Source organism: Thermogemmatispora tikiterensis (genome assembly GCF_003268475.1).
Taxonomy (GTDB): domain Bacteria; phylum Chloroflexota; class Ktedonobacteria; order Ktedonobacterales; family Ktedonobacteraceae; genus Thermogemmatispora; species Thermogemmatispora tikiterensis.
The window spans coordinates 2,359,439-2,417,109 of sequence record NZ_MCIF01000002.1 but is presented as its reverse complement, the minus strand read 5'-3'; the positions used below and the strand labels follow the sequence as shown (position 1 = coordinate 2,417,109).

Annotated in this window: 43 protein-coding genes (2 of these 43 running past the window's edge); 23 read left to right on the top strand and 20 right to left on the bottom strand. The window is 60.4% G+C overall.

From position 1 onward, the window contains the following. Positions 1-100, top strand: the 3' end of a protein-coding gene (locus tag A4R35_RS09760) for a hypothetical protein (RefSeq protein WP_146747161.1). It extends 335 nt beyond the left edge of the window; only the last 100 of its 435 coding nucleotides appear in the window; its start codon lies off the left edge, out of view; its stop codon occupies positions 98-100. Here the strand turns inward: A4R35_RS09760 and A4R35_RS09755 are convergent. Then, the gene (locus A4R35_RS09755) at positions 75-1,286 is read right to left on the bottom strand and encodes an FAD-dependent oxidoreductase (protein WP_189361595.1); all 1,212 of its coding nucleotides are present in this window, start codon (positions 1,284-1,286) and stop codon (positions 75-77) included. The genes A4R35_RS09760 and A4R35_RS09755 overlap by 26 nt on opposite strands. A gap of 422 nt (positions 1,287-1,708) precedes the next feature. Between A4R35_RS09755 and aroA the strand changes: the two genes are divergently transcribed. From aroA to A4R35_RS09735, 3 genes are all read left to right on the top strand, one after another. After that, positions 1,709-3,076 (top strand): 3-phosphoshikimate 1-carboxyvinyltransferase, encoded by a 1,368-nt coding sequence (aroA, locus tag A4R35_RS09750; protein ID WP_112428852.1) that lies wholly within the window; start codon positions 1,709-1,711, stop codon positions 3,074-3,076. A 78-nt stretch (positions 3,077-3,154) separates the two neighbouring features. After that, a complete protein-coding gene (locus tag A4R35_RS09745) occupies positions 3,155-3,457 on the top strand; it encodes a hypothetical protein (RefSeq protein ID WP_052887953.1) in 303 nt (100 codons plus the stop codon). 287 nt (positions 3,458-3,744) lie between these two features. Then, entirely contained in the window at positions 3,745-5,040 is a 1,296-nt protein-coding gene (locus A4R35_RS09735; protein ID WP_112428848.1) for a radical SAM protein, read from the top strand. Positions 5,041-5,099: 59 nt separating this feature from the next. Here the strand turns inward: A4R35_RS09735 and A4R35_RS09730 are convergent, their stop codons facing one another. The 5 genes from A4R35_RS09730 to ispE form a co-directional block, all read right to left on the bottom strand. Continuing rightward, positions 5,100-6,362, bottom strand: coding sequence for a glycosyltransferase family 9 protein (locus A4R35_RS09730; RefSeq protein ID WP_189361593.1), 1,263 nt, complete (start codon positions 6,360-6,362; stop codon positions 5,100-5,102). 34 nt (positions 6,363-6,396) lie between these two features. After that, positions 6,397-7,773: a lipopolysaccharide heptosyltransferase II gene (waaF, locus tag A4R35_RS09725; RefSeq protein ID WP_112428844.1), complete on the bottom strand. Its 1,377-nt coding sequence runs from the start codon at positions 7,771-7,773 to the stop codon at positions 6,397-6,399. Positions 7,774-7,796: 23 nt separating this feature from the next. Next, a complete protein-coding gene (locus tag A4R35_RS09720; RefSeq protein WP_189361591.1) occupies positions 7,797-9,044 on the bottom strand; it encodes a glycosyltransferase family 9 protein in 1,248 nt (415 codons plus the stop codon). Beyond that, a complete protein-coding gene (gene waaF / locus A4R35_RS09715; protein WP_112428842.1) occupies positions 9,044-10,258 on the bottom strand; it encodes a lipopolysaccharide heptosyltransferase II in 1,215 nt (404 codons plus the stop codon). The genes A4R35_RS09720 and waaF (A4R35_RS09715) overlap by 1 nt, the downstream gene beginning before the upstream one ends. 237 nt (positions 10,259-10,495) lie before the next feature. Beyond that, positions 10,496-11,428: a 4-(cytidine 5'-diphospho)-2-C-methyl-D-erythritol kinase gene (gene ispE / locus A4R35_RS09710; protein ID WP_189361590.1), complete on the bottom strand. Its 933-nt coding sequence runs from the start codon at positions 11,426-11,428 to the stop codon at positions 10,496-10,498. Between the two features lie 223 nt (positions 11,429-11,651). Between ispE and A4R35_RS24220 the strand changes: the two genes are divergently transcribed. Both A4R35_RS24220 and A4R35_RS09700 read left to right on the top strand, forming a co-directional pair. Next, positions 11,652-12,638: a hypothetical protein gene (locus A4R35_RS24220; protein WP_189361588.1), complete on the top strand. Its 987-nt coding sequence runs from the start codon at positions 11,652-11,654 to the stop codon at positions 12,636-12,638. Between the two features lie 7 nt (positions 12,639-12,645). Then, positions 12,646-13,362, top strand: coding sequence for a PIG-L deacetylase family protein (locus tag A4R35_RS09700; RefSeq protein ID WP_189361586.1), 717 nt, complete (start codon positions 12,646-12,648; stop codon positions 13,360-13,362). Positions 13,363-13,435: 73 nt separating this feature from the next. On the opposite strand, the gene A4R35_RS09695 is transcribed toward A4R35_RS09700, so the two are convergent. Beyond that, on the bottom strand, positions 13,436-14,272 hold the full coding sequence (locus A4R35_RS09695; RefSeq protein WP_112428833.1) for an aldolase/citrate lyase/malate synthase family protein: 837 nt from the start codon (positions 14,270-14,272) through the stop codon (positions 13,436-13,438). Positions 14,273-14,622: 350 nt separating this feature from the next. Here A4R35_RS09695 and A4R35_RS09690 point away from each other — a divergent pair, with 350 nt between their 5' ends. Together A4R35_RS09690 and A4R35_RS09685 are read left to right on the top strand one after the other, a co-directional pair. Then, complete coding sequence (locus A4R35_RS09690; protein WP_112428831.1) at positions 14,623-15,516, top strand: tyrosine-type recombinase/integrase; 894 nt, start codon at positions 14,623-14,625, stop codon at positions 15,514-15,516. 4 nt (positions 15,517-15,520) lie between these two features. After that, positions 15,521-16,399 carry a purine-nucleoside phosphorylase gene (locus A4R35_RS09685; protein ID WP_112428829.1) on the top strand — a complete coding sequence of 293 codons (879 nt, stop codon included), beginning with the start codon at positions 15,521-15,523 and terminating at the stop codon, positions 16,397-16,399. Positions 16,400-16,586: 187 nt separating this feature from the next. Here the strand turns inward: A4R35_RS09685 and A4R35_RS09680 are convergent, their stop codons facing one another. Beyond that, entirely contained in the window at positions 16,587-17,282 is a 696-nt protein-coding gene (locus tag A4R35_RS09680) for a hypothetical protein (RefSeq protein ID WP_112428827.1), read from the bottom strand. Positions 17,283-18,182: 900 nt separating this feature from the next. On the opposite strand from A4R35_RS09680, the gene A4R35_RS09670 reads away from it, so the two are divergent. The 4 genes from A4R35_RS09670 (at position 18,183) to A4R35_RS09655 (ending at position 21,477) form a co-directional block, all read left to right on the top strand. Next, entirely contained in the window at positions 18,183-18,509 is a 327-nt protein-coding gene (locus A4R35_RS09670) for a Sec-independent protein translocase subunit TatA/TatB (RefSeq protein ID WP_112428823.1), read from the top strand. A 450-nt stretch (positions 18,510-18,959) separates the two neighbouring features. Beyond that, entirely contained in the window at positions 18,960-19,484 is a 525-nt protein-coding gene (locus tag A4R35_RS09665) for a MarR family winged helix-turn-helix transcriptional regulator (protein WP_112428821.1), read from the top strand. A 61-nt stretch (positions 19,485-19,545) separates the two neighbouring features. Further along, positions 19,546-20,562, top strand: a complete 1,017-nt coding sequence (locus A4R35_RS09660) for an ATP-binding cassette domain-containing protein (RefSeq protein WP_112434123.1) — start codon at positions 19,546-19,548, stop codon at positions 20,560-20,562. Between the two features lie 6 nt (positions 20,563-20,568). Further along, a complete protein-coding gene (locus A4R35_RS09655; protein ID WP_223258271.1) occupies positions 20,569-21,477 on the top strand; it encodes an ABC transporter permease in 909 nt (302 codons plus the stop codon). A gap of 203 nt (positions 21,478-21,680) precedes the next feature. Here A4R35_RS09655 and A4R35_RS09650 read toward each other — a convergent pair whose 3' ends face one another. The 3 genes from A4R35_RS09650 to cysS all read right to left on the bottom strand — a co-directional run bounded on the left by A4R35_RS09650 (position 21,681) and on the right by cysS (position 27,685). Next, complete coding sequence (locus A4R35_RS09650) at positions 21,681-22,529, bottom strand: DNA adenine methylase (protein WP_112434119.1); 849 nt, start codon at positions 22,527-22,529, stop codon at positions 21,681-21,683. Between the two features lie 630 nt (positions 22,530-23,159). Next, on the bottom strand, positions 23,160-25,607 hold the full coding sequence (locus A4R35_RS09640) for a penicillin acylase family protein (RefSeq protein ID WP_112428817.1): 2,448 nt from the start codon (positions 25,605-25,607) through the stop codon (positions 23,160-23,162). Positions 25,608-26,254: 647 nt separating this feature from the next. Then, positions 26,255-27,685 (bottom strand): cysteine--tRNA ligase, encoded by a 1,431-nt coding sequence (gene cysS / locus A4R35_RS09635; RefSeq protein ID WP_112428815.1) that lies wholly within the window; start codon positions 27,683-27,685, stop codon positions 26,255-26,257. A 753-nt stretch (positions 27,686-28,438) separates the two neighbouring features. On the opposite strand from cysS, the gene A4R35_RS09630 reads away from it, so the two are divergent. Further along, complete coding sequence (locus A4R35_RS09630; RefSeq protein ID WP_112428813.1) at positions 28,439-28,627, top strand: hypothetical protein; 189 nt, start codon at positions 28,439-28,441, stop codon at positions 28,625-28,627. A gap of 295 nt (positions 28,628-28,922) precedes the next feature. Here the strand turns inward: A4R35_RS09630 and metH are convergent, their stop codons facing one another. From metH to A4R35_RS09610, 4 genes are all read right to left on the bottom strand, one after another. Next, positions 28,923-32,528, bottom strand: a complete 3,606-nt coding sequence (gene metH / locus A4R35_RS09625) for a methionine synthase (RefSeq protein ID WP_112428811.1) — start codon at positions 32,526-32,528, stop codon at positions 28,923-28,925. A 485-nt stretch (positions 32,529-33,013) separates the two neighbouring features. Continuing rightward, positions 33,014-34,927 carry a serine/threonine-protein kinase gene (locus A4R35_RS09620; protein ID WP_223258270.1) on the bottom strand — a complete coding sequence of 638 codons (1,914 nt, stop codon included), beginning with the start codon at positions 34,925-34,927 and terminating at the stop codon, positions 33,014-33,016. A gap of 258 nt (positions 34,928-35,185) precedes the next feature. Continuing rightward, a complete protein-coding gene (locus tag A4R35_RS09615; protein WP_112428806.1) occupies positions 35,186-36,382 on the bottom strand; it encodes an aminotransferase class V-fold PLP-dependent enzyme in 1,197 nt (398 codons plus the stop codon). A 270-nt stretch (positions 36,383-36,652) separates the two neighbouring features. Continuing rightward, positions 36,653-37,093, bottom strand: a complete 441-nt coding sequence (locus A4R35_RS09610; protein WP_112428804.1) for a YbjQ family protein — start codon at positions 37,091-37,093, stop codon at positions 36,653-36,655. A 334-nt stretch (positions 37,094-37,427) separates the two neighbouring features. On the opposite strand from A4R35_RS09610, the gene A4R35_RS09605 reads away from it, so the two are divergent. Both A4R35_RS09605 and A4R35_RS09600 read left to right on the top strand, forming a co-directional pair. Next, positions 37,428-38,069, top strand: a complete 642-nt coding sequence (locus A4R35_RS09605) for a TetR/AcrR family transcriptional regulator (RefSeq protein ID WP_189361584.1) — start codon at positions 37,428-37,430, stop codon at positions 38,067-38,069. Between the two features lie 5 nt (positions 38,070-38,074). Continuing rightward, positions 38,075-39,277 carry a cytochrome P450 gene (locus tag A4R35_RS09600; RefSeq protein ID WP_223258269.1) on the top strand — a complete coding sequence of 401 codons (1,203 nt, stop codon included), beginning with the start codon at positions 38,075-38,077 and terminating at the stop codon, positions 39,275-39,277. Positions 39,278-39,347: 70 nt separating this feature from the next. Here A4R35_RS09600 and A4R35_RS09595 read toward each other — a convergent pair whose 3' ends face one another. Continuing rightward, complete coding sequence (locus tag A4R35_RS09595; protein ID WP_112428800.1) at positions 39,348-40,487, bottom strand: vWA domain-containing protein; 1,140 nt, start codon at positions 40,485-40,487, stop codon at positions 39,348-39,350. Positions 40,488-40,573: 86 nt separating this feature from the next. Beyond that, on the bottom strand, positions 40,574-41,581 hold the full coding sequence (locus tag A4R35_RS09590) for an AAA family ATPase (RefSeq protein WP_112428798.1): 1,008 nt from the start codon (positions 41,579-41,581) through the stop codon (positions 40,574-40,576). A gap of 125 nt (positions 41,582-41,706) precedes the next feature. Between A4R35_RS09590 and A4R35_RS24660 the strand changes: the two genes are divergently transcribed. Further along, positions 41,707-42,048: a hypothetical protein gene (locus A4R35_RS24660; RefSeq protein ID WP_146747160.1), complete on the top strand. Its 342-nt coding sequence runs from the start codon at positions 41,707-41,709 to the stop codon at positions 42,046-42,048. Between the two features lie 363 nt (positions 42,049-42,411). Here the strand turns inward: A4R35_RS24660 and A4R35_RS09575 are convergent, their stop codons facing one another. Beyond that, a complete protein-coding gene (locus A4R35_RS09575) occupies positions 42,412-44,385 on the bottom strand; it encodes a variant leucine-rich repeat-containing protein (protein ID WP_112428792.1) in 1,974 nt (657 codons plus the stop codon). Between the two features lie 737 nt (positions 44,386-45,122). Between A4R35_RS09575 and A4R35_RS09570 the strand changes: the two genes are divergently transcribed. From A4R35_RS09570 to mutL, 7 genes are all read left to right on the top strand, one after another. Continuing rightward, a complete protein-coding gene (locus tag A4R35_RS09570; protein WP_112428790.1) occupies positions 45,123-45,878 on the top strand; it encodes a hypothetical protein in 756 nt (251 codons plus the stop codon). A gap of 99 nt (positions 45,879-45,977) precedes the next feature. Then, positions 45,978-46,526 carry a DUF4388 domain-containing protein gene (locus A4R35_RS09565; protein ID WP_112428788.1) on the top strand — a complete coding sequence of 183 codons (549 nt, stop codon included), beginning with the start codon at positions 45,978-45,980 and terminating at the stop codon, positions 46,524-46,526. Between the two features lie 45 nt (positions 46,527-46,571). Continuing rightward, positions 46,572-48,290 carry an APC family permease gene (locus A4R35_RS09560; RefSeq protein WP_112428786.1) on the top strand — a complete coding sequence of 573 codons (1,719 nt, stop codon included), beginning with the start codon at positions 46,572-46,574 and terminating at the stop codon, positions 48,288-48,290. 122 nt (positions 48,291-48,412) lie between these two features. Continuing rightward, positions 48,413-49,882, top strand: a complete 1,470-nt coding sequence (locus tag A4R35_RS09555) for an APC family permease (protein WP_112428784.1) — start codon at positions 48,413-48,415, stop codon at positions 49,880-49,882. A gap of 50 nt (positions 49,883-49,932) precedes the next feature. After that, positions 49,933-50,757, top strand: a complete 825-nt coding sequence (locus tag A4R35_RS09550) for a GNAT family N-acetyltransferase (RefSeq protein ID WP_112428782.1) — start codon at positions 49,933-49,935, stop codon at positions 50,755-50,757. Between the two features lie 285 nt (positions 50,758-51,042). Beyond that, complete coding sequence (mutS, locus tag A4R35_RS09545) at positions 51,043-53,805, top strand: DNA mismatch repair protein MutS (RefSeq protein ID WP_189361583.1); 2,763 nt, start codon at positions 51,043-51,045, stop codon at positions 53,803-53,805. Then, the gene (gene mutL / locus A4R35_RS09540; RefSeq protein ID WP_112428778.1) at positions 53,802-55,613 is read left to right on the top strand and encodes a DNA mismatch repair endonuclease MutL; all 1,812 of its coding nucleotides are present in this window, start codon (positions 53,802-53,804) and stop codon (positions 55,611-55,613) included. The genes mutS and mutL overlap by 4 nt, the downstream gene beginning before the upstream one ends. A 128-nt stretch (positions 55,614-55,741) precedes the next feature. Here the strand turns inward: mutL and A4R35_RS09535 are convergent, their stop codons facing one another. Both A4R35_RS09535 and A4R35_RS09530 read right to left on the bottom strand, forming a co-directional pair. After that, positions 55,742-56,581, bottom strand: a complete 840-nt coding sequence (locus tag A4R35_RS09535) for a hypothetical protein (protein WP_112428776.1) — start codon at positions 56,579-56,581, stop codon at positions 55,742-55,744. A 64-nt stretch (positions 56,582-56,645) separates the two neighbouring features. Then, a protein-coding gene (locus tag A4R35_RS09530; protein WP_112428774.1) for an MFS transporter crosses the window boundary here: on the bottom strand, positions 56,646-57,671 show its 3' portion. The gene runs 414 nt beyond the window's last position; only the last 1,026 of its 1,440 coding nucleotides appear in the window; its start codon lies beyond the right edge, outside the window — the gene reads right to left on this strand; the stop codon is at positions 56,646-56,648.

Here is a 57,671-nt window from a genome sequence, read left to right as displayed (position 1 = left end):
GCGCCCTCTGGGGCGGGTGGCACCCATCGCCTCGCGCCTCTACTTACTCTTCGACGCGGGCGATGGGTCGCTGCTTACCTGGGTGCCCGCTGATCAATAGGCCCGGGCTGGCGGCTGCTCAGAGCATCGCGCTCATGAAAGCGTGCCAGGCGGAAAGGGGTCAGCGGTACCAGGGGCTCCTCGCCACAGACTAAGCTGCTGAGCAGCTCACCAAGCAAGGGACCAAATTTGAAGCCGTGGCCCGAGAGGCCCGTCGCAAAGGCAACGCGCGGCTCAGCGGGCAGGAGGTCGATAATGAAATCGCCGTCGGGGCTCATGTCATAGATGCATTTGCCAACGTGGGCCAGGTAGGCCCGTCGCAGGGCCGGAAGCAGTTCCTCTAGATCGTGGATGGCCTGACGCACAAGCTGCTGGCTTCGCGCAGGATGCTCCGTCTCGTCGGGATCGATCACCGGGCCAGTGGCGTGAGAGGCAACTTTGAGCCAGGGTAGCCCCTCGCCGTTGGCGCTGTAGGTGCTGTGAATGGGTAGCCCATAGAGATCATTGGCCATAAAGGCCGGGAAATTGTGGACACCAAAGCTGGAGAGCGGCAGCCCTCCAAAATAGAGCAGATACTGGCGGGTTGTCTGAACGGGCAGATGCAGCTCGCCAAGCAGACGGTGAACCCAAGGCCCGGTGGCCAGGACAACACGATCGGCGCTGATGGTGGCTCCATCGGCTAGCCGCAGACGAAGAGGCCGCTGCCGGCTGCTGGCATCGAGGGCACAGACGCGCGTTCTCTCACAAATTGTTCCTCCCATCTCGCTCACAAGTGCTTTGAGAGCGCGTAGGGCGGTCGAGGCATGGAGAATACCAGCTTCCAGGTTATAGGTCAATAGATCAAAGGCATGGGTCTCAAATTGAGGAAACCGTCGGCGACATTGTTGCTCGGCTAGCCGCTCTGTCGGCAAGCCTAAAGCCCGCAGCGTGCGGTAGCTTTCCAGTGTGAACCCGTCGTCCTCTCGCCCGAGCAAGAGCAATCCTGTGCGCAGATAGAGCGTTCGCTTTGTGAGCTGCTCCAATGCCACCCAGCGACTTAGACTGAGTATAACCATTTGCGAGTAGAGAGCATTAGCTCCGTATTCAAAGCGTAATAGACGCGAGGCTCCGTGAGAGGTAGAGCGCGGATGATCGACAACTTCCTGCTCCAGTACGGTGACGCGCTCTATGCCTCGGGCCAGCAGCGCATAGGCCGTCGCCAGTCCCACGATCCCCGCTCCCACGATGACAAAATGGTCTTGTTTCACGATCGTCTGGCGCCTCCTAGAAATTCTGCTATATGGAATCCTAGTATAGCAGAATATACATTTTTAGTCAATTGATAGCTATGACTTTTCCCTTGTTGAAAAGATAAAATGATGCACTATAAAGTGTAGCGTGACTTGTATGTGCAGTGTAATCCTTTTGTAAAGCGAGCAAGAGACATATGTCGCCCTGGCTGCTGACCACAAAGTTGCATCGGCTGGCTTGCATGTCATCTCTTTCTTTCGCCTCTTGAGAAAAAGCACACCGGCGTGATACTATCTTGAAGACAAGCTCCGGCCTGCTGGCGGGGCTGTTGCGCAAGATGAATATGGCTCTGCTGCGTGCTACAAGGCGGTGTGCTGCTTCTTGGCAGGGCAGCCTGATGGGACGTGAGATGTTCGTGCATGAGCCAGGCTAATGAGAGATGGAACAACGAGACGCGAGAACCACAGCGGCGGGCAAGCCAGGACGCAGTCTCTCGATTGCGCCGACAACGTTGCTGCGGGGGGAACCGTCGTTTCCCTCTTCCAAGTACTATACCTTGCGTTACCTGTTAGCGGCAACCCTGGCCGAGGGAGAGAGCCAGATTCTCTTCCCCGCTCTTAGCGAGGACAGCGAGGCGCTTTTCCGTGGCTGTCGCGCCTTGGGGGCGCAGCTCGACTGGCTGGGAGAACCGGGCGAGCGCTTGCAGGTGAGAGGTGTCGGGCGACCTCGGGCCACGGGAGCGGTTCTGATCAACGTCGGCAATGCAGGAGCAGTACTACGCCTCTTGCTCGGCGTCGCCGCCTGGCTGCCCCAGGTGACCTTTGTGACTGATCAGCCGCAGTCGTTGGGGCGCAGGCCAAATCGCGAGCTGCTGCAGGCGCTGGAGTCTCTGGGCGTGCGAGTCGAGGCTCAGGGACCGGAGGGCTATCTGCCGATTACGCTCTATGGAGGCCAGCCGCATGGCGGTCAGGTAGTGGTCTCGGGAGCGCGCAGTTCCCAATATGTGAGCGCTTTGCTCTTTCTGGCCCCTTTGCTTGCTGAACCGCTGACAATCGAGGTTGTTGACGGCTTAACCTCTCAGGTGATGGTGGAGTTGACGCTCAAAGTCCTGCGTCAGGCGGGGATTGTCATTGAGCACGATGCTGCTCTCCGGCGCTTCCAGGTGCCGGCCCCGCAAGCCTACCGGGCGGGTACTTATGTGGTGCCTGGTGATTATCCTTCGGCGGCGGCGCTGCTGGCGGCCTGTGCGGCGATGCCCGATCCCGCCAGTGAGCTACGGCTTGGACGCTTGCCGGAGGGTGAGGAGGATGGCGAGGCGTTGGTGGCGGCGCTGCTGGCGATGGGCTGCGATCTCCAGCGCGAAGGCGAGACCTTGTGTGTGCGTGGTGGGCGACCCCTGCGCGGGCTGGAGCTGGATGGTAGCAGGATCATCGACTGTATTCCTGTGTTGGTGGCTCTGGCCTGCTTTGCTGAGGGGCGTAGTGTCTTCTACAACGTCGAGAATCTCCACTATAAGGAGTCGGATCGCATTAACGATCTCTGCGCCGAGCTGCAGCGTGCTGGCTGCCGTGTGACTCCTTTGCCGGATGCCATTGTGGTTGAGGGGCAGCCAGAGGGCGTCGAGGGTGGGGTCTGGGTCGATGGCCATAGTGATCATCGCTTGCTGCAGGCTCTGACAATCGTGGGGATGCGCAGCCGTCTCGGGCTGTCGCTGCGTGGGGTGGAGCATGTTGCCAAGAGCTTCCCGCACTTCTTCTCTGAGCTACAGCGCCTGGGGGCAGTGGTCAGTCCTGCGCTTTCGTGGTAAACTCTTGTCCAGATGGATGATAGAAAGCGTCGTGTACCTGAGTCTGCCTGAGTGTTCTAGCAGGGAAAGGACAGAGGGGTGTATCGATACAAAGGCTTTGATAGTGCCCAGTGCGGCGATAGCATCTCCGCCCTTGAGGCGGCCATCAATGCCTGGATGGAGGCCGAGCGCCCCCGCATCCGTCATGTCTGCCAGAGCGTGCTGAACAATCATATTCTGCTAAGCTTTGTCTATGAGGAGATGTCGGAGTTGGAGCAGCGTTTGCCTGCCCAGGCTCAGACCCAGGCCGGTAGCACTCACTCCAGATTCTTAGAAGACGAGTGTTCCGAAGGGCCTCCGACCAATCCGCAGCTGCCGGCCATACCGCCGGTCGTCCACTGAGCGACTCAGCTTCCAGCCAGGGGCGTTCATCCCCTCTCAGACAACGCACGCTCTCTGTCGCCGCTGTCGCCTTGCTGCGCCTGCGTTGTGGGCAAAATCAAGTGCGGCATCCAGGTGAGCTGTGCCTGTCTTCTGCTGGGAGTGTTCTTTACCTTTTTCGCTCGCTTGTTGGCTGACTTCGTTCTCTTGTGGGTATCAGTGGGCAACAACTGCGGCAGGTGGAGAGCATCCATGATCAGGCGCTCGTCTTGTCCTTGCTAAGTGATGAGCAGAGCGCAAGAGGTGCTATGAAGGAACCGTATCTTGTTTATTCAACGGCGCGTGGGGAGGTTCGTGAAGAGCGAGGTCTGCGCGCACTGGCCTTTGATGGGAGTCCACTCCGGGCTGAGGAACTGATTCCTCTCCCCGATGGGGCGACACTCTCGATGCTCCCTGGTCGCCTGCCTGTGGGACTGGACGCGGCTGGTCAGCGTCGCACCTTGCAGCGTCGGGAAGTCTGGGCCCTGGCGGCGCTGCTGCCGATTGGTTATACACGTACTCATCTGCCAGCTTATAGCAAAGATCCTGAGAGTGGTCCGCTCCCTTTTTTTGGCTACTGTGCTGTGGCCGGCCTGAAGGGACGGCTCTTTGTGGCGGCACTGCGAACCGATGATCCGCACAAGTGGCATCCGCGAGCCTTCCCGCGTCGCACCCTGGAGCGTCTTGTCCAGGAGAAGCTGGCGGCCTATCCTCACAATCGCGTGGTGAAGCAGCATGCCCATTGTGCACTAGACTACTATTGTCCGACGGCCAGTAATCTATTTTTTGGCCGCTGGGAGATGGCTATTGCCGTTTCTCCTGGCTGCAATGCTCGCTGTGTAGGTTGTATCTCGAAGCAGGAAGAAGAGCAGTTGATCTCGCCTCAGGACCGCCTGACCTTTGTGCCGACGGTAGAGGAGATTGTGGAAGTGGCCGTTCCCCATCTGGAGCAGGCTGAGGAGGCGATTGTGAGCTTTGGTCAGGGTTGCGAAGGCGAGCCGTTGCTGCAGTGGCGGCGCATCGAGCAGGCCATCCGCGAGATCCGCCGACGTACAGATCGCGGAGTTATTAACATCAATACGAATGCGAGTAATCCCCGCTGGTTGCAGCGCCTCTATGATGCCGGCCTCGATATGCTGCGTGCCAGTACCATCTCTGGCCGTGAGGAGACCTATACAGCTTATTATCGCCCGATTGGGTATACGCTTGCCGATGTGAAGGAGTCGCTCAAACGCGCCCGTGATGCCGGCGTCTATGCCTCTATCAATCTGCTTTGCTTCCCTGGTCTGATCGATCGCGAGCGCGAAGTGGAGGCGCTGCTGGCTTTTGCACGTGAGACAGGCTTGCGTTTGATCCAGCTCCGCAATCTGAACATCGATCCCGAGGTGCTCTTGCCGCGTCTTCCCCCTCTCGATTCGCTAGGCAAGGCCCTGGGTATGCGCACCCTGATTGAGATTCTGCGTCGAGAGCTGCCCGAGGTGGAGATCGGCAATTTCTCCCGTCCAGTAAAGCGTCGTGCCGGCCAGTCTGATCGCCAGCAGGCTGAGGCTGGAACCAGAGTTTAGGCAGGCGAAGCGGCGACCAGCCCCTGATTGCCTGCGCTCCTCAGATCGATGGCTCATCTTCAGTGGCCCTCTCCGGGCATACCCGGACCCGCTTGAGAAGGCTGGGAAGAGTGGAAAGGCAAAGAGGGCCGGTAGCCAGCCTGGAGTAAGAGGCTGCGCGCTGCGGTGGCGACTGGATCTACACCGAGTTGGGCCAGGCAGTCGCGGGTGGCACAGCCCTCGGGTGTACCCAGCTCGTGGCCGCGATAGAAGCAGGGCATGCAGGGCAGGTCGAGGCGTACAACGATCGCCTGGCGTCCCGGCACTCCGCCGGTATAGGGTCCCCAGGCACGATGGTTGGAGAGGCCGAAGATAGCGACCGTGGGTGTGCCGGCAGCAGCGGCCAGGTGCATGACGCCCGCGTCGTTACCGATAAAGAGATCGACCTGTTCCAGGACAGCGGTCGTGACCTTGACGCTCCCTTTGCCGGCGAAGCTGCGCGCTGGCAGGCCCGAGCGCAGCAGGCTCAGAATATGCTGATGCAGCTCGCGTTCTTCTGGTCCCCCTAGAAGCACCAGTTGCCCTCCCACCTCGCGATAAAGGGTATCCGCCAGGGCTGCAAAGCGCTCGGGAGCCCAACGGCGGGCGGTGCTGTAGCTGCCGCTGCCCGGGTGCATGGCAATAATCGGGCGCATGAAAGGGTCGGGAGCCTCATCTATATAAAGTAGATAGCGGGCCTGTTCCCGCTCCGCCTCGCTCAGGGGGACGATCAGACGCCGATCGCTGGTGTGAGCGCCGACGGCTGCGGCAACGGCCAGATTGTAGTCAGCTTCGTGCATGGCTCCGAAGCCCTCATCTTTGACGCGTACATTGAGAAACCAGCCGTGCCCGTTATCCAGGCCCACCCGCCAGCGCGCCCCTGTAGCACGCACCAGCAGCTGATGTTTCAAGCGACCAAAGGGCAAAGTCAGGTGGTGCAAGAGCAGCACGGCATCGTAATGGGCGCTGCGCAGGCGCTGCCAGAGCGGGAAGAGGCCTCTGAGCCGCAGTGGATCGGTCAAAACCTGCTTTGGCGAATCGAACAGGTATTTATCAAGAACAATGATTTCGTCGATGACTTCCCAGTCGTCCAACAAATCCGCGGAGCCGGGCGTCACGAGCAGGTCGATGCGCGCCTGCGGATAGGTCTCGCGCAAGGCGCGCAAGGCTGGCGTCGCCAGCAAGAGGTCGCCGATTGATGCCAGCTTGATTACAAGGAGACGCGCCTCCGCTGGCAAGCGAATTGACTGCTGCTGCTCCGGCTCTGGTGAAGGCGTTCTCAAGGATGCGCGTTGCTGCTGCACTACTGTAACTGCCTCCTCTGCAAAGGTCAAGGGACTAGTGACTCTGGCCCGGCTGTTCGGGGTTAGCAGGACGGGCCGCCGCGGATGGGGCTGGCTGCCGTTCCTGGAGGCGGCGCAAGGCCAGGGCCAGCACCCGCTCCGGCGTGACGTCCTTCATGCACTGGACGGTATGGAAACGACAGTCGGCTGGACTACGGGCATCATAACAAGGACTGCACCAGATACCGCTGCGTACGATTGTGGCCTGCGGGCTGACTGGTCCACTAAGGGCCGGGTCGGTCGGACCGTGGATAGCGATCAAAGGAACCCCGGTGGCCGCCGCGATGTGCATCGGGCCACTGTCGCCGCTAATCACCAGGTCGGCCATCTGCATCAGGGCTGCCAGCTGAGGCAGGCTAGTCTCTCCAGCCAGGTTAAGCACCGGCGTAGAACCGTCCAGGCGCTGGAGGATGGCCAGAATGACTGGCAGGTCGCCCCTGGCACCGGTGAGAACCAGGTGGGCCTGAGTCTCCCGAGCCAGACCTGTCAGCAAACGTGCCCAGTAGGGGATAGGCCAGCGCTTGGCATAGCCGTTATGTGAGGCCACGTGACAGACCACCAGTGGTCTCGCGCGTGACCCGGCAACGTGTTCCGGCACGTCGTCCAGGTCGATCGCAGGATCAAGACGCTTGAGGAGCCTCTCCACCTCGAGGCGGGCTTGTGGATCGACATGGAGGCGCGGGAAGCGATCTTCTGGTTGGAGGCTGACGCCTGCTGCGCGTGCCAGTTCCAGGCAATAATCGACTTCGTGACGGCGATCGCCGGGCTGCCAGTGACGGCCCGGGACGGGATCGGTCATAAAGCCGGCGTAACCCTCGCCGGCGAAGCCGACCCGTCGTCGGGCGCCGCTCAAGAGGGCCAGCAGCGCCGCCCAGGGGCCAAAGACGCTCACAGCCAGCTCATAGCGCCTGGCCCGTAGCCGGCGTAGGAGAGCCGCGGCCTCGCGCCAGTTCTGGCGACGAACGAGCGCTTTGGGCCGGCGCCAGATGTTCGGATCGTAGGTAATGATCTGGGCCAGAGCGGGATCGGCGCCGGCGATTGGCGCTGTTGAAGGCATTGCCAGCAAATCGATCTCCGCCTCGGGATAGGTCCGCTTGAGGGCGTGCACCAGCGTGAGCGAGAGGACCAGATCGCCGATCAGGTCCAGGCGAATAACCAGGATGCGCCGCGGCCTGAAGCGCTGCGGGTCGAGCGGCTCATGGCGTCGTACCAGGCGCGCGCAGCGCAGGAGCAAGCCGTAGCTGCTCAGCGCCAGGTAGATGGTCGTCAGCAGCGTGCGTTTACTGATCTGGATGAACAGCTTGCGCAGGCGGCGCCGAGCTGGCGGACGCAGGGGATAGCCGTATTCATCGAGTTCTTCTCTTGCTGCCATAGCTCTTGCGTGCCATCCTTATTCTACAACATGCGTGCTGGCAAGAGTTGCTCCACCGCTGCAAGGACACGCTCCTCTGGAATCAGGCGTACGCAGGGATGCAAAGGCAGGGCCTGTGGAGGAATATCGAGACGCCCGCAGGGGAGTTTTGGACAGGCAGGACAACGTTCGCTTGCCAGAATGACCACGTGGCGTCTGGGGTTGCCCCAGGGGCCGAAGATGCGCGGGTCGGCAGGCCCGTAGAGCGCCACGGTTGGAGTCCCCTGGGAGACAGCCACATGCAGCGGGCCGCTATCGACACCGAGCGCCAGCCGCGCGCGGCGTAGAACGGCGGCCAGCTCTCCAACGCTCAAGGCGGAGAGCAAGACAGGGGGCGCCTCGTTGGCCCTGAGCTGCTGATGAACCAGAGTCGCAATCTCCTCAAGCAGGGCTTGCTCTTGCTGGGTACCTGTTAAAACGAGACGCAGGCCATAGCGGCGCAGCAGGGTCACGGCGCAGGTGGCCCAGCCCTCTGGACGCCAGAGCTTGACGGCGGCTCCGCTGCCAGGATGAATGACAGCGAAAGGCGTCTCTCCTGTCAAGCCGGCCTTGGCGAGCAGGGCTGTAGCCTGCTCCTCTTCCTGAGCTGTTGGCCCAAAAAGGAGCGGGTAGCGTTCAGGGGTAAATGGCTCCGCGAGGGGGGCCTGACCCAGCAATTGGAGTGCAGCGCTGACCAGACGCAGGCTGGAGCAGGTGCTGTGCTCTCCTTCGGAGAAAGGCAAGGCGTGAGTCAGGAAACGCCTGCCTGGGGCGAGCGCGTAGCCAACACGGTGCGGAATGCCTGCCAGGTAGAGCAAAGCTGCGCCCCACCAGAAATCGGGACGAAGATTGATCGCCAGATCGTAGCGTTCGCGTCGCAGCTGCCGGGCCAGACGCAGCAGCAGCCAGTAGGGACTCAAGGCTCCCTGAGACCCCCGGCGGAAACCAGGGAAGGCGCAGGTCAGCACGCGCCCCGCCGCTGGATGGCCCTTGACAATCGCCTGTGACCAGGGTCCCACAAAAAGCGTCACCTCTGCTGTTGGGCAGCGCTCCTTAAGCGCCGTCAGCGCCGGCGTTGTCAGGACCAGATCCCCCAGGTGGTCCGGGCGTAGGAGCAGCAGGCGCGGTGCCTGAGCGAGAGAGAAGGAGCCACGAGCCCGTCGCTGTGCCAGCCAGGACCCGGGCAAGCCAAGCAGATAGATCAGCAGCAACAGCATGCGGCGCAGCCATTCCTTGCGCAGCCATCCTCTCATCAGCGAATTCCTCCTCGCTCGGGACTGGGCAGCAACTGCTGCACCGCCTGCCAGACCGTATCGACGCTCAGCGCCTGCATGCAGGTGCATGCCTGGCAGGCGCGCATGCGACCCAGGAAAAAGCATGGCTCTCTACGCGGATGCTGCCAGAGAGCCACATGGTGCGGCTCATCCGGCGGATACGGGCCATACTCTTGCGGACTGGTTGGACCAAAAAGCGCGATCACAGGAATGCCCACGGCAGTCGCCAGGTGCATCGGGCTGCTATCGTTGCCAAGGAAGAGGGCGCACTGTTCAAAGATGGCCGCCAGCTCGCCAAAGCTGGTCTCTCCAGCCAGGTTCAGCACCCGACCTGGAGGGGCCACCAGGCCGGTCAACACCTCCTCGTTGACGGCGCGATCCTCGGGGCCTCCAACCAGCAAGACGCGAGCCTCCAGCTCGCTTAACAGGCGGCGGACCAGCTCGCGATAGCCCTCTACCGGCCAGCGCTTGGCCGTCAAAGTCATTCCTGGATTCGAGCCGCCGCCGGGCAAGAGTGCAACCTGCAGGCGTTGCTCAGCCCCCCGACCAGCACCGCTAGAGAGCAAGGCCCGCGCCCGCAGCCGCTCCTCGCTGGTAGGCACAAAGCGCATATGGGGCTGTCTTAGCGGCAGGCCAAGAGCGCGCGCCAGGTCCAGATACAGCTCGGCCTGGTGACGCAGAGCGGACAGAGAAGCGGGAGCGGGCACTCGATCAGTCAGCGAGAAGCCACGTCCCAGGCTGTCTGGTCCTACACGGCGAGGGATGCCTGCTAGCCACGGGAGCAAGGTCAACATAGGGGAACGATCCAGGACCAGGGCCAGATCAAAACGCTGTTGGCGTAGGAGACGGGCAAAGCGCAGATACTCTGAGAGGCGGTAGCGCCCCGGGATGCCGACCGTGCCGCAATCCAGGACTGAATCCACGGCTGGGTGATGCTCCGGCACCACCTTTGACCAGCTGCTGGCTACATAGGTAATCTGGGCCTGGGGATAAGCCTCCCGCAACACCTCTAGCAGCGGCGTTGTCATCAGCAGATCGCCCAGGCAGCAGGGTTTAATCAGCACGATCCGGCGCGGCTCGCGCCAGGCTTGGCGCCGGAGCCAGCGCTCAACAACATTGAAACAGGCAAAAGGAAGGCGCAGCATGTAGCAGAGCAAGCTCACCACATGCTGGCGCAAGGCTGCCAGTGGCATCGTCTACTGCTCCCTCATCCTCAACAAAGCGCGCCTCTACCAGCACAGTCTCGCCTGCCGGCCCGGCTCCGACCAGGCCGGCAGAGTAGCAGGCAAAAAACACATAACAAGCAGCGGCGTATACCTGCTCTCTCCGTGCGACATGGCAGGGCGCAGGAATTTGACGCTGTTATAGCAAAAGGCGCTTTGGCCAGGTGTATCGAGTGTGCGAGCCAGCTCGCTGCGGCCCGAAGCAGCTTAGTGAGCGGCGACAGACGCAAGAGTCAGGGATTCTGCTGAGGGATAGACCACCTGGGTCAGGTAGACCTCGTAGCCCTGCTCCTGGAGGAGGAGCCAGAGGCGGTGAGCCTCCTCAAGATCGGCCAGAGCCGTAAAGAGCGTCGGACCGCTGCCTGAGAGACGGACGAAAGGTGCCCCGGCCTCTAGAAGTGCGGCCCGCCCGGCGGCCACCTCGGCATAGCGCTCCATGACCCCGCGTTCAAGGCCATTGTGGAGGTGAACCAGCTCTGGCATGCGCTGGGCATGCAAAGCTGTGCAGACGGCCTGTGTATGCGAGCCATCGCTGTAGTCGCGTGCTGTCAAAGCTCTAAAGACTCCAGCTGTTGCCACACTGATCGCCGGCTTCAGCAGCACCAGCCAGCGCAGCTCGGCTGGCCAGCGAGGAGGCAAAGGGGTCACCAGCTCGCCCCGGCCCTCACAGAGTGCCAATCCGCCATAGAGGAAGAAAGGCACATCCGAGCCGAGCGAGGCCGCCAGCTCCACTAATTCCGTCGCAGTCAGCCGCAGCTGCCACAGGCGTGTCAGAGCCAGCAGAACCGCCGCGGCGTCGCTACTGCCTCCACCCAGGCCGGCAGCGCTCGGGATGCGCTTCTGTAGTTCAATCAGCACGCCACGTCGCTCGCCAGTATGTTCTCTGAGCAGCGTCGCCGCGCGTAGTGCCAGATTCGTCTCCGTACTCAGCTCGGGCTGCGTGCAAACCAGATGCATCAGCCCATCCTCGCGCAGCGTCAATGAGAGTGTGTCGTAGAGATCAATCGTCTGCATTACCGTCGCCAGCGCATGATAGCCATCGCCGCGACGGCCAAGGACGTCAAGTGTCAGATTGATCTTGGCGTAGGCGCGTACCGTGCAGCTGCTACCTGGTTGTAACCATTGCCATTGCATAGCCATAGCCATTCCATTCGTCTGGATTGTGCCGCTTCGTGACCAGGCTGTCAAGAATGCGGCCCCAGAGAAGGAAGTTAGTCCTTTTTCGCTCGTGGGAGAACTATTCTGTCCCACCTGTGGTATACTACCAGCGAGCTATTTCCCAACATAGCCCAGCTGCTTGCTCAGTACGAGTAAGAATCGGTCTCCGCACCACCTATCCTGGACCGCTTGCCTGGTGAGCGTCATGGACATTACTGTTGCCTATTTCCACTCGCTCTTTCATCCCGACCTCGTCAAACGGGACTTTGAGCAGATCCGCGCTGCTGGCGCCAGCAGCATCGTTTACAGCATTCTGGATGAAGAGCGCCACTACTGGCCTCGTGATCTGGAGCGTGGTCTGCTCCTCGCGCAAGACGTAGGTCTCAAAGTCTACCTGAGTCCGGGCCAGCATGGTAATCTTTTCGCCACCCCTTCGCCGGCGCCAAGCTGGTATACCTTCCATCACCCTGAGTCACGTGTATTGGACCGCCACGGTCGTTATCACGATTTGACCTGCTTCAACCATGAGCCATTTCGTCGCTGGCTCTTTCAAGAGATCGCTTTTTATTTAAACACCTATCCCATTAATGGGATTCTGCTCGATGAACCAGACTACGGAGAAATCACCTGCTTCTGCTCGGTCTGCCGGGCGCTTTGTCCCGATGTGACCGACCTGGCGGGCTTTCGTCGCCGCTCCTGGGTGACCTTCTTGAGCGATCTCTGCGCCTATATTAAAGGTCTGGACAAGCATGTTCGGACCGTTATTGTACTCCCCTCCTACGATGCCGGCCTGGTCGAGGACCTTGCCCTCTTACCGGACCTGGACATGTTGGGCCTCCACCTGCAGCGTCGACCCCGCCAGCAGCCTCAAGCTACTGAGGCTGTGACTGACAGCTATGATCGTGGCGAGCGGGAGATTGTTGATCGGGCGCGCCAGCATCAGAAGCGTAGCCTGCTCTGGTTGCAAAACTTCGATCTGGACGAAGAAGGCCAGCAGGAGCTACCGCAGCTCTTCCAGCTGGCGTTGCATGCTGAACCTGACGAAGTTGCCTGCTATTACTACTGGCGCAACAATAGTGATCCAGAGGGAGTCTGGCAGCTCACCAGGCAATTGCTGCGGAGCATCCCCCGGCGCCAGCTGCACTGGCAGACCGGCAAGCACTTTGCTATTCCACGCCTGGGAGATGAGTGAGGAAACAATGGTAGAGAACAGCAACATCCTTCTTCCCCCTGGTGGTCAGCGTATCCTGGTCGTGATGGCTCATCCCGATGACGCCGAGTTTCTCTGCGGTGGAACCATTGCCCGTCTGACCGCTCAGGGCTGTGAAGTCAGCTATCTTCTGGCCACCCGCGGGCAGCGTGGCAGCGATGACCCGGCCATGACGCCGGAGCGCCTGGCGGTGATCCGTGAGGCCGAACAGCGGCGGGCAGCGGAAGTACTGGGCGTACGCCAGGTGCTCTTCCTCGACTATGTCGATGGCGATGTTGAGCCGTCGCTGCAGATGCGGCGCGAGATCGCCCGCCTGGTGCGTCTGCTCAAGCCGGACGTAGTTTTTACCTTTGATCCCTGGCAGCGCTATCAGGTGCACCCTGACCACCGCGCAGTGGGTCTCTGTACCCTGGACGCCCTGGCCGCCTCACGTAATCTCATGTATTATCCTGAGCAATTTGCTGAGACGGGTGGGCCGCATCGCGTCCGCCAGATCTACTTCTTTGCCAGCGACCAGCCGAACCACTGGGTAGACATCAGTGCTGTGATCGACAGGAAAGTCGAGGCGCTCCTTTGCCATGCCAGCCAGATGCGCGGGCGCGATGCCCAGGCCATCCGCGAACTGGTGCTCCAGCGTGGCCGTCCGCTCGGCAGCGAGCACGGCTTTACCTGTGCCGAGGCTTTCCATCATCTGGTGATGAACTAAGCCACGTGATCGCGCACGCATGGCCCGACCGCAGGCCCGCGATCAACCTGGCGCGAAGGCCGAACTGACTATTCTAGGGTTCTTCTTCCTCCTCAAAGGAGGTTGAGAGCGACGGCTGAGGCACGGTCGGCGGAGGAAGCTCCTTTTCTTCCTGCCGATGGACCTTCTCCAACCACTCGCGCAGCTCCTGAATGCGCTGCGTCGTCGCGGCGGTACTCTCGCTGGCCGGCACAATCACTGCCTGGACGCCCAGCGTCAGCAGACCATAGGCGGCAGCCTCGCTATTGAGCGATGTCAGGCTCAGAAGGGCCGGCAGGCGCAGCGCCTCGCGGATGGCGCGGTAGCCAAGAGCCTCTTCAATGCTCAGGCGCTCTAATGGTAGCTCTCGGCCATCCAGATGCAGGGCCGAGAGGCCCTCGAAGGCGCCCAAGTTGCGCACCATCAGAGGATAAAGGGGGTCGTTCCCGCGCCAGGGTAGCGTCACTGCCAGATCGAAGTCCTTCAGGTGCGTGGTCAATAAGCGGGCTGGGGCCTGGAGCGGCACGATCAGGAAATGGACTCCGTGCTCTTTGAGAGACTCCAGCATCTTGCGCTCGATATTGGCCCCGTTGCCGAGGAGGCGCAGGCCGAGGGCGGCGTTCTCGTCCTGGCTCTGAATGGTCTCACTGAGCTGCTTCAGAGTAGCAAGGCTGGCACTTTCCAGGGGGGAGCCAGACCAATGGAAGAGCAGGCCATTGGCACCAGCTTTGATGGCGGCCTCCGCCTCGCCGGCGTCCACGGCGGGAAACTCAATCAGCAGCGCGGCGGCCCGGGGCTTAACCGCTGGTCGGCTTTTGCCACCGAAGAAGCCGATGGCGCCGCCGCTCTGGCCGCGCCGCGCCTGGCTCAACATATCAGAAAACTTGCTCATCTCTCTCTCCCGCTAGCTGATAGTGGATAGGATTGTATCATAGCAACAGGGCCGGGGTCATCGTCGCTCGCTCGCCTGCCCGATCGCTGGTGACGAACGAAGGCAACAACTGGTGCCCCGACCTGCCACATCTCTGTCTCTGCGCATGCCGGGCGGATAGTCCTATTATAGCATTCCGTTCTGGGTTGGCGCAGTGGTACTCTTCTGTCGCCACTCTTGCCTCTGTCCAACCTCTGGCATATAATGCCAGCACCAAGGCAAGCCACTCACTCCTCCCTCAGACACGGACGAGACGAGAAGATGGTGGTAGGTGCACTTCTTTCTCATTTCTGGGCAGGGGATATGTCGCAATGTTGCAAGAAGCTGTCGATGCCTATCTCGCCACTCTGGCTGAGAGGGGCGCCGGAATCAATCACCACACGGTGGCGGCCTATCGCAATGATCTCTCTCAGTTCTCCTCGTTTCTAGAGCAAAAGCGGCAACGCTGGCACTGGTCGGAGGTAGAGAGCGAGGATGTGCAGGCTTATCTAGAGGAGATGCGTCAGGTGCGTGCCTATCAGCCCACGACGATCAGCCGCAAGTTGGCCGCGCTCAAGACCTTTTTGCGCCATCTCAAAAGCCAGGGGCTCTTGGAGAGGAATCTGCTGGAGACGGTGCAGGCTCCCCGTGCTCTCAGGACCACCTTCCCTGTGCTTTCTGCTGAGCAGCTTGCCTGCCTGCTGGAGCAGATTCCGCCGTTTACACCAACTGGCATGCGCGATCTGGCGATGGTGCAGGTGCTCTATGCGACGGGGATGCATCTCACCGAGCTGGTGGCTCTCGATGTGGGCTGTTTCGATCGCCTCTGCGGCTCGCTGGTTTATCCGCGCAGCGATGGACGTTTGCGCGAGTGCCCGCTAACATCGCAGGCCATTATGGCGCTGGAGCAGTATCTGCTGCGCTCGCGTCCTTATCTGGCCCGCCGTCATCCCGAGGAGCCTGGTCTGTTCGTAAACCATCATGGCCGCAGGCTCACTCGCCAGGGCTTCTGGTTAGTGGTCAGAAACTATGCCCTGCGTGCTGGTATTGCTGAGCTGACGCCCTGCCAGTTGCGTCAGTCGCTGATGCTTCTGGCTATCAAGCGTAGCAGTGAGCCACAAGGTATCCAGGCGTTATTGGAATATGCTCACCTATCAAGGGGAGCGGGACAGTCGAAGCGCTGGGGAGCGTCTGAGAGTGATGATTCTCTATTGAAGCGAGGATAGTGTCATGTTGTACGACCAGGTCGAAGAGGCCGTGGCGGCGATCCGGCAGCTGTCTCCATTGGTGCCTCAGGTGGCCCTGATTCTGGGGTCGGGCCTGGGCGAGTTGGCCGAGACGGTAGAGGCCGCCGCTGCCATTCCTTATGCTCAGCTTCCGCACTGGCCCTCATCGACGGTAGCGGGCCATGCTGGTCGCTTGATATTGGGGCAGCTGGAGGGGGTGGCGCTGGTCGCCATGCAGGGCCGGCAGCATCTCTATGAGGGGTATACGCCCCAGGAGGTCACGCTGCCCGTGCGTGTGATGGCGCGTCTGGGGGCTCAGGTGCTCGTGGTGACCAATGCGGCAGGCGCTTTGAATCCTGCCTATCAGCCGGGTGATTTCATGCTGATTCGCGATCACATCAATCTGCCCGGGCTGGCCGGCTGGCATCCGCTGCGTGGTCCTAACGATGAGCGGTTCGGCGTACGTTTCCCGGCCATGACGGCGGCCTACGATGAGGAACTGCGGACCCTCGTACAGAAAGTAGCGGGGGAGATACCTTCTCTGCGCCTTCATGAGGGGGTCTATGTGATGGTCAGCGGGCCGTCCTACGAAACGCCAGCCGAGCTACGCTTTCTGCGGCAGATTGGGGGCGATGCTGTAGGGATGTCTACTGTGCCCGAAGTGATCGTAGCCCGCCATATGGGGCAGCGTGTCCTTGGACTGAGCCTGATTACGAATAGTGCCACTGGGACAGAGGGGCAGCCAGTAGATCATGACGAAGTGCTGGCAGCAGCGGCAGCCGCCAGCTCGCGCTTTGTGCTGCTGCTGCGGGGGGTGCTGCATGAACTGGCTCAGATCCTCCAGGGGCGAGCGGAGTCGGCGAGTGAGGGGGAAGCACACTGAGATTGGTCCCGGAGCGAGACGGGCCGACAGACGACTGGCAACGCGCTTGCTATGCCGTCTCCTTCCCGGCCAGAGCGAGCCATCCAGGTGAGGGCTGGGTGCCCTCTGGGGCCCTCTGGCTCCTCTCCTCTGCTGGTGAGGACATGACAGGGGGGACAGGGATCAGCAGCCAGCCAGCAGTGCAATTCTAGTCGTTTCCTGGTCCCTGCCCTGGGGTTTTGGTGATGACAATGTGGGCCCAGCTCCAGTTGTAGTGGATGCCCTGCCAGTCGGTGAGCAGGACGAGATCGTACTTACCCGGCTGCACGCCAGGGGAGATGGTGTAAGTCCAGGTGGCTCGCCCCTGGGAGTCGCAGGGCTGGGTTTGCGGCGTGCCAGCAGAGAATTGCAATCCTGCTACCTCGTCATAGGGCTTGTCTTTGACCTGGCCTGGAATGGGTTGCTGGATGCTGGCCAGATCCATACGCTTGCCGATGTCGGGCAGCTGTAAGAGAGCCCCATCAGGGACGCGGTGCACCAGCCAGAGCTTGCAGGTCACTCCACTGCGGTTGATCGCCTGTCCTTGCTTATCAATGGCCTGCACGGTAACGGTGTAGCTGGTTTGGCCGTCAGCAACTTCGCTAAAGGTCGGTCCGGCGGCAAAACGGGGAATACCGAGCAGAATGGGAACCGGCGAGGGAGTGGGCGTCGGTGTGGTGGTGTGTTGAGCGATAGTAGGCACCGTCGGCGAGGGAGTCGGCTGGCTGGCGCCGGATCGGTGGTGCACAGCGGCGCCGAAGGCGAAGCCGCTCATGATACCGGCCAGGGCAAAAAGAACCAGGGCACTGACAACGATTCTACGGAGATGGGTTCCACTCTGCGGAAAGCTCTCTCTGGGCTGCATGATTTCCTCACTCGCTTGCTCGCTTGCTCGCTTGCTCGCGCGGCAAAGGTCGCGTCGCTGCTCTCCTTTTTATTTCTGCATTTCTATATTCGGTTTAGATGATAGCACAGGCCAGGGAATAGGCAGTAGTGATAGGCCTGTTTCTCCCCCGATCTGGCCATATGGGAGGGCACGGAGGTAAATCAGCCAGTAGTTTAGGAGAGAGTTGAGAAGGTGGTGGGGCCAAGGTGGCTGATTGGCCTGCCAAAAAAGAAGGAGACCGATTGCTGTAGCAGGAACCGAAAAACAGCAATCGGCAGGCTCGGAGTGGGGGTGTGTGGGGGAAAGCTCCGGGCCTGGATCTCCTGCGTTGACCGCGTTGGTCTCTGTGCTCACAGCCATAGCCCTGGTCTTCAGCTTCCTCGTCTTCTCATTCCTCGTGGTGGGTTGCGATTGCCCCCTCTTACGAGGCGAGGCTGAGAGGCGCGAAGATATGCTGAGAGATAGGATGAACCATGCTATGAGTGAGAGCCGGACGGTCAACCTCGGCACTCTCTCCATTATAATAAACTCCTAACGATAACTTTTTCGTTCCTGAATTTTTCGCTCTCCTGTCCCGGTCAGTCGTAAAGAATCCGTGTGAGCCAGGCAGCCTGAGTCAGGAAAGGAGGCAGGCGGCGACGGAGCAAGCAGCTGGTGGCATCAGGAGGGTTCGCTATAGAGGGCGATCACATGGCCGGCTGGCGCTGGCTTCGACCTGAGAGAGGCAGCCGGCTTCTGCGGCAAGCAGGCTTTCCCAGACTGGCACCAGAGAGATCTCGTCAGAGCAACAACCATGTGGTATCATACTCTTAGCGAAGAGTCGAGAGAGCACTCATCGCCACCCAAAAAGCTGGAGAGCGAACAGGAAAGGCGGCCCCTATGGGCTTTCATCCAGTTGACCTGTTAATCATTCTCCTCTTCGGGCTAGCGCTCTTTGGACCGCGGGCGCTCCAATCGGTAGCGCGCAACCTGGGCAGAGGAGTTGGCCAGGCCCGCGTAGTGAAAGACAAGATCAAAGAAGAGCTGCAGGTTGAAGAGCTATCGCAGATCTCTGAGAATATCCCTCGTCTGCCGCTCAATACACGGGAAGCTGCCAGCCTCTTGTTGAAGGAGCAGAAGGAGAAGCGCACGAGTGAGGGAACAGCTCAAAGTCATGCGAGCGAAACGAACGAGCGGGTGGTACGCGATAGCGCCGCCAGTGCCTGAGACGCTCATCTCCACGAGCAGGCGGGCATCGTTCCAGTCCTGGTGTTCCTTCCTGCCTTGACTGACCTGGTTCAACCTGCTGACATCTCTTGTCCTGATCTCCCCGCGGCGGCGCTGCCGTCGTGGTCCTCTCTTTTTTCCTGTCTGAACCCCGTTTTTTGACCTGGACACTCTCCCACGCTGTATTCCGACGGAGCAGCAGGTGAAAACGAGTTCTTGCCTCTTGCCCGGAGCGGCCTCTGACTCTGGCCTCGTGAGGGGCGACCTGGGGCTCAGGGAGGCTGTCCCTGTGTTGAGAGCAACGCGATATATCGTACTGGTACGAGGGACTTGACAGAGGGACGAAGTCGTGCTATTCTTTGATCATATCAATGATTGTTACTACCAGTAATTGGTGGCAACAATCAACGCGACAGAGCAAGGCAGGGAGAAAGGAAAGAAGCATGGGTCATGGAAAGAGAGACCGATGGTGAAAGGCAGGTGCGCGACCTGGAGGAGCAAGCGGAGCGCTTTGCATCCCTCTTCAGTCAGGTTCAGAGGGCGATGGGGGCGAGTTTCAAGCGTGCCCATCAGCATGGAACGATGGTGAGTACGACCCAGTTCATGGTTCTGGGCTTGCTGCAGAGGGCGCTGCAAGAGGGGGGGGAGCCGTATACCATCGGCCTGCTGGCCAGCCGTCTTGACCTTGATCCTGCAACGGTGGTGCGGGCGGTTGACAGCCTGGAACGGCGGGGGCTGGTGATGAGGAGGCGGGATCATCAAGACCGTCGCCAGGTTTTTGTTGAATTCACCGATACTGGGCGAGAATTGCGCCAGCACATGGCACAGCAGATGAAAGAGCAGCTCAAGACGGTCTTTAGCCTCATGAGCGAAGAGGGACGGTTTTCCCTTCTTCGTGGGCTAGAAGAATTGGCCGCTGTGATAGCTGAGAGAGCTGAGAGAGAAGGAGAGTTACATGGCAGACATGGCTGCTGAAGAGCAGACACTGCAAGGAGAACAGCTCAACGGACAGATTCAGTCGCCGGCGGATCTGCGGATGGCGGTAGCGAGCGAGGGAGTGCGGCCCGCGGGGGCGCCCATCATCGAAGTTGAGGGCTTGACCCGCCACTATGGCAAGCTAGAGGCGGTCAAAGGTATCTCATTCGAAGTCTATCCGGGGGAGATCTTCGGCTTCCTCGGTCCCAATGGAGCCGGCAAATCGACTACCATCAACATGCTCTGTACGCTGCTGCGTCCCACCGCTGGGCGGGCGCGCATTGCTGGCTATGACCTTGTGACACAGCGCAACAAAGTGCGCGAATCAATCGGTCTCATCTTCCAAGACCCGAGCCTTGACGATCGCCTGACCGCGGACGAGAACCTGCGCTTTCATGCCACTGTCTATGGCTTGCCGGCGGCGGTCAGCAAGCAGCGTCGCGAGGAGTTACTCAAGATGGTCGATCTCTACGACCGGCGTGACCAGCTGGTACGCACTTTCTCGGGGGGCATGAAGCGCCGTCTAGAGATCGCTCGCGGCCTTTTGCACTATCCACGTGTTCTTTTCCTAGATGAGCCAACTATCGGCCTTGATCCTCAAACACGACTGCATCTCTGGTCATATATTCTGAATCTGCGTCAGCAAAAGCAGATTACGATGTTTTTGACCACGCACTATATGGATGAAGCCGAATATTGTGATCGAATTGCCATTATTGATCATGGCAAGATCGTGGCTCTGGACACGCCGAGTCGGCTCAAGGACATGGTAGGAGGCGATGTTATTCGTCTCAGGACCAGCGATAACGCTGTAGCAGCGCAGCAGATCAAGGAGCATTTTGGGGTTGAGCCGCGAGAGAACAAGGGGGAGCTGGTCTTTGAGATTGCGGGTGGCGAAGAGCTGGTCCCGCGTATCGTTGAAAAGGTGACGGCGCGCATCGCCTCGATCAGCGTGCGGCGCCCGACGCTGGACGATGTCTTCATCAAGCTTACCGGGCGTGAAATCCGTGATGAAGAGGCTGATGCCCGAGAGCTGATGCGCGGCTTCATGCGCTCACGCCGCTGGGGAAGGAGGTAAAAGATTATGGCGACAACTGTAGTGACGCCGCAACCGGTGCGGATGGAGCAGAGCCTGACGCCGATCAACGGGCCGTTTCGGCGCAACCTCAATACGATTGTGATCATCTGGTACCGCGAGGTCTTGCGCTTTGTGCGTGACTGGATACGGATCATCACCTCGCTGGCCCAGCCGTTGATGTTCCTCTTCATTTTTGGCTCCGGTCTCTCCAGCAGCCTGAATGTGGTTGGGAGTCAGGCCAATCTACCGCCGGGGACGCCAACCCTGGATTTCCGAACCTTTCTCTTCCCGGGCGTCTTGAGCATGACTGTGCTCTTTACCTCGATCTTCTCGGCGATTTCGATCGTCTGGGACCGCGAGTTCGGGTTTTTGCGTGAGATGCTGGTGGCGCCGATCTCGCGCACCTCGCTGGTCTTGGGGAAGGCTTTGGGGGGCAGCACGATCGCCATGTTGCAGGGGACGATCATGCTGATCTTTGCGCCGCTGGTGGGGGTCAATCTGAGCGTCGGCCTGGTGGTCAAGCTGATGCTGGAGATGCTGCTGTTGGCCTTCTCTCTGACGTCGCTGGGTATTGTCATTGCCTCGCGCATGAAGTCGATGGAAGGCTTCCAGATGATCATGCAGTTCTTCCTGATGCCGATGTTCTTCCTGAGCGGGGCGCTCTTCCCGTTGCGCAATCTGCCCGGCTGGCTGGCCTTCCTGACGAAGATTAACCCGGTGACCTATGGAGTGGACCCGCTGCGGCAGGCGGTACTGCGGGCTCTCAATCTGCCCCAGTTTGTGCTGGATGCCTTAGGTCTGGGGGTCAAGGTTTTTGATACAACGCTCTCGACATCGGTGGAGCTGCTGATTGTGGCCATACTGGGGTTGATCTTTATCGTCTGGGGCGCGCTGGCTTTCAATAAGCAGGATTAGGGTCAAGGGCGGTGTAACTGCCCAGTGCGCTGCCCTGGCGGGCGCCGCTCATGCTGCCTGCATCGGCGGGTGAGCAGGTTGCTGATGGCAGGTTTTGAGCCGGTATCTCTTGCTCTTTGAGGCGGGGATACCGGCTTGATTGATTATTTGGGCCATAGTTCTGCCGCCTGACTCAGTCCCCCTCGTCGCTGTCGGCTCTGCTGCTACATTACACCCTTCCAGGCTGCTGCTTTCAAGACGTCGTAATTCACCCACAATACTTCTTGCCTGGGAGTCTTCTTCGAATGGCAGAGCTTTACTGGCGCCTCTATGCAGCTCCAATCGCGATACAGATGATCAAGCAGCCTGCAGTGGTAGCCGGAGAGGGCCACCTTTCCTTTGACGCTGTGCAGCACCTCTGCCAGACGGCGATGATCATCGTTGATCATTTCATGGGCGTAGGCATTGGCATCCCCGCGAGCGTCGTGTGGGTAAGGAGGATCACAATAGAACAGAGTTTCCTGGCTATCGTAGCGCTGGATCACCTCAATGGCTGGGGCATGTTCGATTTGCACTCGCAGTAAACGCTGAGCAATTTCGGCCAGCCCTTCAACGCTGCCCAGCCAGCGCGAAACGGCTCCTGCCATTCCGGCGCGGCTGGTCAGGATGCAGTGCGCCCAGCGTCCGACACTGGCGGACTGCGCCAGTCCAGTACGAACTTGCCTGGCGCGGATGAAGAAGCGTCGGGCCCGTTCCAGATCTGAGATGCCTTCCGGCGATTCACTGCAGGCGCGCTCGAATTCCTCGCGTGAGAAGGGCGTCAGGCCGATGGCTTCGATCAGGGCCTCTCTCTGCTCGCGCAAGATGCGGAAGAAGTTAACAACCTCGCTGTCGAGATCGTTGTAGGTTTCTACCGGTGAAGGCTCGCGGTTGAGCAGTACGGCAGCAGAGCCGCCGAAGGGTTCACAGTAGTGTGTAGTCCTGGGCAGCAGCGGTAAGAGCCAGTTGAGATGGTTGAATTTTCCCCCATACCAGCCGAAGGCGATCAGCCTTCTTTTTTCCTCGTGTTCCATGCCAGCAGCCTCAATACGTCTGAAATTAGAAAGAGAAGAGAGCATCTGATCCGCCGCTTGAGAGACCCTCTCGGCTAAGCCTGCGGCGAATACTGTCAGTTAGGCAGTGTAGACCGGTTGCGAGGTTGTTTGCAAGAGTTTCTGCGGAGAAGGGCTTGTCGCGGTGCAGTTGCTCGGGATCAAGCGGGCTGAGGGCTGGTGAAGCGCTGGCTGCCGTTTCCTCGTGACCTGGTCCTGAGGCTTTCCAGACAGAGAGGAAGAGCTGCCAGTCACCCTGGAGACTGACTACTCTTTCCCTTTGTCTGCATAAGAGGAACTTTGCTGATATTAGATCGAAAAACATTCCTCAGAGAGGGAGGGGCGCACAGTGGCATAGGAGAGGCCAAAGCGGGCGAGGAGCTGCTGCAGGGAAGGAGGCAGGAGGTCCTCCTCGGCGGCGCGCAGCAGTCCAAGCAGCGGGGAACCGGAGGTGACCTCGTGCGTGGGCCGGCCACAGGGCAGCTCCGCGGAGAACCGGCGCACGGAGAAGGAAGAGGACAGACACCAGCGGGGATCATCTGTTGCCTGTCCTCTGCAGTAACGGTATCTTGGACCTGGCGGGCTGCTTCGTGTTCCAGAGCAGAGAGGAGGCTAGCGCGGCTGCAAGAGCAGGCGTCCCTCCATGTTGGCCTCGATCGCCTGGCGCTCGAAGAGCATCGGATGATGCTCTGTGCGCAGCCAGGGGCGCACAAAATCACCGTAGTGACGGCTGCCGGGATGGCCCGACTGGCCGGGCGCATGGCCCGAAAGCGAGGCATTCAGATCGGCCAGATTCACAATCTGGCGATATGAAGGCACAATTACCACCTGCTCCGGCTGATTGGGCACTACCGCGCCCATAAAGACCGTATCGATATCGCCGCCTGCTGGATAGGGGCCGCGGTTGAATAGCTTATCGAGGGGCTTCACGTTCCCCAGCGGATGCTGATAGGTCAGGCGGTGGATTGCCCCATACTGCCAGCGTGCCACATCCGGCCCCAGCTTCTCCAGCAGCTCGGCGATCGCCGCCGACCAGGCTGCCGAGAGAGCCGCATGCCAGGAGCGCGGCCCATTGGGAATAGCCGACTCCGCAAACCAGCTATCGTCACGCTCCTTGAGCAGGCGAATCAGCAGCGGCTTGCTGCGGCTGGCATAGCCATTGAGAATCGCCAGCAGCGTTGAACCGACCCCCAGGTACTGATAGAGCAGCTGCTCATCGTCGCCAATGACCGCAGCGAAGACAATACGCTCCAGCTTCTGCAAGAATGTTTCATAGATCGCCGCTCCCGTGCTCTCGGGAGAGAGCACATAATCCCAGTCGCGCAGCGTCTGGAGAGCGGTCTCCTCCAGGGCATTCGCCGGGCTGACCGTCTCCAGCACATGAGGCACAATCTCACGTGCCGGCTGCGCATACTGATCCGATTGGATGCGGGCCATATCAGCCAGCGACAGGCGTTCCTTGCTCTGCAGCAGGTCGCGGATGCGCTGCGCCCGATAGCCATTGAGCCACTCGTGAGTGATGTAGTAAGGATAGTCGTCCTTGACCACCCGGTTATTGGCGGTCACAATCAGATGCTCAGGAGGATTAAAGAGGCGTGGCAGCTCCTCAAAGGGGATGAAGCCCGTCCACTCATATTCACCGGTCCAGCCTGGCGAAGGCAGGAGCGTCTGACGATGGTTACGGACAGGAATCAGGCCCGCCATAATGTAGCCAATATTGCCCTCGCGATCCGCGTAGACCACATTCTGTGGCGGCACATCCCAATCGCGCATCGCCTCCAGGAACTCCTCCCAGCACGTTGCGCGGTTTAACTTCTCCACTGCCGCAATAATGCGACAAGACTCGAAGCCAGTCCAGCGCAGAGCCAGCGGCACCTCTGAGGGCGTGGCGCCGTCTCCCTCGCTGGCTCGTCCCTGCCCGGTGGACAAGGTCGTCAGAATAGGCCCGTGACGCGTCACCACCACCTCTTCGACAACCGGCTCCTTCCGTCCCTTCACGCGGATCTCCTCACGGATCACCTGAGCTTCCTCCCACTGGCCCCGGAACTCATAGCGGTATGGATGCTGCGGATCAAACTTCTCGATGTAGAGATCCTGGACATCGGAAATGGCGTTCGTCAGGCCCCAGGCAATATGGCGATTGTGGCCGATGACAATGCCGGGCGTGCCCGGGAACGAAGCCCCGACCACATCGATGTCGCCGGCTGCCAGGTGGCACTCGAACCAGATCGAAGGAGCACCCTGCGCCAGGTGCGGATCATTGCAGAGAATGGGCGCGCCGGTCACCGTCTTGCTGCCATCCACCACCCAGTTATTGCTGGCCCCCAGTGGGCCGAAGCCGCTCAGCTGCTTCACCTGCTCATATGGCTCCAGCAGACCCGGATTGACCCCGCCGTACTCGGCGCCGGGCGGGATAATCAGAGGATGCCCAGGATCATAGCCGGCCTCCAGTTTTGCCGCCCGCTCCGCTCCAGCACGGGCTACGATGCGTGCCCGAATCAGCTCGCTCTCCCAGTTGCCGCTTAGGTTCCAGCCCATCATCTTCGCCCAGAGCAGACTATCGGCGGGCTGCCAGGGGTCGGGCCGATAGCGCAAGAGCGTGAACTCCACCGGGAGCGTATGATTCTCGATAAAGGCATTAACGCCAGCGGCATAGGTTTCCAGGATGCGACGATGATGAGCCGAGAGGCGGGCCACATCGCTGGCCGCAGCGCGATGCAGGCCCAGGCGCCGGCAGAAACGATCAAGTTCCAGTGTTACCTCTCCCACCACCTCCGAAAGCCGGCCTGAACCCAGACGGCGGTTGAAATCCATCTGCCAGAGGCGCTGCTGGGCATGGACGTAGCCCTGAGCGAAGAAGAGATCATCCTCGTTGCGGGCATAGATATGGGGCACGCCATAGCGGTCGGTAATGACCTCGACTTCCTCATGCAAACCAGGCAGGCGCCGGACGCCCTTGGGCGAGGGGACGGGGCGACGCAGAAAGAAATAGTAGGCGCCGCCAACTGCACCCGCCAGACCGGCAGCAGCCATCAGCGTCTTTTGCCACCAGGATGCCATGATTCTCGCCTCCTTTGCGTGCGTGTGATACGACTGACTCGCTGAACCAGCGTCGACAAGCGCTGGTATGATTGATACTCCTGGTTTCTAGCGTGCGCAAGTGCCCGCTCGCCTGCCCCTCACGCCGCACTCGAGCCTCCCCACTTGCACAAGCATCTGGGATGGGACAGAAGTCTGCGAGTCTCTCTATTCTGAAAGCTGATCCGACTGACACTTCGACCATCGGCGCTTGCTCATAGCGAGCGGATGAGCAGGCGAGCGAGGAAAAGCAGAAGAACAGCGGGAAGAACACCAGGCTGGCCCTGGCTCCCTCCCGCTCTTACTAGCAGACAACCTGTATCGTCCAGGCAATATTATACGTTGTGCACAGCGCAGACTGCAGGCTTTCACAGTTGACGCTGAGTGCAGAGCATGGTCGCTGCGCTACTGCTTCCCCCGAGATCTGGCACCCAGCCAGCTACCCCTGTCGTTCGAGCTTGACAGCGCCAGCAGCGGCCATTGCCGGGCGCAAAGACCTAACAGGCGACAGGCATACATCCGTGACCAGCTCCTGGCAGTAGCCCCGGGTCTGGTCGTGCCCATTCTCATCGTGGCAAGAAGAGTCAGGCAGATAGCCAGGTCCGCCGCCTGCCCTTCGGCAAGCCTGGCTAGATCAGCTCGGTACCCCGAGGAGTATCGCGCACCTCGAAGCCGTGCGCTTTGATCTGCTCGCGTAAGGCATCTGAGCGCTGCCAATCGCGGGCGGCGCGAGCTGCCTCGCGCTCGCGTACCAGAGCCAGCACTTCCTCGGGAATGAAGCGCGGCTGGCGCGGGGCCACCGTTTCCAGGCGTAGACCAAGCACACGATCGAAATCCAGTAGCAGGCGGCGCCGCTCAGCCGGCGGAATGAGCTGATTGTGGAGAGCGCGATGGGTCAGATTCAGGGCCGTGGGCAGCTCCAGATTATCGTTAATTGCCTCGTGGAAGGCATCCCGCAGGCGCTGCGCCTCCTCGGACCAGGGGCCGGTGGCGCCCACGCCGTCAGCCGGCAGAGCGGCCAGAGTCTCGCGCAGATTATTCAGGCCATTCTGCGCCGCCGTGATCGACTCATCGGTAAAATTGATCTTTGAGCGGTAGTGCGCAGTCAACAGCAGATAGCGCAGGGCCAGCGGCTCAATACCGCGTTCCTTCAGCGTCGAGAGCAGTACCACATTGCCCTTCGAGCGGGCCATCTTGGCGTTGCCGAAATCCAGAAACTCGCCGTGGACCCAATAGCGCACTGGTGGCTTCCCGCTGACGCCCTGGCTTTGAGCGATCTCATCCTCGTGGTGAGGGAAGATCAGATCAACCGCGCCTGTATGGATATCGAACTGCTCACCCAGGTACTTGACGGACATCGCCGAGCATTCGATATGCCAACCGGGGAAACCAAGGCCCCAAGGGCTGTCCCAGTTCATCTGGCGCTTGGGACTGCCGCGCTTCCAGAGAGCAAAATCCTCGGGAGACTCCTTGTCGTCAGCCACCTCCATCTGTTCACGTCCGTGCCCACCGGCTCGCAACTGCTCCAGGGTATTGCCGGAGAGCTTGCCGTACTCCGGGAAGCGACTGACATCGTAGTAGACGTTGCCCTCGCTTGTCACGTAGGCTAGCCCCTTCTCGATGAGCCTGGCGATCATCTCCTGCATCTCGGGAATGTGCTCGGTCGCCTTGGGCACGATATGGGGCGGCAGAATATTCAGCTCGGCAGCGTCCTCTTCGTACCGGCGTGTATAGTAGGAGGCAATCTCGTAGGCTGAGCGACCTGTGCGGCGCGCCTCATGCTCGATTTTATCCTCTCCGCTCTCCTCGACGTCGTTCTGTAGATGACCAACATCCGTGATGTTGCGCACCAGCAGAACATCATAGCCGTTGTATTCGAGCATGCGACGTAGCCAGTCAGTCATCAAGAACGTGCGGAAGTTCCCGATGTGGATGTCACGATAGACGGTGGGGCCGCAGCTATAGATGCCCACCTTTGGCGGATGAAGCGGCTCAAAACGCTGTTTCTCACGACCGAGTGTATTATAAAGCACAATCGGCCTGGCCGATATGCTGCTCATTGTGCTCTTCTCTCCTAATGTGCAGAAATGCTCACAGAACTGTACCCAAACGGAGCCGAGGATAAAGAAAGCAGGCAGACAGGCAGTACGCTAGTTACAAATGTGGCGGTCAGAAACAGCGTGGGTACAGAAGTGTGTTGCAGCTCGTGGTATAGCCGCTATTATGCCCATAGCATCTTCAGTCCTCTGAATTCTCTGCCCTGTATCTCTGGTCTTGTCGGGCCTCCTCTCATCTGTGCTCGTGCCTGGGGCCAGGTCGCGATAGCGAGCACCGGCGCGGAGGCCAGTCCAGGTTTCAGCCGGGAGGGAGCCACCGATGCGTGACGGTCAAGGTGGGTCCGTCTTCGCTAGTATAGCACACTCTCGGGCGCTGGTATAGCCCCGCACAGAAATTGCCGGGTTTTTTCTGCTCGGTGACCGTTGCCCATCATTTTTTCGGTTTGCACCCCCTGTTCCGTCTACAGGATGGAAAGTCAAAGCCGCAGGGGCAGAGCTGGCGATACCGGCCCCCTCTTGCCGAAGCCGGTCCCTGCCTTCCTGCAGGCAGCTTCCTTTGGGGCAGCGATCTCTTGCCCTACTTTCCTGTGTTTAGCCCCTGGCCAGCTGGTGCCGCGCGTCAGCTCGGCGAGGAGGATCGATTTATAGTGCCTCTATCTTTAATAGCTGGGTGCATTTAAGATTTCGAGATTATAAAAATCTCGAAATCGGAGGCCAGCTAGCCAGCATCAACCACGACAAGAAAGGAGAGAGTCTATGTTTGACGGACAAAAGCAGTCTGAGCAGCGCAGCTGGCGAACCTTCCCCTACGATGGGCCAGGTCCTTACGATGATGACAACGGCGGAGAGAGCCGCTGGAAGCCCGGAACCTCGCCCGAAGACCCTGATCCCGAGGAAGAGGAGGGAGAGGAAGCGCAGGTCAGCGGTCAAGGAGCGGGGCAGTAGCTCGTCTCTCGCTGCCCTCCACTGCTGGTGAGCATTCGCTGCCGACTCACAGGGGCCCTGACCAGCACCTGGGATAGCAGTCTTAGCTCTCCAGAGAGGCGTGTGGGTGGCAGGAAGAGCGCACCAACCCTCGGCGAGCCCTGCCCCTCACATCCTATCACAGCGCACCTTAGCAGAGCAATCGCCGCGGCGAGGCCAACGGCGGAGCGTGCCCGCCAGCCCGAGGCTAGAGTCCTCTGGGTCTGGGCCTGAGCCGCGGCGGCGTATTCTCAGCGGTGCTCTGCAACTGACGTACTCACAGGCCGCTGAGGCCTGGGGATGGCTCTCGCACCGCGAAGTAAACAGCCTGGGGGTGATGAACTACGATAGCTGCCGTCGACTGCTCCGGTACCAGTTGATAGCCAGCAGTCAACTCGACCCCGATGCTGTTCTGGACTGGCAGCAGCGCAAATAAGACGCGGTGATCCTCCAGGTCTGGAATAGCGGGGTAGCCCCAGCTATAGCGTCTTCCTCGTCCTTCCTGTTCTCTCAGGCCCAGCTCGCGCCGAATATGTTGGTTCGTATACTCGGCCAGTGCCTCTGCTAGCTGTACCGACAGCCCATGCAGAAAATAGGCCTCCGAATAGCGCCCCTCCTGTTGAAGCTGGTGGACCAGCTCCGAAGGCCCAGGACCCACGGTGACCACTTGCAGCGCTACTACGTCGATGAGGCCGCTGGCTGTCGAGGCAAAATAGTCAGCCAGACAGAGCCGCTCGCGCTGGCGCTGGCGCGGGAAGTGGAAGCGTGCCAGCTCGTGCAGAACCTCGCTGCCCTCCGTCAGTGGCTGCGGATCATAGATGATCAGGCTATTGCCCTGGGATTGGCAAGGATAGTAGCCATAAATGACGCGCGGTTGCAGATAGCGCTGCTGCCTGGCCTCACGCAGCATGCGTTCCAGGCGCGGGCGAAACTCCTCTGTCGCCAGACGTGCAAAGTCATCGCCATGAGCCTTACCACCCCAATGCAGGCGGAAAAGTGTATTCTCATCCAGACAGGCCGCGATATCCTCCAGGCCGATGCGCTCCAGGACGCGCGGCCCCCAGAAAGGAGGCTTGGGGATGGAGGGAGCTGGCTTGATGCTGGTCGACGGCTGCTCGTCCTGGGTGCTGGTCCCTATCTCAGGGGAGAGCTGCTGCTGCTGCTGCTGCTTTTGTAGCTCACGGAGGGCTTCTCGCTTGATTCGCTCCACAAAAGCCTCACGCTCGCGAGGATCACCGGTCAGGCGATCCATAATCTCCAGGCCCTCGAAGGCGTCGCGTGCATAAAAGACTCCCGGCTCGTAAGGAACCAGGCGCCCTTTCTCGTGGGTACCTCCCTCCGTCTCTTCGACAAAGAGGATGCGGCGGCCATAGGCGCGATTAATGGCGGCGCCGCCCACGATCACCGGATAGCGCAGGCCGCGTCGATGCAGCTCCTGAACGCAGAGCGGCATCTGCTTCGAAGTGCTGACCAGCAGGGCTGAGAGACCGATGGCGTCGGCGTTGACCTCGACGGCCTTGTCGAGGATGGTATTGAGCGGCACCTGCTTGCCCAGATCATAGACCGTGTAGCCGTTATTACTCAGGATCGTATTGACCAGGTTTTTGCCGATGTCGTGCACGTCGCCGAAGACGGTGGCCAACACGACCCGTCCCTTGGTGTAGCCCTCTTTGCGCTCAAGATAGCCTTCTAAATGGGCCACGGCCCGCTTCATGACCTCGGCAGACTGCAGGACGAAAGGTAAGATCAGCTCACCGGCGCCGAAGCGATCGCCAACCTCTTTCATTGCCGGCAGGAGCACCCCGTTGAGTACCTGGACAGCGGCCTCGCTCGCTGTCATGTCCCCAGCAGCGCAGCGCTCCTGAATGGCCTGCGTGATCAGCTCCTCGATACCCTCCTTGCGCCGATGGAGGATCTGCCAATGGAGGCGCTCATCGGTACTCAAACCTTCCGTTGGATCGCTGCGTGCCTCGCTTCCCGTCTCAGGCTGGGCGTACTCCTCGAAATAGGCGATGTAGCGAGGCAGAGCCTCGGGTCGGTTGTAGATCAGGTCCTCGGCGAGGCGGCGCTGCTCCTCGGGGATCTCCGCATAGGGCTTGATGTGGGACGGGTTGACAATGGCGGCATCCAGGCCCGCGCGCACCGCATGATAGAGAAAGACGCTATTGAGCACGGCGCGCGCTTGGGGCTTCAGGCCGAAGGAGACGTTGCTGACCCCCAGCAAGGTCAGGGCGCCGGGCAGCTCGGCCTTGATGCGACGCAGCGCCTCCAATGTCTCGATAGCCGCGGTGCGCAGGTCCTCCTGGCCTGTAGTAATGGGGAAGGTCAAGGGATCGAAGAGCAGCGCCTCGGGCGCCAGCCCATACTCTTCCACGCAGATCTCATAGATCCGGCGCGCGACCTCTAGCTTGCGCTCGGCGCTGCGGGCCATGCCCGCCTCGTCGATTGTCAGAGCTACCACTACTGCCCCGTGCTCCCGCGCCAGGGGGACCACACGCTCAATGCGCTCGCGCCCATTTTCCATGTTGATCGAATTGATGACGGCCCGACCCGGGTAGACCTCCAGCGCTGCTTGAATGACTGCCGGCTCTGTTGAATCGATAAAGAGCGGCACCTCAATACCCTGGGAGAGCTTCTTAATGGTCTGGGCCATCTGCATAGCTTCATCGCTGCGCTCCGTGAGGGCCACGCAGACATCCAGCGCATGGGCCCCCCCCTCAACCTGTTCGCGGGCAATGGCCAGCAGGGTGTCGTAGTCATCGCGCAGCAGCGCCTCCTTAGCCTTGCGACTTCCCTGGCTATTGACGCGCTCGCCGATCAACAGTGGTGGCGGGTCCTGTCGCAGGCTGGTTGCGCGCATGCCGCTGGCCACCAGAGAGAGCGAGACACTGGAGAAGCTATGCCGCTGGAGCACATCGTCGGCCTGCGGGCGTGGACGGCGCGGCGCCGTGCGGCAGGCTTGCACAATAGCCCGTAGATGAGCGTGGGAGCTACCACAGCAGCCCCCTACGATATTGACGCCGAACTCGGTGATGAACTCGCGCAGGGCTGTGGCCATCGCCTCTGGCGCCAGTGGATAGACGGCTTTGCCCCCGACATTCAGTGGGATACCGGCGTTAGGGATCGTCGAAATCGGCAGTGGGCAGTGTTCGGCCAGGTAGCGCACCGGCTCGCGCATATGCTCGGGGCCAGTCGAGCAATTGAGGCCGATGATCTGGACCCGCAGCCCAACCAGGGTCGTCATCACAGCGGCGATGTCGGTGCCGAGCAACATCCGTCCGCTGGTATCGAGCGAGACCTGGGCCTGAATCGGCACGCGTCGCCCAGTTTGCTCCATTGCACGGCGCAGGCCCGTCACCGCGGCACGCACCTCCAGCAAATCCTGGCTGGTCTCGATCAGAAGCACATCGACGCCGCCCTCCAGCAAAGCAGCGGCCTGCTCCTGGAAGACCGTTACCAGCTGCTGATACGTGATATTGCTCAAGACCGGATCATCTGAAGACGGCAGCATGCCGGTGGGGCCGATCGAACCCGCCACAAAGCGCGGCCAGTCGGATGTACTGTAGCGATCCGCCAGCCGGCGGGCCAGGCGCGCGGCGGCCAGGTTAATCTCGCGTGTGCGCTCCCCCAGGCCATACTCATTGAGCTTCAAGCGACTGGCTGTGAACGAATTGGTCTCCAGTACATCGCAACCCGCTTCCAGAAAGCCCACATGGATCTCCTCGATCACCTCCGGTCGCGTCAGCACCAGATACTCATTACAACCCTCGGTGGCGGGTCCACCGTAGTCAGCTGCGCTCAGCTGATAGGTCTGAATCGTGCTGCCCATAGCACCATCGAAAATCAGGACGCGCTGTGCCAGGGCCTCCAGAAAGCGGCTCATAAGCAGACCGCTTACCTCCTCTACGCTCTTGCTTGTATTCCTACTCCGGGCGGGCCGGCGATGAAAGGTGCTCAGCGCTGGCTGGTTGTCTGTTGCCGGAGTCAGTTGTCAGGTCAGGTGACTCATCGCATCGCTCGGAGCGAGATAGCCCCGAAGCCGATGGCCTTGGGCGCTGTAGTCGGCAGCAAACAGGCTCTCTGGCATGCGAATGCAGCTAGAGAGCCGCCGCTATCACAGGTTGCTGAAGCTAACCGGGTTGCTCTATTATAACATGTTTCTCGATCCAGGCTGAGTTGAGATCTGCCCCCGGTTGAGGCGGAGGGATTGGCTGGCAGTCGTCAGACCAGGCCCGACCTGTTCAGACCAGTATCGTTCGTAGTAGGGGAGCAGCGAAAGGAGCCGAAGTCCGAGGCCGCCCAGGTGTAGAGGAGGAGGGGCACTGAACAAGGAGGGGCGGGAGGCGGTCTGATAGTGCCCTCCCTCACTTAGTTGTCCGTGGCTGCGGCCTTCCCGCTAAAAGGCTCCCAGATCTGCGCAGTGCCATCCCACGAGCCGGAGGCGAGGGCATCGCCAGTGGGCGACCAGGCCACGGCGCTCACCCAGTCGCTATGGCCGCGATAGCTCAAGAGCGGGGTGATGGGGACGACCTCACCGTCGGCCCGCCAGACATGAACCTGTTCATCGACGCTCCCGGAAGCGAGCAGGCGACCATCAGGGGACCAGGCCACGCAGGTCACGCCGCCGTTGTGGCCGTAGTAACAGAGGGGTTCGCGCCCGCCGTCGAGGCCGCGCGGGTCGCGAGCCTCCCATACCTGGACTGATTGATCATCGCTGGCAGAGGCGACAAAGCGTCCATTGGGCGACCAGGCTACTGCATTGACCTTATCATGGTGGCCGTAGTAAATGCGGATGTTCCCCCCGGTGCTCGCTGTTGGCTCCCAGACATGGACCGTGCGATCCTCTCCGCCAGAGGCAAGCTGGCGACTATCAGGCGACCAGGCCAGCGCGGCGATACTGCCGTGGTGACCGCGGTAGGTACAGACGACGCGACGCGTAGCTATTTCCCAGACCAGAACGACTCGCTCCTCACCAGCGGCGGCCAGATACTTTCCATCGGGCGACCAGGCCAGTGCCAGAATACGCTCGTTGAGACCCTCATAGCGTGCACCGGCGGGCGCCTCCAGCCGGGCCGCTCGGGCGTCGTGGGGGAGAACGGCTAACAGCTGAACCACCTCAGACAGCAGGCCATCGGTCATAGCTAGATAGCGTCCATCGGGTGACCAGGCGATCACCGGCGCCTCCAGTGAGAGACCGCGCTGTACAAGCAGCGTCTCACCACTGCGGCTCTCCCAAATCTGGACGCTCTCATCTTGACTGCTGGAGGCCAGATAGCGCCCGTGGCTGGCCCAGGCCAGCGAGGCCACGCGAGCGCTGTGACCGCGATAAACCAGGCGGGGCGTGGTCACCACGGAAGAGGGTGGCAACTCAGCGGCTGGTGCTGCCGCTGACTGAGCAGCAGCTGGGGCAAAGGGCAGCGGCGATTTAAACTGCGAGCGTGGCAGCGGAGAAAGCGGGAGGCGCTCCTGGCGACTGGCGCGCTCCAACTCACGGGCGAACTCCTCTACTGAGGGGAAGCGCTCATTCGGGTCCTTCGCCAGAGCGCGCAGCACCACCTGTTCCACGAGCGGAGGAACCGTCGGAGCGCGTTCGCGCAACGATGGTGGCGGTGCGATCTGATGCTGCAGAGCGATCTCCTGGGTCGTGCCGAGAAAGGGCCACTCGCCCGTCAGCCATTCATAAACCACCACTCCCAGGGCATACTGATCGCTGGCCAGCCGGGGACGTCCACGCAGCTGCTCCGGCGCCGCGTAAGGAACCGTTCCTTCGAAACCCTGTAGCTTCTCGCGGCGGTAGCCCGCGCTGCGCGCCACCGTTGCAATATCGAAATCGCTTAGCCAGACCTGGTTGTCCGGTCCCAGCAGCATATTGTGCGGCTTGATATCGCGATGGATGAGCTTATAGCCGTGGATATACTGCAAGGCTGCAGCCACCTGGCGCACGTAGGAAACCACTGTCGGCAGAGGCAAAGGAATACCTCGCGGGTGCCGCTCGCGCAGCGTCCCATGAGGGGCGTAGGCCATTACAATGAACGGCTGCCCGTCCTCCGCCCCAAAATCGAAAACACGCACAATGTGCGGATGCTCCAGCCGTGTCAAAATTTGTGCGCGGATCAGCAGCTCGGCCAGTTCCTGGCTGGAGAGCTGTGCCTCGACCACCTTCAGCGCCGCCGGGGCTCCCGTGCGCAGGTGCTCTCCCAAATAGACACGTGTCATATGGCCCTGGCCCAGCAAGCGCACCAGCCGATAGCCTCCAAGCCGCTGATCGATTCGACTGACCATAGCGCTCTTCTCCCCCCGCAAGGTTCCTGCTTTGGCCGCCATCTCCTCCTTCTACCTTGCGAGTCCTCCTGTTGGAGGATTGTAGAGAATGGGCAATGATCATGTCAAGCGGATAGTCAAGATGGTATATGTTGATGCTTTTGCGCTCTCTTGTGCAATAGTGAGAACGGGAGACGGGAGGGCAGCAAAAAAGATACCCTGTTGCAACAGAGCGAGGGGAGAGAGAACAGAGAAGCTTAACTCAGCGAGCTAGTGGGGTCAGCCAGCAAGCAAATGCTCCAGTGCCCGAGCGAAACGCTCGACCTCCTCCTCCGAATTGTAGTAATGTACCGAAGCGCGCACCAGCGTCTGAAGGCCGTGGGCCTGCATATCCAGCAGTGCGGCCTGTTGAGAGACCACCGAGACATTGATGTGCTGGCGGCGCAGAGCCTGGCGGATCATCTCGGCCTCCCAGCCTTCCACCGTGAAGGTCACAATACCGCCCTGAACCACTCCCCGATCATGGACAATGACCCCTGGCAGCGGCGTGAGACGTGTACGCAGCAGATAGGCGAGATCGCGAATACGGCGCCAGAGACGTTGCTGATCCCACTGCAGAAAATAATCGATAGCGGCCCCCAGGCCCAGGCGATTGGCAATACTTGCCTCCCAGCACTCGAAGCGACGCGCATCGGGACGCAAGGCGTACTGGTCTGGCGCCGTCCAACTGGCGGCGTGCAGATCGATGAGCGGCGGCTCCAATTGCTCTAACACTTCCTGACGCACATACAAGAATCCTGTACCACGCGGACCACGCAGGAACTTACGCCCCGTGCCAGCCAGGATGTCGCAGCCGAGCGTGCGCACATCCAGTGGCATCTGGCCCACCGATTGCGTCGCATCCAGCAGATAGAGCACGCCAGCCTCGCGGGCGATACGCCCCACCTCAGCCGCAGGATTCACCAGGCCATTGTTAGTCGGCACGTGCGTCAAAGCGATCACGCGTACGTGCTCATCGATGGCGTTGCGCAGGGCGCTCAGAGAGATTTGGCCATATTCATCGTCGGGAATCACCTCGACGCGGACGCCAGTGCGGCGGGTCATCTGCAGAAAGGCCAGATAGTTACTGGCATATTCAGCCATGCCTGTCAGAATCCGATCGCCTGGCGCAAACGGAATAGCGTAGAAAGCCATATCCCAGGCACGGGTGGCGTTCTCCACCAGGGCCACCTCACTCGGCTGGCAGCCGAGCAGCATGGCCACCGCCTCATAGACGTGAACGAGAGCCTCACGTGCCTCCTCGGCTGCTTCGTAGCCGCCATGACGTGCCTCGCGCTGGAGATGAGCGCTCACGGAGTCCACTACCGGCTGAGGCATCAAGGCGGCCCCGGCGTTATTGAAATGCAGCACTTCGGTACAACCTGGCGTCTCCGCGCGTACCTGAGCCAGATCAAAAGCACGAGTCTGCCGTTCCATGCTTTACTGCTCCGTTCTCATTCTCATTGCTCGTGCGGCTACCCTGTCATTGTGACATAGATCGGGATCTGCGGTCTCTTCATCTCGCCCGATGTGGACGGAGCTGACCTGCTCGCCGAAGCATAGCCAGCCTCAGCGCGGTCAGGTCGGGCCGAGAGGGCCAGGAGAGGGCCAGGCGCTGCCCCACCAATCAGCAGCGAATGAGCCGTTTCAGATCAGAAAAGAATCTGCCGCTGGAGCTGGCAGCGCCAGTACATCAGGAGGGGGCTGTTACTGCCCTACGGGGATAACGACGCGGCCCTGACCAGTGGGCGGCATATTGGGGCCGCTACCGACCCAACGCACCGCAGTACCGATAGCCGTTACCTCCATCCATTCGCCGTTATGCAGGTACTGAACCTGGATGTCGACGCCGATAACACCATCGGCCCCAAGCTGGTCAGCCTCAAACTGCATACGGCTCAAGGCCAGCTCGCGTGCCTGATACATGAGCTGGGTATATTCTTTCAGCTCGCCCTGGAAGTGGGACTTGATCCCCGCCAGCCAGTTGCGAATGGCGCCCATTGAGTAAATGCAGTTGCCCATCACCAAACCCAGGGGCTGAAAACCCTTGTCGACCACCAACCAAAATTCCTGCCCGGTGAGATCGGAGGTGAAGGCCCGGCCCCGGTAGCCCGGTCGGACATCCATCGCTGTTCGTGGTTCGCTCATGGGACCTCTCTTTCGCTGTGGTCTTGCCTGGCCGCTTCTTGTAGTCTTGCTTGCTGCCACCGGCTCGCCGACCCTGGCGGCGAGCCGCCTTTCCAGAATAGGCAATTGCCTTTGGAATGTCAACCATTCGGCAAGGCGTCATGCTCTTGCGGGAGCTGGTCTTGTTGCCTATCTGGCAGCTCCTATCTGATCTACGTCTGGCTCACCTTGACTCATACGTCTAAAATATGACTGGAAAGTTCAATGTCGTCGAAGAGAGCGTGGAGCGAGGGGCCTGCCTTCCTGGTCTGAGGAAAGGAGCAGCATCAACCATAACAGAGGAGGAATGGAGCCGATGGGGAGTGAGATGGGGCGGCAGCGCTTAAAAGAGCGGCTGCGCGAAGTACGCACAGAGCTGATTCTCAATGTGGCAGAGGAGGTCTTCGAGGAGCGAGGTTATCACGAAACGACGATGGATGAGATCGCGGCCCGCTGCGGCGTCGCCAAGGGGACGCTCTATCAGCACTTTCCGGGTGGTAAGGACGAGCTGATCACCGCTCTCTTCGAGCGTCACCTGGAGCAGTTCGCTCGCGCCGTCGCTCAGGCCCAAAGCGCTGCCAGCACGGCGCGTGGCAGACTCAGGCGCATTCTAGAGTATGTCTATCTAGAGCGCAGTGGCCTGCATGCGCGCCTCTTACAGCTGCTCACCTATGGCGGAGACCTGCGTCAGGCCCTCAAAGAGCGTCTTGGTCCCCGCCTGGAGCCGATCAGCGCCGCCATTCGCGCCATACTTGAGCAAGGCCAGCGCAATGGCGAGTTCCGCGACACGCTCTCGACCGATTTGCTGCTACAGACATTTATGCACCTGCTACTCTTTAACAAGTACCAGCCAGTGCTTGAGCGCGAGCAGCTCTCTCCCGAGAGCCTCGTGGCGCAGGTGGCGCAGATTTTCTTTGACGGTATTGCCAGCGAGACGTCTGGAGAGGAAAGGATATAGCAGCAATGCAATCACAACCCGGTTTGCGCGCAACGGCCCCCATGCTCTTTGGGCTGCAGCCCCTGGAAGATACCGAGCGCTCCTTTGCCTGGTTTGCTGCCATGCGTGAGGCACACCCGGTCTTCTTTCACGAAGGTACTGGCATCTGGCAAGTCTTTCGCTACGATGATGTTTTGAATGTTCTCACGGACTATGCTCGCTTTTCTTCCAACGCCTTTGAAGACGTTGGAGCGTTTTTTGAGGGAACGTTGTTGGCCAAAGATCCACCGGAGCATCGCAAGCTGCGCAACCTGGTCAACCAGGCTTTCACACCGCGAGCGGTGGCGCGTCTTGCGGATCGCATCACGCAGATCACGCAAGAACTGCTGGATGCCGTGCTGGCCAAAGGAGAGCTAGATGTGGTGGCCGACATTGCCTTCCCCTTGCCGGCCAAAGTGATCGCTGAGCTTCTCGGTGTCCCTGATCAGGATTGGGACATCTTCCAGCGCTGGGCGCAGGCTGATCCTTCCGCTCCACCGGCGCGGCGCCTGGCCGGGCGGACGATGCGCCAGGAGATGGAGGAGTACTTTACAGACCTGATTGCCGAGCGCCGACGGGAGCCGCGGGAGGACCTGATCAGCGCGCTCTGTCAGGCCGAAGTCGATGGGCAGAAACTCAGCCAGAATGAACTGTTGAGCTTCTGCGTCCTGCTGCTGGCCGCTGGTCAGGAGACCACAAAGAACCTGATTGCTAATGCCATCGTCTGCTTCACCGACTATCCCGACGTCATGGAGCGGCTGCGTCGCCAGCCAGAGCTGATGCCAGCAGCCATCGAGGAAGTGCTGCGCTTCCTGCCGCCGGTCTGGTTCCTGCTGAGGCGCACAACGATCGAGGTCGAGCTTGGGGGGCAGCGCATTCCGCCTGGGCAAAACGTTCTTGTCTGGACAGCCTCGGCCAATCGCGACCCGGCCCAGTTTCCCGAGCCGGATCGCTTTCTGATCGAGCGCAGCCCCAACCGTCATCTAGCTTTTGGTCATGGTGTCCATTACTGCGTCGGGGCGCCGCTAGCGCGTCTGGAGGCCAAGATTGCTCTGCCGTTGATGTTGCAACGCCTGGGCAGGCTGGAGCGGGTCTCGGGCGTTCCGATCATGGTCAATCGAGGTCTGGTCTTTGTGATCCGTTCCTTGCCGATCGCCTTTGAAGCGGCGACCGCTGGCAGCCAGCGCTAAAGGGAACGACCGTAGACAGTAACCTTCCCTTGGCGGCTTCCAATCCTGCGCAAAAGGGATCGGAAGCCGCTTAGTTTCCTTCATCAGGCACCAGTTCGATCACTTCGCCAAACGGAAAGCCATCTCGCTCAAGGTGATGTCCCGTTACGACCCAGAGCACGGGCAGCCCGGGCGGCTCCTCGGGAAAGGAGCCGAAGCCGTCGGTCAGGTAAACACAAACGGCGTTCTGCCACGGTTCGTGCTCAGTCTGGATGCGTTCGAAGAACGGAGCGAAATTTGTTCCTCCGCCGCCCTGTGGTGGGGGTAACTCGGCGGAGACGCTGCTCACCTCGTAGGGACCGTGGCATTCCGTATCAACATAGTAGAGCTGGCCGATCACATGGGGATAGGCGGCCAGAATACCGCGTAACTCGCTCAGGAAAAGGCTCAGGTCTTTGTTGCTGATCGAGCCGCTGGTATCGACTGCGATGTAGGCGTGAATCTGCTCGTTCTCCTGGGCGTCCAGATAGAGCCGCTGACCAATAAAGCGCCGGTCGAAGCCGGAGAAGTCGCTCGGGGTCTGCGTCAGAAAGCGCCAGAGATAACTACGCCAGTCCAGTCGGCTCGGATCGATACGGGCCAGCTCGCGTTCCAGGCCGAGAGGAAAATGACCAGATTGCGCTCCCGTGCTGCGGGCCTGCTTAATAGCCCGCCACCAGTAGTCTCGCTGTCGGTTATATTCCTCGTGCGATAGTGGGTCCTCTTGCTGGCTCTGCTGTTTGAGATCCAGAGGGACACGTAGCTGAGAGGCGCGCCTACGGTTCTGTTGTAGTTGCTGATAGATCTCCTCGACGCTCAGTCTCTCCAGATCAGGCTCGCGCAGATGGCCCCTGGGTAGCTCTAACCCTTCCAGATGGGCGATAATGCCGTTGACCACGATATCGGCAGCGATGTTCCAGAGGTGCGCGTCGCGTTGGCCACGTCGTGGCACATGCTGCAGAGCGGCGTGGAGCACCTCGTGGGTAAGTACCCCCAGGCGCTCGGCTGGTGTCAGCTGCCGCCAGAAGGTAGGATTAAAGGTGATGCTGCGCCCGTCTGTCATGGCCGTTTCGACGGTATCGCTCACCTTGATCTGGGCAAAGAGACTCAGCGTGGCGAAAAACGGCTGCCGTAGACGCAGCTGCAGAATCGCGGCACTGATCTGTTTGTGTACATCGTGGTGCTCCTGCATGGCATCTCCTCCTTGGAGCAGGCTGGTTCAGGCGATGGCTAAGCACTGGCGTCCTCTGGCTGGATCAGCTGTTACCCCTCCTTCGTTCATTGCTGCTGATTGAGCAGCTCCATGTACTCGGTAAACAGCTTCTGAAGCTGCTGATTGCGCTGCATCAGCGCAGCCAGCTTGCCTAGCTCGTTGCGTGCGCGCAGCAGACGGAAGAGATCGGTGGCGAAGAGCTGCACCCATTCAGGTTGGGCTTTCTGGCTCATCCAGACGAAGGCCTGGTAGCATTGCTGCAGGCTTGTGGCGCGCGTCGCCAACGCCACCGTGATGGCGTAGCGCAGCGATGGCTCGCTGGGAAAAGCGATGGGTTCTCCTGCGCCTTCGAGAATGGCCTCGACATCGGGAAGGCGGTCGTAGAGGGCCATGAATGCTTCGAACTCAGCGGCAGCTCCCTGGCCGACTGCCGGGGCGATATCCAGTCCGGCCTTGTAGAGCGCATCGGCCATCATCCAGGTGCGCGGCGAGGGCCAGGCTGGCTGCTGCGGATCAAGCCTGTGCAGCAGCTCAGGGCGGAAAGCCAGAAAAGCTAATAAGTGTTCGTGCATGCCTTGCTCCAGGGCGTAGGCTTTGAAGCTATCGAAGTTCGGCTCTACAAAAAGGTGAATAAAGCGGTTGCTCAGCGGCGCCGGCATGTCGAAGACGGCGGCGCGGTCTTCTTTGCGATTGCCGGCGGCCCAGATAAACCAGCCTTCAGGGACGGTGTAGCTGCCGACGCGTCGATCGAGAATCAGCTGCTGGGCGATGCCCTGGATCGTCGGCGGAGCCAGGTTCAGCTCATCGAGGAAGAGGATGCCCCGGCCCGAGCGCGGCAGAAACTCGGGCGGGTACCAGCGGGCCGTGCCCTCTTCAGCCACGGGCAGACCGCGCAGATCGGTCGGAGCAAGCTGCGAAAGGCGGAGGTCGATCAGCTCCAGACTGTGAGCACGTGCTGTCTGCGCGACGATACTCGATTTACCGACGCCGGGTGGCCCCCAGATCATGGTGCTCATCATCAGGCGCCGGCTCACCAGGCCGGACAGAAAGCGTGCCAGGGCATCAGGTCGCATGAGACTCTTTCACCCTCCTTGTGTTATCCTCGTCTTCAGCGAAAGATGATCTTCTAGCGTTCCAGATATCAGATATCAGATGGCAGCATGGCGTGTATAGAGCATGTGCTGAGGACTGCTCTCGGGTGCCACTGTCGAAAAAAAGGGGCTGGGTAGATGGCAACCACCATAGAACGTCGGGCGAGCTGTTGTCAAGCCTCCGGCTACCAGGCAGTCTGGCTGCCGCTATTCATTCAGGCCAACAAGAGTTCATGTTAATCGACGAGTACAAGCGCCACGGCAATCAGGCACAATACAACGCCATTGAAGAGGCAATATGGCTGACGCAGTTTATCCGTAACAAGTGCCTGCGCCCGTGGATGGATTCTTGTGGAATCAACAGAAATGACCTGTACTGCTTCTACTCACAACTTGCCGGCAACTATGCCTTTGCTTCGTGCCTCACTTCCCTGAATTATGCATCATAAGTCTCTTTATCTCATTATGCGTGACTATGGACAGGTACACGACATTCCTGTCATCGCGGTTGAGCCAGCATTCGCGAGTCAAGAAGAGCCTCTCCGTCAGGACGCCTGTCTGCCCACGTTGTGGGCTGGTGCTTGACCGCGACCGCAATGCCGTGAAGAACATCGTAGCAAAGGCTTTCAACCGTACCGGTGGGGGAGTTGGAAACGGGCCTCTCTCAGCAGAGACGAAATGCTTCTGGACAGACACCCGCTACTCGTTCTGGCAGGGCCAGGACGGGCAAGGTGGCTGGATGAAGGAAGAACCCCCTGGGCTTTCGCCAGGGGGGTGTCAGGCTGTTAGTGTAGGAAGAAGCGTGGCACCTGTCAATCCCTCGGCTGACTGGCTAGTCGGGCGCGGGCGGCGGCACGCACGAAGCAGTTACCATCATGGGCCAGGGTCTCCAGTAGTGTGGATGGAACTGCCGCGTGCTGAGCCACAAGATAGCGCTCGACCCAGCGCCCGGATTCGGCGAATAGCTCCAGTAAGGCTGGTGGCAGGTCTCGACGTTGCAGCAACAGCGGACGCAGACGCGAAGGCAGATCAGCTTTGATAATCTCTTCGCGTAGCGTCTCCAGCAGATAATCGAAGATCAGGCTCTGGCTCTGGGAGATGGTCCGCGGGTGAGTCGCGACCGTGATCGCCACCTCGCTATCGTTCAGGCGCAGCAGCTGCTCTAGCAGTGTCAGTGGAGCGGAAGGGTGAGCTGCCACAGAGCGAAGGATCTCAATGGGCTGAGTGCCCTCGTCTGTCGAGACGATAGCGCGCTGGCGGCGCCACTCGCTCAGATAGCGAGCGGCAAGGCGCTCCAGCAGGGGTACGGGCAGCTGTGGCTGCTGGCTCAAGGCCAGATGGATCTCGCGATCATCAAGTTCTGCAAGCCACGTCAGGACATCGGCGGGCGTGTTGGGATTGCGAGCCAGACCGGCGAGCAAGGAACGATCCTGCCTGTGGGAAGATGCCAGATGGCGCAAGGTCTCTGGCGCCAGCGCCGGGTGGGAAGCTACCCGCCAACGGATCAGCGCCTGTGAGTGTGCACAGAGCTGTTCGGCGAGCTTTGGGGGCAGACATGGGTTGCCTGCCAGCGAGAGCACAACCTCTAAAGCGGAATCCCTCGCCAGAGAGGCGCTGAGCGCTGTGGGCAGGGCTGAGTGAGAAGCGACGGCAGCCCGCACCTGACTGGCCTCATCCTCCGCCAGACGCCGGAGCAAGGCCTCCTCAGGAGGCAGGTGTGGCGCGACAGCGGCCCGTACTTCGGCGCTGGCATCGGTGGCGAGCAGTTCGCGCTCGACAGCTCCCAGCGCGGCATGGCCAGCCACAGCCTGCCGCACCTCCGGCTCGCTACTCCTGGCCAGATGGGCTAATCTGTCTGCGGGTAGCTGGGGATGCCGAGCCGCAGCGCTGCGTACCTGGCTGCTGGCATCCTCTGTCAAGGTCAATAAGAGTGCAGGAGGAGTGGCGGAGTTAGCTGCCACCGCGCTACGGATCTCTGCCTCTGGGGCACGTGCCAGTTCATAGAGTAGCTCAGGCGGAAGTGGTGTCAGCCTGATAGCCTCGACGCGGACCGCCAGCGGCCCTTCGCTGACCAGTTTGAGCAATGTCTCCTGGTGCAGGTAGGGATAGCAGGCTAGCAAGAGCCGACGCCAGCATTCGTCGTCTGGCGAGTAGATCCCCTCGACCAGCTCAGGATAGAGATCGGGTATGGCCAGGGTCAGAAGCACCAGCGTCGAGCTGAAGGAGCGGGGATAGAGGCCAACCTGGCTGCTACGCCGCTCGTAGTCAGCCACCGCTTCGCTGACGAAGCGCTGCCGCTGTTCGTTAAACTCAGAGATCTCACCCGCGATGGCGACGTGCCACTGTAAGGCCCACATGGTTTCATCGGAGAACCAACGAATGCGGCTGAGATTCACATCTTCATTGAGCCAGCGTAGCCAGAGCAGGGGAGTCTCTTCGCAGCGCAAGAGCTGCAGCCACGCCTGGGGCGAGGCTTGTTTAATAAAATCGGGCTGCGTCAGGTTCAGAAGAGGCAGGATGGGATTGGCTAGAAATTCATGGGGAAACTCGCGGGCCAGCTCCAGCAGCAGGTCAAGCGAGGTGTTCGGATTGCGTGCCACAGCCCGGCGTACAGTCAAATCGCGTTCCCTGCTGAGCTGCTCCAACACAACGGATGGCGTTGCCGGATTGGCGGCGACCAGGGGGCGTAAGGCTGGTTGATAACTTAGCTCGGTCAGCCGCTCAGGAGGCGTGTCAAGATTTTGAGCCTCGGCGATCAGCTCGGGGGGCACGTTTTCAGTTGTCATAAGCTAAAAGCTTCATCATGGCCTGATGCTTGATTGTCTGAAAATGGCTGCTTCACGTACTGGAGTAGCATGAATGGTGGGCGACGCGCGCGAAGCAACTGGCTGTCAGGTCAAGCAGGGAGAGCGACAGCATGGGCTGAGTAAGGGTGGCCCTGTGCGGCTCTCCGGACTACTTCCCGGGCAGGCTCATAGGCGAGTGACTAGTAAAATACTATAGACGACAGGGCCAGCCTTTGTCAATCCAGTCCCAGGTCTGCCTGATCTCCCGACGGCTCTTTATGGGTCTGGGCGGCTGGGGACTGTCGCAGACAGAAGCCCGCAGGACCTCTGGGCCTGATCAGGCCTGCTAACCGAGAGATAGCACACAGTCAGGAAGCGGTGACTACCTCTTTGTCAGGCTTACAGGCTTGCATCTGCTCTTTGCTAGCTGCCTGGCGAAAAATCAGGCCAGTCGGTGGTCTCGGCCCTGGCAAAAGCTGCTGCGCTCTATCTGCCCCGCCGCACTATATCGCCGTTCTCACTATTCTGGCCCCTACAGCTGACGACTCCCTGTGCTAGTAATTTCCTCTCTAGAGGCCGTCTCATCAGGAGCTTTCTTGTATAACTTCTTTTAGCATAGAGCACCATTTTTTTACAGGCTATTAATATCCATCTGGTTTAGATAGATGCTATACTCTCTAGCTGTATAGAAGAAACTGTTCAAGCGTTCTTCCTATCCTCTGACGGGAGCCCCCCAAATGTTGGCAGATCGTAGTCTAGAGCTACAAACAGGGCATGAGGCGAGACTGGACCCGTGGCCGGAGGCTTCTCTCGACCTGGCGACCCTGCTGCGCCGCACAGGCTTTGGCATCAAACTGCGCTTTCTTATATCCATGATTATTGTTTCATTTATTCCTGTTAGTTTATTTGTTTTGCTCTTTTATGGGTCGATATATCGACTGGCCGGAAGAAACACCTGGCTGCTACTCTGCGGCATTCTCCTCTTGACGGTCTTAACCGCAACATGGGTCTTTTTACCGATAGTGCGCCCCATTCGCCGGGCGACGCGCCGGATTACGGCGACGACGGACGAAGTAAGGCGTCTGACCGTCGACGCCCAGCGTATTGCCGAGGAGCAGCAGATTGGTACCTCCATTTTAGCGGCGGTCAGCCGGCATCTTGCCGTGCGTCACACGGCTATTATGCGCGATATTGCCCTGATTACGCGAACGTGCCAGAGCCTGCAGTCTCGCCTGGTCTTTCTACACCAGCGGGCCCAGGCCAATCGTGATAGCGAGACCCTGGAGGCGCTGACGGCTCTGCGTCATGGGTTGCAGCAAATCTCCTTTCTCTCGGCTCGAATATCTGATGCCTATGAACGCGATAGATTACCGGAGCAGCTAGATAAAGCTATGAAGAGTGCCCAGGAGATTGCGGCCCAGTTTAGCGAGACCAGTCAGCAACTCGCCAGGGATCTGGAGCAGCTTGAGCTAGCGACAGAGGCTCTTATTTAGGCTCGTCAAGGGCAGATCCGAAAGGATTTCCTGACCTGGCCCACCCGGAGGGCAAGTGAGCTGGTCGGTCTGCTGGAGGACGATGGGGACGGCGATGCCATGTACACCAAAGACTTCGCGAGCCTGCTGCAGCTCCTCAGCCTGTCTCAGCAGAGCGGGACGCTCATCGTGCTCCGCCAAGGAGAAGCCTGGCAGGCCAGCTTGCAGCTACAGAAAGGTCGCCCGCTCTCGTGCATCATCATTAGCCTTGTCGATGGGCGACTCCTCATGAGCGGTGCTCAAGCGGTTGACTGGCTTGCCAGTCGAGGAGAATTGCAGTGGTATCTGACGGTAGGAGAACAGGCAGGTGCTGCCAGCCTGGCGCCGACGACAACTGCGCCGACAGGAGATCCTGGCCAGCGCAGCGCTCCGTCCCCTTCGCCTTCACAGGGGATGAGGCCGTCCCATCTTGTGCCTCGGCGTCTGCTCCAGTCGCCTCCTCTCTCGTCCTGGTCGCGTGAGGAACGGCTGCTGTTTGCCTTGATCGATGGGAGCCGAACGGTGTCCGAGATTGCCCACCTGCTCCGTCGCTCACCAGAACAGATTATGCCTCTGCTTCTCTCTCTGATCCAGAGAGGAGCTATCACGCTCGAAGAGCTTCATCAATGAATTTCATAGATATAGTTACATGCATAACTAGAGAGGGGGAAACCCATGATGCCTTTTGCATCCCCGCTAGCGCCCGAGCAGCGCCCATCTGTTGGCAATGAAGCGGCCCCAGAGAGTCATCCTGTGCTCCCCAGCGAGCGCTTTCCGCTTGATCGCCTGCCGCGTGTCCTCCGTCCGCGGGATCTGACCGTCCTCTGTTTGTTTGCGGTCCTGCTCATTAACAATGTCCAAACGGTAGGAGCAGCGGGGGGAGGCAGCTTGCTGTACTGGGCCCTGGGCTTTCTCTGCTTTCTCATCCCCTCGGCGCTAGTCTGTGCCCAACTCTATCGTCTCTTTCCCGGTGAAGGGGCGGTCTATTTATGGGCGAACCGCGCCTTTGGCAATTTTTGGGACACTTTTCTCGGCTTTTTCTGCAACTGGTGGCCTGGGGCCATTGGTTTGACTGTGGAGGCTGAGGCTGCCGTCGCCAGCATCCAGGGTCTCAACAGTAATTGGTTGAGTCTTCCCTGGGAGCAGGGAGTGGCGGCGATCCTGGTCCTGCTGGTGGCGCAGTTGCTCTGTGCCCTCGGCCAGGGACAGCTTCAGCGTATCTTGAATGTTGTCTTCGCAGCCTATGCCCTCATGTTCGGGCTTGTGGGGCTGGCCGGTCTGGGGTGGCTCCTGAGCGGTCAGTCGCTGCGCGGCGACTTCTCGGCCCAGTCCTGGCAGCTCGGTCTCTCTAGCCTGCCCGTGCTTGCCGTTGTCACGGTTGCCTTGTTGGGCATGGCTGTGCCGCTGAACATGGGAGGAGAGGTCGTCGACCAGCGGCGCAGTGGGCGCTATCTCTTGTGGGGCACGCTGATCATCATCGCTGGCTACCTCTTCGCCACCTTTGGCGTTCTGGCTGTTCTTTCCCCCGCAGAGTTAAAAGAGACGGTTTTCGTATCTATACTCTTCAGTCATGTTTTTGGCAACGATCTCGGGCATATTGTTTCTAGTTGCTACTATATTATAATGTTTATCTATTTTGTGTGCGCGACAGCAGCCTACAACGCTATGTTCGGGCGCTTGCTCTTCGTTGCTGGCCTGGATCGCCGCCTGCCTCGTGCTCTAGCACGCCTTAATTCCAATGGGGTCCCATTCAATGCCATGCTCTTACAGACCTTGATCAACGTCGCTTTTATCTTTGTGATCTGCTTTGTAGCTCCTGTTGCGCCTAATCAAGAGCTAGCACTCACCGTGTTCCTGGTCGTCATTAACGGGGCCTCGGTCATTTGGGACATAGCAATGATCAGCCTCTTCCTGTGCGGCATTCTACTCTGTAGCCGTTACAGTCGACAACTGCGCCAGCGCTGGGTGGTACCGCCGCCGCTTTTTTACCTGGCTACTGTGCTCGGGATCGCCTTGACTGGTGTGGCCATCGGTTGCACCTTCTTCGCTGGTTCTCCAGTACCGGCGGTCTTGAACAACGAAGACTGGGGCTTCTGGGTCTTGCTTTTTGTGCTGGCCAGCCTGACGGTGGGTGCGATCTACAGCTTTCTCGTTCCCGAAGCGGAGGACCTGGCGACGCTATTACCAGCGGATAGCCAGGCACCCCTCTCGCCGATAGGGGCCAGTTCAGCTGCGCAAAAGGTGCCTTCCGTTGCTGCTGCCCCCAGCTCTCTCGCTGGCGCTGGCTGGCCAGGGGAGGGGCGCCCTCTCCAGAGAGACGCTCTGCGTCAGACCGAGCCAGCGGTGTGGCCGAGGCCCGGCTCCGTGCCCGGTCCTGGGAGATGGGAGCCATAGAGTGAGCGCTCAATGGTGGCGAACCTGGCTTCAGCGGGGTCAGACTGCCTGACAGGTGGGGCCAGGGACGTTGAGCAAGTGCTCATGAGAGTTGAGATGAGAAGAGAAAGGAATGGTGCAAGATGAGTGAAAGCCAGATGCAGACCTCATCGGAGCTGTTGTCTCAGAGCGAGGCGCAGGTCTATGCCTTGCGCAAAGACAGCCTGGGTCTCTTCGACGCCATTGCTCAGTCGGTGGCCCTGCTCTCGCTGGAGATGGGGATTGCGCTCTCCAGCTCCTTTGCTGCCGCAGCGGCGGGGGCTGCTGTGCCTCTGGCCTATGTCGTCGCTGGCCTCGCCAGTCTCTGTCTGGCCTACGTCATCATTCGCTTCACCAGGCGCATTGCCAGTGCTGGTGGCCTCTATACCTATATTGCGCAAGGGCTGGGGCCGCAGGTCGGTTTTATTGGCGGTTGGATGTATGGCGGAGCTTTTGCTGCCGGGGCTTCCTTTACGCTTGCTATTTCCAGTATCTTTCTTGGTCAGCTGTTGGAGCACCTGGGGCTGACGCTTCACTGGTTCGTCATTTTCTGTATCTTACTGGTGCTCCTCTTTGTCCTGGCCTTCTTTGATGTCCGGCTCTCGACGCGAACGCAGCTACTGCTCTCCTTTATCGGTCTGCTCTCGGTTCTCGCCCTGGCTGTGATTATCCTGGCCCGTGGTGGAGCGAGCGGCATTAGCTTCATCCCCTTGTCGCCGGCTGGGCTGGCCGGAGGCTGGTCCTCGCTCTTCTTCGCCGCCATCTTTAGCTTCACCTCGTTTATTGGCTTCGAGGCGGCGGCGGTGCTCGGAGAAGAGACACAGCGTCCGCGCCAGGCTATTCCCTGGGCCATTCTCACAGCGGTGCTTGTGGCCATCATCTACTATGTCCTGGTCTCCTTTGCGATGGCCAACGGCTACGGGGTGGCCCACATCGGTCAGTGGGCCAATGACGAAGCACCGCTGGACACGCTGGCAACACGCTACGCTGGGGCTTTCCTGGCGACTCTTATTGACCTCATGGTGGCCATTGGGGCCTTTAGCGCCACGCTTGCGGGGGTCATTCTGGCTTCGCGCATGATGTTCGCCGTCGGGCGCGATGGCGGTCTGCCGGCGGTCTTCGCTGTGACCCATCCTCGCTACAAGACGCCCTGGGTAGCGATTCTCGTGGTGTTGGCGCTCACGCTACTGCTGGGGGCTGCCCTGGGGATACAGCTGGGGCCGTTCCTCTTCTTCGGCTTCATGGCGACGACGGCCTCGCTTGGCATTCTGCTGGCCTACATTCTGGTGGCCTTATCCGGGATAGTGGCCGCTATTCGGACCCGGACCCGCGGTGAGGGCACGCCACTGGCCCTGGTCTTCGATATCCTGCTGCCCTTGATTGCGATCGTCATCTGCGCCTTTACTATCTACAGCTCGATTGTGCCGGTGCCGCAGTTCCCACTCAACCTGGCACCCTACATTGCTGCTGCCTGGCTGGTCATTGGTCTGGGACTGCTGATCGCTCTTCAGCTGCGCAACCCGCAGCAGGTGCAGCGCTTCGGGAAGATCCTGGGAGAGCATGCCGGCGAGTAGCCAGTGAGAGCGCGCTGGCGATGAAAGAGAGTCTAGCGGGAGGAAAAGCGATGACAGAGCCAATGGAGCAGCCGGGGACAGGAGCCTCACCCGAGCTGCTAGCAGCTATGGAAGCCAATCTATTTGAAGCCTATGCCCACCTTGGGCGGGCCTTGGGCGGTGAGTTTCACCAGCGTGATGGCCTGCTCTTCTTTTTCAGCGGGCGACCGGTCTTCTTCGGCAACGGTGTGATACGCTGCCAGCTGGCTGAGCAGGAGGCTGATGAGCAGATCGCGGCCCTCTGTGCGGAGGCGCGACGCCGACAGGTGCCTCTGACCTGGCTACTGGCCCCCTCGTCGCGTCCCGGCGACCTCGAACAGCGTCTGCAGGCGCAGGGCTGTCGGCTGGACGAGGAGGTCCCGGGCATGGCGATCGATCTGGGGCAGCCTGTGCCGTCAGCGGCGCCGCCGGTGCCCGAAGATCTGGTTGTCGAGGAGGTCGGCGAGGCGCGGGCGATGGAGACCTGGCTGCAGGTGCTCTGCGATGGCTTCGGTTTCCCTGAACCGATCAGAGCGGTCTTCTTCGATCTCTACCAGCGCTATGGCTTCCTGCCGGGCCAGCAGGTGCGCTATCTCCTGGGTTTCTGGCATGGGGAGCCAGTCGGGACGGCCCTGCTGACTTTCGGTGGGGATCTGGCTGGTCTCTACGGCGTGGCCACCCTTCCCCAGGCACGTCGTCGAGGAGTGGGTACAGCGATGACGCTGGCGGCCATGCGCACGGCTGAGCAACTGGGTTACCGCCGCGCGACCTTGCAGGCCACGCCAATGGGCTTGAATGTCTATCGGCGTCTGGGCTGGCAAGAGTATTGTCTCTTCAAGACCTATGTCCTGGCCTGAGCAGCATAGCGTCGCCTAAGCGCCAGCGCCTGGCACAAACAGCGAAAAAGCTTCTGTCATGCCAGGCATGGACGGACAGGGGAGGCGCCTCCGGCAACGGTCGAGAGGAACGCCTCCCCTGCTGCTGTGCTGCAGGTGCTTGCCACGAGCGCGTTGCCTTTTGTCTGCCCAGGTGCCGACCGCTCCGCATTCGGGCTACCGGGTTTTGACAATCGCACTGGAATAGGCTATAGTACAGGCGTTCGGTCGAGATCTGCTATGGCTTGGCAGGAGGAGAAGAAAGCGGTGAAGGTTACCCCCGCACGGCGCCAGTATCTGCAGATCAAGAGCCAGTATCCCGATGCGATTTTACTCTATCAGGTTGGCGATTTCTACGAGACCTTCGATGAGGATGCGCGTATCACTGCCCGCGAGCTGCAGATCGTCCTGACGGCGCGCAACTATGGCGAGGAACGGGTACCGCTGGCCGGCATCCCGCTGCATGCACTCGAGAACTATGTGGGCAAGCTGATTCAGCGAGGCTATAAGGTGGCGATCTGTGATCAGGTCGGCGAGGTGGGTCATGGCGTAGTCGATCGCGCTGTGACGCGCATTCTGACGGCAGGCACTCTCTCCGAGCCTAATCTCTTGCCGGCGCGGCAGAATAATTATCTGGTGGCCATTGCTGCCTCGCGTCAGCAGACTGGGTTGGCGGCGGTCGATGTGAGCACGGGTGAGTTCAGCGTAACCTGGTTTGCGCCCGCTGAGCTGCCAGCGGCCTTAGAGGCCGAGCTGCAGCGCCTGGCTCCCTCCGAATGCCTGCTTGTTGAAGGGGCACATCGGGATGCCTACCGCTTTCCTTCGCAGACGGTGACCATTACTCCTTGCCCACCCCATTTCTTCGATGTCGATGCAGCTCGCGCGCGGCTTTGCCGCCATTTCGGTGTGCAGTCGCTCGATGCCTATGGCTGTGCCGGCGCTCCCCAGGCCATTGCCGCTGCTGGGGCCATTATCGCCTATCTAGAGAAGATGAATACGGCCCTCCTCTCGCTCCTGACGGGCCTCCATTCCTACCAGACGACCAGCTATATGGTGCTGGATGCCCACACCCAGCGTAATCTCGATATTCTGCAAGGCTCACGCAGCGGTACGACGCAGGGGAGTCTATTGGGGGTACTCGATCGAACGCTGACGCCGATGGGCGCGCGTTATCTGCGCCGCATGGTGACGCAGCCGCTGCTCGATCTGACCTTACTGAACGCGCGCCTGGAGAGTGTCGAAGAGCTATACGAGAGCCCCGCCCTGCGCAGTCGCATTGCCGCCTGTCTACAGAGCCTGGGCGATCTGGAGCGCTGCGCCGGACGGATACGGCAAGGGACGGCCACCCTGCGCGAAGTGCAGGGATTGCGCAATTATCTGGAGATCGTTCCCCGTCTGCGCGAGCTGTTGCAGGGCTGTCAAGCTCCACTGCTGCAAGAGATTGCCGCAGAGCTGGATGATTGCCCCCAGGTGCGCGATCTCATTGCCCGGGCCCTGGTCTCCGAAGGGCAGGCGGATGACGGCGCCGAGCACGGACGACTAATCCGCGCTGGCTTTCATCCTGAGCTGGATGCCTTGATCGCCTCGATTCGCGACTCGCGCCTCTGGATGGCCCGTCTGGAGCCGCTCGAACGCGAACGCACCGGCATCAAGTCGCTCAAAGTCGGCTACAACAAAGTCTTTGGCTACTATATCGAGGTCAGTAAGGCCAATCGCCATCTGGTCCCTCCTGATTATGAGCGTCGCCAGACCTTGACCAACGCGGAGCGCTATATCACGCCCGAGCTGAAAGAACATGAGGCGCGCATTCTCAATGCCGAGGAGCGCATTGAAGAACTTGAGCGCAGCATCTATGCCGACGTGCTGCGTCAGTTGAGCCTTTCCTACAGTCAGATCATGACCACGGCCTCGGCAGTGGCGCGCATCGATGCACTGCTGAGCCTGGCCGAAGTGGCTGCTCACTACGGCTACGTAAGGCCGGTCCTGGAGCAGGGGCATGTGCTTGACATTGTCGGCGGGCGACATCCCGTGGTTGAGCGTAGCCTGGATGGCGATGTCTTTATTCCCAACGATACCCACCTGGATGGCGATGAGGGTGAGCGCATCCTCTTGCTGACCGGGCCGAATATGGCTGGCAAGTCAACCTACCTGCGGCAGGTCGCCCTTATTACCTTGCTGGCCCAGATCGGCAGCTTTGTTCCCGCCAGGAGCGCGCGCATCGGCCTGGTCGATCGCATCTTCACACGCGTAGGAGCTGAGGACGATATCGCCTCCGGCAAGAGCACCTTCATGCTGGAGATGGAAGAAACGGCGGCCATTCTGCACCACGCGACGCGGCACAGCCTGATTGTGCTCGACGAGATCGGACGCGGTACCAGTACCTATGATGGCCTGGCCATCGCCCGCGCAGTGGTTGAGCATCTGCATTCGGTGATTGGTGCGCGCACGCTCTTCGCGACCCACTATCACGAGCTGGCAGCAATGGCTAATGAGCTGTCCCACCTGCGCGTCTACACGATGGCGATCAGCGAGGACGAGGATGGCGAGATCGTTTTCCTGCATCGTGTGACCCCCGGCTGCATCGGACGCAGCTACGGTGTCCATGTGGCGCGTCTGGCGGGCATGCCGCCGAGCATTATCCGCCGCGCCCAGGAAGTGCTGAAGGCGCTTGAGGTTGGTCAGCATGCCCCGGGCCAGGTGGCCGGCGTGGCTCTGGTGACCGGCGCGTTGCCCGTTACCCCAGCTGCTGAGTCACCAGCCTCTGTCTCTGTCGCCAATGGTCATCGGGCAGGAGCGGGGCGTAGTCAAGGAGAGCAGAGCATCAGAGTCGCTGAGGAGAGTGGCGAACTAGCGCTCACCTATGCCTGGCAGAGCGAAGAGGGACGACGTTTAGCAGCTCTTCTTGAGCGTCAGGGGACGGATGAGGCCCTGCTTGATCACATCGATATCTGCGCTATCACCCCTCTGGATGCTCTCAATCTACTTTTTCTGATCCAACGCCAGCGACAGAAACAGAGAAAGGCGCTATGAGTCGTCCGGACCCATTCATGCCAGATCCGACTCACCAGGCTCCATCTGTACCTATATCGCTCCCGCCGCGCCTACCCATTCGCCAGTTGCCAGCGGAGGTAGCGGAACGTATTGCTGCTGGCGAGGTCATCGAGCGCCCCGCCTCAGTAGTCAAAGAGCTGGTGGAGAATGCCCTTGACGCCGGCGCCCATGACATCCGCGTTGAGATCCGTGACGGGGGTCTGCGCCTCATTCGCGTCAGCGACGACGGCCAGGGGATTCCTGAAGAAGACCTGGAGCGGGCCTGCGCGCGTCACTCTACCAGTAAGATCGTGCGTGTCGAGGATTTAGAGCATCTACAAACCCTGGGCTTCCGGGGGGAGGCGCTGGCCAGTATTGCAGCCGTCTCCGAGCTGACTTTGCTCAGTCGGCCCATTGAGAGCGAGAAACGTGGCCAGGAGGAGCCGGCGGCCTGGATTACCGTGCGCGGTGGGGAACTTGTCCAGCGCGGCCATCGAGCGCGTCCGCACGGCACAACCGTCACCGTACGCGAACTCTTCTATAATGTGCCAGCACGTCTCAAATTCATGCGTAGCGCCCGTAGCGAGGCCGGCCAGATCCTGCAGCTCCTCTATCGCTACGCTGCCGGCTATCCCTCCGTGCGCTTTAACCTGAGCATCGAAGAGCAATCCCTACTACAAACCAGTGGCAGTGGTGACCTGGCTATCGCCCTGGCCGAGCTCTATCGCCTGCCGCTTGCTGAGCTGCTCATCCCCATCGAAGTGACAGATGAGGAGGGGATCAGGATCTTTGGCTACGTAGGCAACCGTGTCCTGGCCCAACCCAATCGACAGCATGTGATGCTCTTCATCAATGGACGGCCCGTACAGGTGCGCGCTCTGCAAGAGGCTCTGGAAGCCGGCTATCGCCCGCTCCTGGCCAAAGGACGCCATCCCCTGCTGGTGCTTCATCTGCAGTTGCCAGCCCAGGAGGTCGATGCCAATGTCCACCCGGCCAAAACAGAGGTCCGTCTGAGGCGTGAGCGTGAGCTGGCAACGCTACTGACCCGGAGCGTTCGAGCGGTACTCGAACGCAGCCCGGCCCTGCCCGCCGAAAGCACCTGGCCAGGCCCGCCCAGCGTCTATCAGCCGCGCTTGCCGGGCCCGCGTCGGCGAGGTCTGCGCGTCCTGGAGGCAGGCGAGCACTATCGCAGCGAAGGCAGTCTTCCGACACCTGCCGGGGTGCTGGCGGCTCTGCGTCCCCTGGCCCAGTTGCAGCAAGCGGTCATTCTGGCCGAAGCCCCTGACGGGAGCCTCTATCTGATCGACCAGCACCGTGCTCATGAGCGTATCCTTTATGAGTATCTGCGCAGCCGGAGCGCTGGCGCTGGCAGCGAGGGAGCAGAGAACCTGGCGGCGCATCTCCTGCTTGAACCGGTGGTGTTGGAGTTGAAGGGCTGGCAGGCGGAGCTGCTGGAGCAGCGCCTGCCGATCCTGGCCAGTCTGGGACTGGATTGCGAGCACTTCGGAGGGCGCAGCTTCCTTGTGCGTTCCGTTCCCGAAGGAATCGGCGATAGCGAGCAACTGGCGGCCCATCTGCGCGAGCTGGTGGAGATCGCTCTTGAAGAGAGCGAAGACTGGAAAGATCACCTGCTGATTGGGCTGGCCTGCCGCTCGGCCCTGCGCCGGGGGCGCATCTTGAGCCAGGGTGAACAACAAGATCTCTTGCATCGCCTGGCCCAGACTGCAGCACCAGCCGTCTGCCCACATGGCAGCCCGGTGCTGCTGCACTATAGTCGCGCCTTCCTCAGCGAAAAGTTTGAATGGTAACATTGGCAGCCGGCTGCCGAAGCGGAGTCAGTCCGGGGGATAGAGGGAGGAGGCTGGGACTGCCCCTGGTGGTAACGACCTCTTGCTCTCGGGTGTGGGGCAGCCGCGTCGAGCAAGAGGTGGGATGGTCACAGCAACCGGTTGAGGAGATCGGCCACAATAAAGATAGCCAGATCGAGGATCAGCAGTGCCAGCAAAGCAAAATCGATGTGGAGAGCCACCGAGGCCACTCCCTGCAAGAGAGCCTCATTGAAGACGAGCACATGCGTGTACCAGAGCGTCGCCAGGGCAATCCCGGCCAGAAGCAAGAGGCCCGTCAAGAGCCAGCGAGCGCCGCGCCAGTCCTGGGAGCTGGGCCAAAGCTCGGCAGTAATAGTCAAGATCAAGTAGGGGGCGAAGAGGAGTGTCCACCAGGGCCAACCTGGCCGGATCAGCTGCAGGCGCACCTCCCAGATATTGTAGCCGGTGGCCACCCAGTAGAGGAAGATGATCGCCCCAATCCCCCCGATGAGAGGGGCGACAGCGCTCAAGCCGTCGCCGATATGGCTGACCAGGCGCCCGGGAGGGCGCACATATTGCACTTCACCCAGCTGCAGAGCCTGGGGCATACCGCGCTGCAGCATACCGTACGGTCTTTCTTGCACCAGTGGTTTGATGCGGAAGAGCGTGATCTTGGTGATGCGGAAGCCGAAAGGACGGAAGAGCAGGACCACGCAGGCATGGCAGAGTTCATGCAAGATGACGCCGGGGGCGTTCATCCAGAACCAGATCAGCAGGCCCCGCTCACCGAACAAACGGTAGCCGATGCGATCGACGCGATGGCGCAGAGCACGGCAGGTCAGGCGGCGCAGGATAAAGAGCACAAAAACTCCGCTAATCAACAGCCAGGGTTCATAGGGCTTGATCTGAGCAGTCAGGGCAGGGTCCATGAGCATAGCCTCAGCGACGGTCGACAGCGCGACGGCCACTCATCTTATCTCTATTGTAGAGAAGGGTCTGGACGAGCGTCAATAGGGTCACGTTCTTCAGGAATCAGCGACTTATCTCATCGGCTTCCGTCTCAAACTCCTCGTGCCCATATTCTTCCTCTGGCTCCTCCTGCAAGCAAACGGCAGGAGGATGGCGGCGCTCATAGAAGAAGCCCCAGAGAGCGAAGAGCAGGATAGCCAGAGACAACAAATAGATTACGCGGTCGATACCGAGCAGATCAGCTGCCGCGCCTGTCAGCAGAATCACTGGGATTGTACCGGCGTTATAGAGCATCAACTGCAGTGCCAGCACACGGCCCTTAATCCACTCGGGGGTCTCCTCCTGGACGCGTGTCTGAGCGGGGATATTAATACAATCCAGGGCAATGCCACCCAGGAACATAATCAGCGCGGCGCTGCCCAGGAAGAGCGGATGGGTATTCCAGCCCACCGGCTGCAGACTGCGGGCAATGACCGTCAGGAGTGGCAAGAGCAGAATGATCAGAGCAAATCCCAGACAACCCAGGAAAATTGAGCGGGAAATGCCCAGGCGGCGCGTAATGCGCGGCATAAAGAGCGACCCCAGCACCAGGCCGATGCCGGCGGGAGCAAAGACAAAGGCCAGAGTATCGGCAGGCAACAGAAAGAGCCGCGTCACCAGAGCTGTAGCCAGCTCAGCCACCAGAGCCAGCAAGATACCGGCGAATGACAGCTGGACCACCGCCAGCAGCAGCGGCTTATTCTGTCGAATGAAGAGCCAGCCCTGGCGCATTTCGCTGCCGATATTGCCGAATAGGCTCAGCGACTGTGTAGCCAGGTCCTCGCCGGAAGCAACAGGGCGACGCGGAGCATGCTGCTCGAAAGCGCGGGGGGGGATCAGCAAGATCAGGCCCGCACAGACCAGGTAGAGCAGTCCGATCAAGAAATAGAGTGTCTCCACTGGCTGCACTGTCAGTGAAAAGAGCTGGAAAGTGGGGAGCAGGCTCAGCACCAGCGGGGCGAAAATAATCATCCCCAGGGCCATCGATGTCATAAACGTGATATTGAAAAGCGCCAGGGCGGGCATCAGCTCATCCTCATCGACCAGCAG

What these genes read in the sequence shown, in the direction of transcription:
- aroA (WP_112428852.1), top strand. Translation starts at nt 1,709, where the DNA reads ATGGAACAACGAGACGCGAGAACCACAGCGGCGGGCAAGCCAGGACGC.
- A4R35_RS09735 (WP_112428848.1), top strand. Translation starts at nt 3,745, where the DNA reads ATGAAGGAACCGTATCTTGTTTATTCAACGGCGCGTGGGGAGGTTCGT.
- waaF (WP_112428844.1), bottom strand. Translation starts at nt 7,773, where the DNA reads ATGGCAGCAAGAGAAGAACTCGATGAATACGGCTATCCCCTGCGTCCG.
- A4R35_RS09720 (WP_189361591.1), bottom strand. Translation starts at nt 9,044, where the DNA reads ATGAGAGGATGGCTGCGCAAGGAATGGCTGCGCCGCATGCTGTTGCTG.
- waaF (WP_112428842.1), bottom strand. Translation starts at nt 10,258, where the DNA reads ATGCCACTGGCAGCCTTGCGCCAGCATGTGGTGAGCTTGCTCTGCTAC.
- ispE (WP_189361590.1), bottom strand. Translation starts at nt 11,428, where the DNA reads ATGGCTATGCAATGGCAATGGTTACAACCAGGTAGCAGCTGCACGGTA.
- A4R35_RS24220 (WP_189361588.1), top strand. Translation starts at nt 11,652, where the DNA reads ATGGACATTACTGTTGCCTATTTCCACTCGCTCTTTCATCCCGACCTC.
- A4R35_RS09700 (WP_189361586.1), top strand. Translation starts at nt 12,646, where the DNA reads ATGGTAGAGAACAGCAACATCCTTCTTCCCCCTGGTGGTCAGCGTATC.
- A4R35_RS09695 (WP_112428833.1), bottom strand. Translation starts at nt 14,272, where the DNA reads ATGAGCAAGTTTTCTGATATGTTGAGCCAGGCGCGGCGCGGCCAGAGC.
- A4R35_RS09690 (WP_112428831.1), top strand. Translation starts at nt 14,623, where the DNA reads ATGTTGCAAGAAGCTGTCGATGCCTATCTCGCCACTCTGGCTGAGAGG.
- A4R35_RS09685 (WP_112428829.1), top strand. Translation starts at nt 15,521, where the DNA reads ATGTTGTACGACCAGGTCGAAGAGGCCGTGGCGGCGATCCGGCAGCTG.
- A4R35_RS09680 (WP_112428827.1), bottom strand. Translation starts at nt 17,282, where the DNA reads ATGCAGCCCAGAGAGAGCTTTCCGCAGAGTGGAACCCATCTCCGTAGA.
- A4R35_RS09670 (WP_112428823.1), top strand. Translation starts at nt 18,183, where the DNA reads ATGGGCTTTCATCCAGTTGACCTGTTAATCATTCTCCTCTTCGGGCTA.
- A4R35_RS09665 (WP_112428821.1), top strand. Translation starts at nt 18,960, where the DNA reads ATGGAAAGAGAGACCGATGGTGAAAGGCAGGTGCGCGACCTGGAGGAG.
- A4R35_RS09660 (WP_112434123.1), top strand. Translation starts at nt 19,546, where the DNA reads ATGGCGGTAGCGAGCGAGGGAGTGCGGCCCGCGGGGGCGCCCATCATC.
- A4R35_RS09655 (WP_223258271.1), top strand. Translation starts at nt 20,569, where the DNA reads ATGGCGACAACTGTAGTGACGCCGCAACCGGTGCGGATGGAGCAGAGC.
- A4R35_RS09650 (WP_112434119.1), bottom strand. Translation starts at nt 22,529, where the DNA reads ATGGAACACGAGGAAAAAAGAAGGCTGATCGCCTTCGGCTGGTATGGG.
- A4R35_RS09640 (WP_112428817.1), bottom strand. Translation starts at nt 25,607, where the DNA reads ATGGCATCCTGGTGGCAAAAGACGCTGATGGCTGCTGCCGGTCTGGCG.
- cysS (WP_112428815.1), bottom strand. Translation starts at nt 27,685, where the DNA reads ATGAGCAGCATATCGGCCAGGCCGATTGTGCTTTATAATACACTCGGT.
- A4R35_RS09630 (WP_112428813.1), top strand. Translation starts at nt 28,439, where the DNA reads ATGTTTGACGGACAAAAGCAGTCTGAGCAGCGCAGCTGGCGAACCTTC.
- metH (WP_112428811.1), bottom strand. Translation starts at nt 32,528, where the DNA reads ATGAGCCGCTTTCTGGAGGCCCTGGCACAGCGCGTCCTGATTTTCGAT.
- A4R35_RS09620 (WP_223258270.1), bottom strand. Translation starts at nt 34,927, where the DNA reads ATGGTCAGTCGAATCGATCAGCGGCTTGGAGGCTATCGGCTGGTGCGC.
- A4R35_RS09615 (WP_112428806.1), bottom strand. Translation starts at nt 36,382, where the DNA reads ATGGAACGGCAGACTCGTGCTTTTGATCTGGCTCAGGTACGCGCGGAG.
- A4R35_RS09610 (WP_112428804.1), bottom strand. Translation starts at nt 37,093, where the DNA reads ATGAGCGAACCACGAACAGCGATGGATGTCCGACCGGGCTACCGGGGC.
- A4R35_RS09605 (WP_189361584.1), top strand. Translation starts at nt 37,428, where the DNA reads ATGGGGAGTGAGATGGGGCGGCAGCGCTTAAAAGAGCGGCTGCGCGAA.
- A4R35_RS09600 (WP_223258269.1), top strand. Translation starts at nt 38,075, where the DNA reads ATGCAATCACAACCCGGTTTGCGCGCAACGGCCCCCATGCTCTTTGGG.
- A4R35_RS09595 (WP_112428800.1), bottom strand. Translation starts at nt 40,487, where the DNA reads ATGCAGGAGCACCACGATGTACACAAACAGATCAGTGCCGCGATTCTG.
- A4R35_RS09590 (WP_112428798.1), bottom strand. Translation starts at nt 41,581, where the DNA reads ATGCGACCTGATGCCCTGGCACGCTTTCTGTCCGGCCTGGTGAGCCGG.
- A4R35_RS09575 (WP_112428792.1), bottom strand. Translation starts at nt 44,385, where the DNA reads ATGACAACTGAAAACGTGCCCCCCGAGCTGATCGCCGAGGCTCAAAAT.
- A4R35_RS09570 (WP_112428790.1), top strand. Translation starts at nt 45,123, where the DNA reads ATGTTGGCAGATCGTAGTCTAGAGCTACAAACAGGGCATGAGGCGAGA.
- A4R35_RS09565 (WP_112428788.1), top strand. Translation starts at nt 45,978, where the DNA reads ATGTACACCAAAGACTTCGCGAGCCTGCTGCAGCTCCTCAGCCTGTCT.
- A4R35_RS09560 (WP_112428786.1), top strand. Translation starts at nt 46,572, where the DNA reads ATGATGCCTTTTGCATCCCCGCTAGCGCCCGAGCAGCGCCCATCTGTT.
- A4R35_RS09555 (WP_112428784.1), top strand. Translation starts at nt 48,413, where the DNA reads ATGAGTGAAAGCCAGATGCAGACCTCATCGGAGCTGTTGTCTCAGAGC.
- A4R35_RS09550 (WP_112428782.1), top strand. Translation starts at nt 49,933, where the DNA reads ATGACAGAGCCAATGGAGCAGCCGGGGACAGGAGCCTCACCCGAGCTG.
- mutL (WP_112428778.1), top strand. Translation starts at nt 53,802, where the DNA reads ATGAGTCGTCCGGACCCATTCATGCCAGATCCGACTCACCAGGCTCCA.